Annotated in this window: 44 protein-coding genes and 1 pseudogene (1 of these 45 running past the window's edge); 18 read left to right on the top strand and 27 right to left on the bottom strand. The window is 60.1% G+C overall.

Annotated features, from left to right (window positions below; genetic code table 11):
- From rho to ACR52_RS21785, 3 genes are all read right to left on the bottom strand, one after another.
- Positions 1–349, bottom strand: the 5' end (the start) of a protein-coding gene (gene rho, locus ACR52_RS21775; protein WP_048729328.1) for a transcription termination factor Rho. Its footprint begins 911 nt before the window's first position; 349 of the gene's 1,260 nt are visible here — the first part of the coding sequence; the start codon lies at positions 347–349; the stop codon falls past the left edge of the window.
- 234 nt (positions 350–583) lie between these two features.
- Positions 584–913, bottom strand: a complete 330-nt coding sequence (trxA, locus tag ACR52_RS21780) for a thioredoxin TrxA (RefSeq protein ID WP_015886460.1) — start codon at positions 911–913, stop codon at positions 584–586.
- Between the two features lie 121 nt (positions 914–1,034).
- Positions 1,035–1,730 (bottom strand): FadR/GntR family transcriptional regulator, encoded by a 696-nt coding sequence (locus ACR52_RS21785; RefSeq protein WP_048729331.1) that lies wholly within the window; start codon positions 1,728–1,730, stop codon positions 1,035–1,037.
- A gap of 255 nt (positions 1,731–1,985) precedes the next feature.
- Here ACR52_RS21785 and ACR52_RS21790 point away from each other — a divergent pair, with 255 nt between their 5' ends.
- From ACR52_RS21790 to ACR52_RS21805, 4 genes are read left to right on the top strand one after another with little or no spacing between them, the layout of a single operon-like run.
- Entirely contained in the window at positions 1,986–2,771 is a 786-nt protein-coding gene (locus ACR52_RS21790) for a transporter substrate-binding domain-containing protein (protein ID WP_048729333.1), read from the top strand.
- Positions 2,772–2,788: 17 nt separating this feature from the next.
- Positions 2,789–3,457 (top strand): amino acid ABC transporter permease, encoded by a 669-nt coding sequence (locus ACR52_RS21795; protein WP_048729335.1) that lies wholly within the window; start codon positions 2,789–2,791, stop codon positions 3,455–3,457.
- Positions 3,454–4,104 (top strand): amino acid ABC transporter permease, encoded by a 651-nt coding sequence (locus ACR52_RS21800; protein WP_048729339.1) that lies wholly within the window; start codon positions 3,454–3,456, stop codon positions 4,102–4,104. The genes ACR52_RS21795 and ACR52_RS21800 overlap by 4 nt, the downstream gene beginning before the upstream one ends.
- A complete protein-coding gene (locus ACR52_RS21805; protein ID WP_048729341.1) occupies positions 4,091–4,828 on the top strand; it encodes an amino acid ABC transporter ATP-binding protein in 738 nt (245 codons plus the stop codon). The genes ACR52_RS21800 and ACR52_RS21805 overlap by 14 nt, the downstream gene beginning before the upstream one ends.
- Positions 4,829–4,832: 4 nt before the next feature.
- Here ACR52_RS21805 and ACR52_RS21810 read toward each other — a convergent pair whose 3' ends face one another.
- The 5 genes from ACR52_RS21810 to ACR52_RS21830 all read right to left on the bottom strand — a co-directional run bounded on the left by ACR52_RS21810 (position 4,833) and on the right by ACR52_RS21830 (position 10,143).
- Complete coding sequence (locus tag ACR52_RS21810) at positions 4,833–5,369, bottom strand: DUF1120 domain-containing protein (protein ID WP_236692175.1); 537 nt, start codon at positions 5,367–5,369, stop codon at positions 4,833–4,835.
- 10 nt (positions 5,370–5,379) lie between these two features.
- On the bottom strand, positions 5,380–7,893 hold the full coding sequence (locus tag ACR52_RS21815; RefSeq protein WP_236692176.1) for a fimbria/pilus outer membrane usher protein: 2,514 nt from the start codon (positions 7,891–7,893) through the stop codon (positions 5,380–5,382).
- Positions 7,894–7,899: 6 nt separating this feature from the next.
- Positions 7,900–8,616 carry a fimbria/pilus chaperone family protein gene (locus tag ACR52_RS21820; protein ID WP_082143203.1) on the bottom strand — a complete coding sequence of 239 codons (717 nt, stop codon included), beginning with the start codon at positions 8,614–8,616 and terminating at the stop codon, positions 7,900–7,902.
- A gap of 87 nt (positions 8,617–8,703) precedes the next feature.
- Positions 8,704–9,381: a DUF1120 domain-containing protein gene (locus ACR52_RS21825; protein ID WP_048729344.1), complete on the bottom strand. Its 678-nt coding sequence runs from the start codon at positions 9,379–9,381 to the stop codon at positions 8,704–8,706.
- Between the two features lie 102 nt (positions 9,382–9,483).
- Entirely contained in the window at positions 9,484–10,143 is a 660-nt protein-coding gene (locus tag ACR52_RS21830; protein WP_048729345.1) for a DUF1120 domain-containing protein, read from the bottom strand.
- Between the two features lie 499 nt (positions 10,144–10,642).
- Here ACR52_RS21830 and ppx point away from each other — a divergent pair, with 499 nt between their 5' ends.
- Entirely contained in the window at positions 10,643–12,145 is a 1,503-nt protein-coding gene (ppx, locus tag ACR52_RS21835; protein WP_048729347.1) for an exopolyphosphatase, read from the top strand.
- Positions 12,146–12,284: 139 nt separating this feature from the next.
- Here ppx and ppk1 read toward each other — a convergent pair whose 3' ends face one another.
- Both ppk1 and hemB read right to left on the bottom strand, forming a co-directional pair.
- On the bottom strand, positions 12,285–14,507 hold the full coding sequence (gene ppk1, locus ACR52_RS21840) for a polyphosphate kinase 1 (protein WP_048729348.1): 2,223 nt from the start codon (positions 14,505–14,507) through the stop codon (positions 12,285–12,287).
- Positions 14,508–14,525: 18 nt separating this feature from the next.
- Positions 14,526–15,539: a porphobilinogen synthase gene (hemB, locus tag ACR52_RS21845; RefSeq protein ID WP_048729350.1), complete on the bottom strand. Its 1,014-nt coding sequence runs from the start codon at positions 15,537–15,539 to the stop codon at positions 14,526–14,528.
- 207 nt (positions 15,540–15,746) lie between these two features.
- Between hemB and ACR52_RS21850 the strand changes: the two genes are divergently transcribed.
- The gene (locus tag ACR52_RS21850; RefSeq protein WP_048729353.1) at positions 15,747–16,382 is read left to right on the top strand and encodes a DedA family protein; all 636 of its coding nucleotides are present in this window, start codon (positions 15,747–15,749) and stop codon (positions 16,380–16,382) included.
- Here the strand turns inward: ACR52_RS21850 and ACR52_RS21855 are convergent.
- Positions 16,363–17,598 carry a sterol desaturase family protein gene (locus tag ACR52_RS21855; protein WP_048729355.1) on the bottom strand — a complete coding sequence of 412 codons (1,236 nt, stop codon included), beginning with the start codon at positions 17,596–17,598 and terminating at the stop codon, positions 16,363–16,365. The genes ACR52_RS21850 and ACR52_RS21855 overlap by 20 nt on opposite strands.
- 115 nt (positions 17,599–17,713) lie before the next feature.
- Between ACR52_RS21855 and elbB the strand changes: the two genes are divergently transcribed.
- A complete protein-coding gene (gene elbB / locus ACR52_RS21860) occupies positions 17,714–18,379 on the top strand; it encodes an isoprenoid biosynthesis glyoxalase ElbB (RefSeq protein WP_048729357.1) in 666 nt (221 codons plus the stop codon).
- A 100-nt stretch (positions 18,380–18,479) separates the two neighbouring features.
- Here the strand turns inward: elbB and ACR52_RS21865 are convergent, their stop codons facing one another.
- Both ACR52_RS21865 and ACR52_RS21870 read right to left on the bottom strand, forming a co-directional pair.
- Positions 18,480–18,935 (bottom strand): YaiI/YqxD family protein, encoded by a 456-nt coding sequence (locus tag ACR52_RS21865; protein WP_048729359.1) that lies wholly within the window; start codon positions 18,933–18,935, stop codon positions 18,480–18,482.
- Between the two features lie 2 nt (positions 18,936–18,937).
- Positions 18,938–20,833: an FTR1 family protein gene (locus ACR52_RS21870; RefSeq protein WP_048729361.1), complete on the bottom strand. Its 1,896-nt coding sequence runs from the start codon at positions 20,831–20,833 to the stop codon at positions 18,938–18,940.
- 269 nt (positions 20,834–21,102) lie between these two features.
- On the opposite strand from ACR52_RS21870, the gene ACR52_RS21875 reads away from it, so the two are divergent.
- From ACR52_RS21875 to ACR52_RS21890, 4 genes are read left to right on the top strand one after another with little or no spacing between them, the layout of a single operon-like run.
- Positions 21,103–22,497 carry a COG3014 family protein gene (locus ACR52_RS21875; RefSeq protein WP_048729363.1) on the top strand — a complete coding sequence of 465 codons (1,395 nt, stop codon included), beginning with the start codon at positions 21,103–21,105 and terminating at the stop codon, positions 22,495–22,497.
- A gap of 10 nt (positions 22,498–22,507) precedes the next feature.
- Positions 22,508–22,879 (top strand): YcfL family protein, encoded by a 372-nt coding sequence (locus ACR52_RS21880; RefSeq protein ID WP_048729364.1) that lies wholly within the window; start codon positions 22,508–22,510, stop codon positions 22,877–22,879.
- 35 nt (positions 22,880–22,914) lie between these two features.
- Entirely contained in the window at positions 22,915–23,502 is a 588-nt protein-coding gene (gene lpoB, locus ACR52_RS21885) for a penicillin-binding protein activator LpoB (protein ID WP_048729366.1), read from the top strand.
- A 3-nt stretch (positions 23,503–23,505) separates the two neighbouring features.
- Positions 23,506–24,246, top strand: coding sequence for a hypothetical protein (locus ACR52_RS21890; RefSeq protein ID WP_048729369.1), 741 nt, complete (start codon positions 23,506–23,508; stop codon positions 24,244–24,246).
- A 77-nt stretch (positions 24,247–24,323) separates the two neighbouring features.
- Here the strand turns inward: ACR52_RS21890 and ACR52_RS21895 are convergent, their stop codons facing one another.
- From ACR52_RS21895 to ACR52_RS21905, 3 genes are all read right to left on the bottom strand, one after another.
- Entirely contained in the window at positions 24,324–24,956 is a 633-nt protein-coding gene (locus tag ACR52_RS21895; protein ID WP_048729370.1) for a LysE family transporter, read from the bottom strand.
- Positions 24,957–25,044: 88 nt separating this feature from the next.
- The gene (locus ACR52_RS21900) at positions 25,045–25,617 is read right to left on the bottom strand and encodes a mechanosensitive ion channel family protein (RefSeq protein WP_048729372.1); all 573 of its coding nucleotides are present in this window, start codon (positions 25,615–25,617) and stop codon (positions 25,045–25,047) included.
- Positions 25,617–27,527, bottom strand: a complete 1,911-nt coding sequence (locus ACR52_RS21905) for an ATP-binding cassette domain-containing protein (protein WP_048729374.1) — start codon at positions 27,525–27,527, stop codon at positions 25,617–25,619. Before ACR52_RS21905 ends, ACR52_RS21900 begins: the two co-directional genes overlap by 1 nt.
- Before the next feature lie 50 nt (positions 27,528–27,577).
- Here ACR52_RS21905 and ACR52_RS21910 point away from each other — a divergent pair, with 50 nt between their 5' ends.
- Positions 27,578–28,042, top strand: a complete 465-nt coding sequence (locus ACR52_RS21910) for a TIGR02444 family protein (RefSeq protein ID WP_048729376.1) — start codon at positions 27,578–27,580, stop codon at positions 28,040–28,042.
- On the opposite strand, the gene ACR52_RS29675 is transcribed toward ACR52_RS21910, so the two are convergent.
- Positions 28,039–29,004, bottom strand: coding sequence for an AlgP family protein (locus ACR52_RS29675; RefSeq protein ID WP_082143204.1), 966 nt, complete (start codon positions 29,002–29,004; stop codon positions 28,039–28,041). The two genes, ACR52_RS21910 and ACR52_RS29675, sit on opposite strands and share 4 nt — an antisense overlap.
- A gap of 192 nt (positions 29,005–29,196) precedes the next feature.
- On the opposite strand from ACR52_RS29675, the gene ACR52_RS21925 reads away from it, so the two are divergent.
- Entirely contained in the window at positions 29,197–29,874 is a 678-nt protein-coding gene (locus ACR52_RS21925; protein WP_048729377.1) for an FKBP-type peptidyl-prolyl cis-trans isomerase, read from the top strand.
- Between the two features lie 52 nt (positions 29,875–29,926).
- On the opposite strand, the gene ACR52_RS21930 is transcribed toward ACR52_RS21925, so the two are convergent.
- The 7 genes from ACR52_RS21930 to ACR52_RS21960 all read right to left on the bottom strand — a co-directional run bounded on the left by ACR52_RS21930 (position 29,927) and on the right by ACR52_RS21960 (position 36,328).
- Positions 29,927–30,385, bottom strand: a complete 459-nt coding sequence (locus ACR52_RS21930) for an Rsd/AlgQ family anti-sigma factor (RefSeq protein ID WP_048729379.1) — start codon at positions 30,383–30,385, stop codon at positions 29,927–29,929.
- Positions 30,386–30,595: 210 nt separating this feature from the next.
- Complete coding sequence (locus ACR52_RS21935) at positions 30,596–31,117, bottom strand: disulfide bond formation protein B (protein WP_048729382.1); 522 nt, start codon at positions 31,115–31,117, stop codon at positions 30,596–30,598.
- Positions 31,118–31,353: 236 nt separating this feature from the next.
- Positions 31,354–32,595, bottom strand: coding sequence for a heme biosynthesis protein HemY (locus ACR52_RS21940; RefSeq protein ID WP_048729383.1), 1,242 nt, complete (start codon positions 32,593–32,595; stop codon positions 31,354–31,356).
- A gap of 5 nt (positions 32,596–32,600) precedes the next feature.
- On the bottom strand, positions 32,601–33,716 hold the full coding sequence (locus ACR52_RS21945; protein ID WP_048729386.1) for a uroporphyrinogen-III C-methyltransferase: 1,116 nt from the start codon (positions 33,714–33,716) through the stop codon (positions 32,601–32,603).
- A 41-nt stretch (positions 33,717–33,757) separates the two neighbouring features.
- Positions 33,758–34,507, bottom strand: a complete 750-nt coding sequence (locus tag ACR52_RS21950; RefSeq protein WP_048729387.1) for a uroporphyrinogen-III synthase — start codon at positions 34,505–34,507, stop codon at positions 33,758–33,760.
- Positions 34,504–35,445 (bottom strand): hydroxymethylbilane synthase, encoded by a 942-nt coding sequence (gene hemC, locus ACR52_RS21955; RefSeq protein WP_048729389.1) that lies wholly within the window; start codon positions 35,443–35,445, stop codon positions 34,504–34,506. The genes ACR52_RS21950 and hemC overlap by 4 nt, the downstream gene beginning before the upstream one ends.
- Positions 35,446–35,581: 136 nt before the next feature.
- On the bottom strand, positions 35,582–36,328 hold the full coding sequence (locus ACR52_RS21960; protein ID WP_048729390.1) for a LytR/AlgR family response regulator transcription factor: 747 nt from the start codon (positions 36,326–36,328) through the stop codon (positions 35,582–35,584).
- A gap of 499 nt (positions 36,329–36,827) precedes the next feature.
- Here ACR52_RS21960 and argH point away from each other — a divergent pair, with 499 nt between their 5' ends.
- Positions 36,828–38,222: an argininosuccinate lyase gene (argH, locus tag ACR52_RS21965; RefSeq protein ID WP_048729392.1), complete on the top strand. Its 1,395-nt coding sequence runs from the start codon at positions 36,828–36,830 to the stop codon at positions 38,220–38,222.
- Positions 38,223–38,448: 226 nt separating this feature from the next.
- On the opposite strand, the gene ACR52_RS21970 is transcribed toward argH, so the two are convergent.
- Positions 38,449–39,108, bottom strand: a complete 660-nt coding sequence (locus ACR52_RS21970; protein ID WP_048729394.1) for a glutathione S-transferase family protein — start codon at positions 39,106–39,108, stop codon at positions 38,449–38,451.
- A gap of 125 nt (positions 39,109–39,233) precedes the next feature.
- Between ACR52_RS21970 and ACR52_RS21975 the strand changes: the two genes are divergently transcribed.
- The 4 genes and pseudogenes from ACR52_RS21975 (at position 39,234) to ACR52_RS21985 (ending at position 42,981) form a co-directional block, all read left to right on the top strand.
- On the top strand, positions 39,234–39,518 hold the full coding sequence (locus ACR52_RS21975; protein ID WP_048729395.1) for a hypothetical protein: 285 nt from the start codon (positions 39,234–39,236) through the stop codon (positions 39,516–39,518).
- Between the two features lie 38 nt (positions 39,519–39,556).
- Positions 39,557–39,643 (top strand): annotated as a pseudogene (locus tag ACR52_RS31385) (outer membrane lipoprotein carrier protein LolA); the annotation flags it as partial.
- A gap of 74 nt (positions 39,644–39,717) precedes the next feature.
- A complete protein-coding gene (locus tag ACR52_RS21980; protein ID WP_048729397.1) occupies positions 39,718–39,972 on the top strand; it encodes a TIGR02647 family protein in 255 nt (84 codons plus the stop codon).
- Between the two features lie 168 nt (positions 39,973–40,140).
- A complete protein-coding gene (locus ACR52_RS21985; RefSeq protein ID WP_048729399.1) occupies positions 40,141–42,981 on the top strand; it encodes a class I adenylate cyclase in 2,841 nt (946 codons plus the stop codon).
- Between the two features lie 11 nt (positions 42,982–42,992).
- Here ACR52_RS21985 and rnk read toward each other — a convergent pair whose 3' ends face one another.
- A complete protein-coding gene (rnk, locus tag ACR52_RS21990; protein ID WP_010168013.1) occupies positions 42,993–43,403 on the bottom strand; it encodes a nucleoside diphosphate kinase regulator in 411 nt (136 codons plus the stop codon).
- A gap of 131 nt (positions 43,404–43,534) precedes the next feature.
- Positions 43,535–43,753, bottom strand: a complete 219-nt coding sequence (locus ACR52_RS21995) for a DUF1289 domain-containing protein (protein ID WP_048729409.1) — start codon at positions 43,751–43,753, stop codon at positions 43,535–43,537.
- Positions 43,754–43,757: the final 4 nt, after the last annotated feature.

Here is a 43,757-nt window from a genome sequence, read left to right on the forward strand (position 1 = left end):
CGACCTTGAGCAGGGCGAAATAACGCTCGCCTTCCTTCGGAGGACGGATCTTGCCAACGATGGTGTCACCGGTGCGCAAGTTGAAGCGACGGATCTGGCTCGGCGAGACGTAGATATCGTCTGGGCCGGCGAGATAGGAGGCGTCTGCAGAGCGGAGGAAGCCGAAGCCGTCCTGGAGAATCTCCAGCACGCCATCACCGGAGATTTCCTCGCCGCTTTTCGCGTGCTTTTTGAGCAGGGAGAAAATCACGTCCTGCTTGCGCGAACGGGCCATATTTTCTATGCCCATTTCTTCGGCCAGTTGGAGCAGGTCGGTAATCGGCTTTTGCTTGAGTTCAGTCAGATTCATATAGGAATGACGTAATCATTTATGGAGGGGGGAAATTAAGCTTTTGGCTTAATGAGGCCGCGCCGCAGAGAAGGCGACAGGATCGCGTACTAATCGAAAAGGAGTGCGTCGGCGACGGCTTGCAGGGGGCAGTGGAGAAACCAGTGCGGGGCCGAATGTACCACCTGAATTTCGGAGCGTCTAGCCCTGTTTCACGAAAAAGCCCCGCAATTTGCGGGGCTTTTTTGACGACGCTTAGATGTTCGCGTCGAGGAAAGCTTGCAGCTGGGACTTGGACAGCGCGCCGACCTTGGTGGCTTCGACGTTGCCGTTCTTGAACAGCATCAGCGTAGGAATACCACGCACGCCGTGCTTGGCCGGGGTTTCCTGATTGTCGTCGATGTTCAGTTTGGCAATGGTCAGTTTGCCTTCGTAGGTGGTTGCAATGTCGTCCAGGACCGGAGCGATCATTTTGCAAGGGCCACACCATTCAGCCCAGTAGTCAACCAGCACCGGGCCAGCAGCCTTGAGTACTTCGGCCTCAAAGGTCGCGTCGGTGACGTGCTTGATAAGATCGTTGCTCATGGATGTCTCCGGATTGTAAGCAAAAAAAACGTTGCCCATCATAGCCGCCCTTCCCCCGTTCAGGAAGCCGCCTCTGATTGAGTCTTGCTATGGTGGTGCATGAGTTTGGGTATAGCCCAACTCACGGCGCTACGGGAGTTACAAAAGCAATGCCCGTTCGCAACGCTGCGTTACGCACGTGCTCCTGCATGGTTTTCTGCGCCGCTGCACTGGCACGCCGGGCCAGGGCGCGCAGGATCCTGCGATGTTCCTGCCAGGTTTCCATGGCCCGCTCCGGCCGGATGAACGGTAGCTTCTGGCTCTCCAGAAACACCTCGGCACTGGCGCTCAGGATGCTCACCATGGCCTGGTTACCGCTGGCCAGGAGAATGCGCTGGTGGAATTCGAAATCCAGCCGGGCAGCCGCTTCGAAGTCGCCGGCCTTGAGGACCTTGCGCATGGCCTCGACGTTATCGTCCAGGCTGTCGAGTTCATCGATCGTCAGCGTCACCGCCGCCAACCCCGCCGCGAACCCCTCAAGGGCATAGCGCAACTGGAAGATATCCAGTGGCGTCGCCTGGGCCGCGAAGGGCCAGGCGAACCCCGGCGACTCTTCGGCCGCCTGCACAAACACGCCTTTGCCCGGCTGCACACTGACTACGCCCAAGGCACTCAGCGACGACAACGCTTCGCGCAATGAGGCCCGACTCACGCCCAACTGCACCGCCAGGTCGCGCTGGGAGGGCAATGCATCACCCGGCCCGAAGCCTTGCTCCTTGATCAGTTTGCGGATGGCTTGCAGGGCCGCTTCCGGTACGGCTTGGGCGATGGAATTCATAAAAAACTCAAGGTTCCAGTCAACAGAGCGGCTAGTTGTAAAGCTATTCGCAGCCTTCGGCAAGCCACGCCCCAAAAGGGCTCGCGGGGTTTTAACCGCGTTCGAAAAGGGTGCGAAATTTCCGACAACTGTTCAGACCAGTAAGACCACCGCAACTCAACAAATCCCAGCGCTCCAGGCCATTCGAGCAGTGATGGCATGGGCTGTGCACTGAGCAAAATCAGAAAACCCCTTCGCCCTTCTCGGAGAGTTGCCATGACCAAACGCTACAGCGCCCTGCTCACTGCCCTGTTTGCCAGCCTGATGCTGAGCCAGGCACCCGCCCAGGCCAACGGTCTGGACGATATCGTCGCGCGTGGAACCCTCAAGGTCGCTGTGCCTCAGGACTTCCCGCCCTTCGGCTCGGTCGGCCCCGACATGAAGCCTCGCGGCCTGGACATCGACACTGCCAAGCTGCTGGCCGACCAGCTCAAGGTCAAGCTGGAGCTGACCCCGGTCAACAGCACCAACCGTATTCCGTTCCTCACCACCGGCAAGGTCGACCTGGTGATTTCCAGTCTGGGCAAAAACGCTGAGCGCGAAAAGGTCATCGACTTCTCGAGGGCCTATGCACCGTTCTACCTGGCCGTATTCGGCCCGCCTGACGCCGCCATCAGCACCACTGACGACCTCAAGGGCAAGACCATCAGCGTGACCCGTGGCGCCATCGAAGACATTGAGCTGACCGCCGTAGCGCCCAAAGAAGCGACTATCAAGCGCTTCGAAGACAACAACTCGACCATCGCCGCCTACCTGGCCGGCCAGGTTGACCTGATTGCCAGCGGCAACGTGGTGATGGTGGCGATCAGCGAACGCAACCCGAAACGCGTACCTGCGCTGAAAGTGAAGCTCAAGGACTCGCCGGTGTATGTGGGCGTGAACAAGAACGAGCCGGCGTTACTGGAGAAGGTCAACCAGATCCTGGTCGCGGCCAAGGCTGACGGCAGCCTGGAAAAGAACGCGATGCAGTGGCTTAAAGAGCCGCTGCCTGCAGACCTCTGATTCAACGGAGCTGACCCATGGCCTATCAATTCGACTTTGTGCCGGTGCTGGCCAATACCGACCTGCTGTTACGCGGCGCCCTGTTCACCCTTGAGCTGACCGCCATCGGTGCCATTTTGGGGGTCGCCCTGGGCACCGTCGGCGCAGTGGTGCGGGCGTGGAAAATTCAGCCGTTCGCCTGGTTCTTCGGTGTGTATGTCGAGTTGATCCGCAACACACCGTTCCTGGTGCAGTTGTTCTTCATCTTCTTCGGCTTGCCGTCCCTGGGGCTGAAAATTACCGAATGGCAAGCCGCGGTGCTGGCGATGGTGATCAACCTGGGGGCCTACTCCACCGAGATCATCCGCGCCGGCATCCAGGCCATCCCGCGCGGGCAACTGGAAGCCTCGGCTGCGCTGGCGATGACGCGCCTCGAAACGTTTCGCCATGTGGTGCTGCTGCCGGCGCTGGGCAAGGTGTGGCCGGCACTGAGCAGCCAGATCATCATCGTGATGCTCGGCTCGGCGGTGTGTTCGCAGATCGCCACCGAAGAGCTGAGCTTTGCCGCCAACTTTATCCAGTCGCGTAATTTCCGCGCGTTTGAAACCTATGCCCTAACCACCCTCGTGTACCTGTGCATGGCGCTGATGATTCGCCAGTTGCTCAACTGGATCGGCCGTCGATTCGTCATGAGGAGCAGCCGATGAGTGATTTTTCCTTCTGGGACATCGTACGCAACTTGCTCATCGGCCTGCAGTGGACCCTGTTGCTGTCGCTGGTGGCATTTGTGGGCGGCGGCCTGATCGGTTTGCTGGTGATGACGATGCGCATCAGCCGAAAAGCGTTCCCGCGTAATATCGCCCGTACCTATATCGAACTGTTCCAGGGCACGCCGCTACTGATGCAGCTCTTCCTGGTGTTTTTCGGTGTTGCCCTGCTCGGGGTGGATATCTCGCCCTGGCTGGCGGCGGCGATTGCCTTGACCCTGTTTACCAGCGCTTACCTCGCCGAAATCTGGCGCGGTTGCGTCGAGTCCATCGCCCATGGGCAGTGGGAAGCGTCAGCCAGCCTGGCCCTGAACCCGCTTGAGCAACTGCGCTACGTGATCCTGCCCCAGGCCCTGCGGATTGCCGTGGCGCCCACCGTGGGTTTCTCGGTGCAGGTCGTCAAAGGCACCGCCGTGACCTCGATCATCGGCTTTACCGAACTGACCAAGACCGGCGGCATGCTCGCCAACGCCACATTCGAGCCCTTCATGGTCTACGGCCTGGTGGCCCTCGGTTACTTCCTGCTCTGTTACCCCTTGTCGCTCAGTGCGCGCTACCTGGAAAGGAGACTGCATGCCTCTGCTTAGAATTTCCGCCCTGCATAAGTATTACGGCGATCACCACGTACTCAAGGGCATCGACCTGACCGTAGAAGAAGGCCAGGTGGTGGCAATCATCGGCCGCAGCGGCTCGGGCAAATCCACCCTGCTGCGTACCCTCAATGGTCTGGAGTCGATCAACGATGGCGTCATCGAGGTCGATGGCGAATACCTCGACGCCGCCCGCGCCGACCTGCGCAGCCTGCGGCAGAAAGTCGGCATGGTATTCCAGCAGTTCAACCTGTTCCCGCACCTGACGGTGGGCGAGAACGTCATGCTCGCGCCGCAAGTCGTGCAAAAAGTGCCCAAGGCCAAGGCCGCACAGTTGGCGCGGCAGATGCTGGAGCGCGTCGGACTGGGCGAGAAGTTCGACGCCTTCCCCGATCGCCTGTCAGGTGGCCAGCAACAGCGCGTCGCGATTGCCCGGGCACTGGCGATGTCGCCCAAGGTGCTCTTGTGCGATGAAATCACCTCAGCCCTGGACCCTGAACTGGTTAACGAAGTGCTCAGCGTGGTCCGCCAGCTTGCCAAAGACGGCATGACGCTGATCATGGTGACTCACGAAATGCGCTTTGCCCGCGAAGTGGGGGACAAATTGGTGTTCATGCACCAAGGAAAAGTGCATGAAGTGGGTGATCCAAAAATCCTGTTCGCCAACCCACAAACAACGGAACTGGCGAACTTTATCCGCACCACCGAAGCCCCCGCCTGACGGGTCAGCCAGCAGGCACCAGCTCGAATCGCCCGTTGCCTTCCAGCGTGGTTTTATCGCGAACAGCGGTAGCCGCGCTCGACAGCCAGGTGTCGACCTGCACCTGCGCAGAAAACGTGCGCCCCTTGGCCGGGAGACCGCCGGCCAACACCACCAGGGATTGGCCTGGTTGCAGTTGGCCTCCTCGGTCGGCGTGGTTATGCAGTTGCGCCAACTCGACGGGTTTGCCATCCAACTGGGGATGTTCAAGCGTCAGCCTGAAGGAGCCCTGACGGCCAAACCTGAAGCCTTGCCCATCCATCGCCACGCCCTGAAAACGCAGTGCAATCACGCTGGCCTCGGGGCATACGACATTCAGGCGCACCGTGCGCTTGCCCAGGAAAACACCCTGGCCTACAGGCTGCTCGCCTGTACGCAACGAACCGTAGTCGACAAGGGGTTGGCTCAACGACAAGCGGCAGCTTGCGGCACTCGCTGGCGCCGGCAGCAGGCCCGCCAGCAGCCCAAAGGCTCCAAAGCCCACGGCCACAGACCAAGGCACGAAAGCCACCTTAGCGGCAGGTCGCGGACACGGTTTCGTAGAAGTGACCATTATAAGTTTGCTCCGGAAGGTCGAATTGCAGTGCACAGTTCGTCGCGTTGGACGAGGACACTCTCAAGGTTTGTGGCGCCTCAACGTTGCTCAGGAAAATCATCCCATCCCCCACAACGGTGGTCAGCAGCTCGTTGCCCGCGCCCAGCACAGCGCCGCCTTGGGGCAAGGGCTTACCATCCGCACCCGTGGCGCGCAGCAATACGCGGCGCACCTTGATCACTTCGAAGTCGACCTTGTTGAACGACCCACGCCCAGCCTCCAGCACCTGGGTGCCGTTTTTGATATCCACCTGCCTAGGCAGGCTTTTGCCTTCCAGTTCGAGCAGGCTGGTTTGATAGGCCGGCAAGCTGGCAATCACCGCCTGCCCCCACGGGTCAGTCCAGACCGGACCCTGAGGGGTAGCAATGCGGGCACCCGCAATGTCACCGACCGAGACAACACCAAAGGTATCCTCTACCCGATACGGCGACAGCGTGACCCCTTGTGAATGGGCGACAACCGCCCCTTGCAGTTGGCCGGTGTAGCTGGTGCTGGACGAGTCCCGATTGAGCCCCAACCCCACTTGGGCGTAGCGAGTAGTCGAGTTGACCGTACCGCCGACGGTGTGCTCGCGACGCTCACCCAGGTCTTGTTCGCTGCGCACCTGGTAGTTAAACGCTTCATCGATGCGTTCGTCATAGGTAGTGCCGATACTGGTGCGCTCACCCTGGCGTCGAGCGTAGGAACTGAGGGTACGGTCGCTGCCCAGCGGCACGCTGACTTGCAGTCGAATACCCAGGCCTTCGTCGTTCTTATCGCCATCGATAGTGCGGCTGGACTGGCCAACCTGGGAATCGACCGTGACACCCATGCTGGCGTACTTGAAGTTCTTGTTCCACGAGCCATAGACGTGCTGGGTAGTCTGACTGTTGAAATGGGCGCCCCGGGTGTAGCCAATCGAGAATCCGCCCAGTTGTGGGTCCAGCCAACTGAATCCTGCGGTGTACTGGTTCTTGAAACGCGCGTTTTCCACCTCTTTGATATCAGGGTTCACTGTATCGAGTACGTCACGATAGCCCGGCGTCTGCGTAGTCGCACTCAAAGCCATCTGCACATTTGCAGCTATGCTGGCGCTAACGGAAATGCTGTTACGGGCACCCTGGATTTTTTGTGAATGATCGCGGGACAGATTGTTTCGCACACCAATGGAAAATCGCTGGGAAAAACTGCTGTCCAGCGCCAGGCCTACCGAGTTATAGCTATCGGTGCTCTGTACACCCGCGCTCAGCGCGCTGCCCTCGCCCACCGCCCAAGTACCACTGCCCATCGCCAGCATTGGCTCCTTGGCGCCTGCGCCTTCCACATCCCGGACCTTGCCCAGAGACGCCGTATAACCTGACTTGACGGGCACCGCCGCGCGGAAAGTCGCGGCCGGCACTACAAAACTGCGCTGCCCGCCACGGGTCTCGATAACCGTGACCTGAAGGTCACTGGTGCCATTGAGCAACGGTAGATTGGTCAGGGAAAAAGGCCCTTCCGGGACCATCGTGGTGTAGATCAGCGCGCCGGATTGCCTCACCTCCACCCGTGACTGGCTCAGGGCCTGCCCCTCGACAACCACGCCGCTGTTAACACCGCTGCTTTCAATACCATCGGGAAATAATTGCGCACCCGTCAGTTGAACACCGCCAAACACCGGGTTATTCCCAGAAATCTGGCCGACTTGAAAGGTCGACGCCAACCGCACAAAATCCCGTTGCGCGTAGGCGTATAAGTGCTCAGCCGTTGTGCTACGGTCATTGGAAATATAAAGCTGGCGACTGCGGGCAATCCAATCACCAAAGTTGAAACCCACCTCCGTAGAGGCCGACAGGTAGCGATTGGTATCTTCCCTCGAATGACTGTTGACGGCCTGGATATCGTAATTGAGCAACGCCGCGGTCCCGCCGCGCGCGTAGCTGCCAGAACCTTGCTGGATATCCCGCAGAGCGTCCGTAGGCACCACCAGTGACACCTCCTCATTGCCGGGACGCAATGTGGTGATCGTCTTGGGGTAATCGGCGCGGAAGTCATAACAGGCGTGTTCCGGCGCGACGCTTTTGTCGACTACCGTGGAAGGCACTCGCAAGCCACCACGCTCCAGCAAGCCGCGGGTAAAACACAGTTGGCCCTCACGATCGAAGCGCGCATCGGTCAAGCCAATGCGCTCGCCGTTGACTGTGAGGTCTACCACCCGGTTGCCTTCACCGAAACGCGGCGCGTCGCGAAAATACTGGGCTACGGAAGGGCTGATACCGCGTGCCTGCAACGTCGCCAGATCAAACCCGGCAATGGTGGTGGTTGTGGGTGCGGCATCGGCCTCTGCAATCACACCGGACATCATTGCCACACACACCGACAGGCTCAGCCCGCTGCGCCTGAATAGCTCATCAGGCTTTTGTACATACCCCGCATGGGCAACCGCGACTCTAACTGCGTTGATTTTTTTCATGTGGGGTCACGGCGCGTTTACGATGATCAGCGCATCGTAATTTTCCACCGTAAATCCATAGACGGTAGCGGGGGAAATCGAGACCGAGGTGGCACCGGCGACTGCAGTCTCGATAGGCACACTTAGGGTCTCTCCCGGCAGCACGTAGGTGCGGGGCAGATAGACTTTCTGTTTCTGAGGGCTCAATAGCACTTCGTCAGCCAAACGGACGACGTAAGCGCTGTCGTTGCGCACCTTCAAGGCATTGCCTTGAAGGTGCCACGTCAGTAATTCCCAGGGGGCGTTGTGCTGGGGAAGCCCTTTGGGATGAAGAATCAATGGCAGGTTTTGCCTAAGGCTAATGCCGATAGTCGCACCTGAATCAGGCCGGGCCTGTGGGATACCCTCGAATGTCACACGCTTGAGGCGTTGGGTTTTAAGGGGTTCACCGGCAATCAAAAGAAACCTGACCATCTGCCGTTCACCTGCATCGACGCGGGTTACCGGCGGAGTGATTACGACTAATGGTTCAAGGTCCTCTGGAATATCTTCGATGGCCGAATGAAGCAACGCCGGAGTGGGATCCGTATTTTTGACGTTGATACTCGCTTCGCCATCTGCCTCATTAAGCACAATGACGGTAGTTTCAGGTTCCATGCCATCGGCGATCGCCAGACCGCACGCCAGAAAACTCATGCAGATCGACAGCGAGAGGACAGTCTTGATTCGTGAAAGAGCAACCATCTATTCTTTCCTTTGTTACAGGTCAGGAAAAATAGCCGACGCAAGTTTCAACTTATCTATCAACTTGCACCGGCTTGATATCGTTGCTTAGAGGTAACGCAACTCGAGTGTCGCGTGACCGTCCAGATTGATCCCACTGCCCACGGTAAATGCAGATGTTTTGTTGATAACAGCCTGGACCAACAGACTGCCGGAGACCGCCGTGAGTTTTATCGGCGCAGTGCTGGACGACGATGCCCAACTGGTCAGGTGTGGCGGTTGTGCCAGGGCACCATCTCCAACAGTCCATGTAGCGCCATTGTTATTCGACCCATTGACCCGGACCGCCCTACCATCCGCAACCGCATGACTCATGAGCATGATATAGCCGCCAACTTTCTCGTTTTTCGGAGAGACCCCCAGCCCGTAGTTGAATGCATCAATATAAGTTGAATTGAAAGCAACCTGCATCATGCCCGGCACTTTGCTGGAAGTTCTATTGTCTTGTGTCTTGATGCTAACCAACGTTGGCGCATCACACTTTATGGAAAACGGGGTGCTCTTGCGCTCCAGCTTGGTATATTGAGTAGCGCTCAAGGCGTTCGGCTGAATTCGACCATAATCTATAATCGAATTGGTAATATTGAAGCTGCAGCTGGAAGGCACGATAGTGCCTTTGACACGAATATCAGCCGCCTGGACATTAAAACCTGCAAATGCCACAAGCGCTCCCGCAACTGCAACCGCACAAAATTTATTACGCATTAGAGACTCACCCTTACTCATGGTTACTGTCCGGTCTTTTCAGACCATTGGGAAAAACAACTCGTGTAGACAGCTTCAGCCCTTGCTGAAAGGGCTGGAGCGATAGGCGCAAAGCCCACGAAGTTATAGGTACCGAAGCTCAAGTGTCGCCTGGCCGTCCAGATTCACCTGGCTGTTCAAATCAAGCTCGGAAGTTTTGTTGATAACAGCATGAACTTCCAGATTCCCCGACAGGGTGTTCAGCGAAACGGGAGTGAAGTTTCCAGTGTGCCAACTGGTCAAGTCAGTAGCTGCATTCCCCACAGCCTCAGTGCTAGTAGGCACCCACACCCCACCATTATTATTTGAACCCATGACGCTAACCGCTTTGCCATCGGCTACCGAGTTACGAAGGTGCACAACATAGCCGCCTATTTTTTGCGATTTTGCCGTATTCCCCAGACCATACTGGTAGCGATCGACATAGTTCGGTCCAAACTGCGAAACCATCAAATTCGGTATTTTGCTACTTGCACGATTATCAATAGCCTTGATACTAACCTTGGTCTTGACGTGACTACCGCACTTGATTGCATAAGGCGTGCTTTTCGCCCCCAATTTTGTATAATTTGTCGCACTTAACGTATTGGGATCAATTCTGCCGTAGTCAATGACTGAATTAGTAATTGTGAAGCTACAGCTGGCAGGTGCAATAGTGCCTTTGACGCGAAGGTCTGCGGCTTGCACATTCAAGCCAGCAACAGCCAAAAACACACCTGCCAATGCAAAAATACTTTTCTTCATAAGACAACTCACTATCAGTAAGGATAAGAAATGGCTTATTACTAAAAACCAGAAACACTTTTTAAAACGCACGACAACACGTTAAAAATCTTTCATTCGTGAGTCTGACCTATAAATAAATAACACCACGGCACAAGCGCCGACCCGAAGTATCGACGCTCCCCATCAACAATAAAGCCAGAAAAAATATCAATCGACGTAAGAACGCTCAGCAGTATCACTTCAAATCGGTAGAGACTTACGTGAGAACACAACCAAAAATGGCGAGGACAAATACAAAAAATCGTAGGAATTATCAGAAGACCCAGCAAACATACGGGCCTCTGAATATCAACTACAGCAACTATCAACTTGGTCCCGCAACGCTTGTGGATATCTCCTACAGTCCGCACTCACGCATTCCACAGCAGCCTCGGGAAAATTCTCTCTCGCAGCTGCGCGTTGGCTCCAGCGGTCGATCGTGGCACGATGGTCAGGTTATCGACCGAGACCCCAAACCATGCCGCAATCCCAGCCGAAGAATCTGTCCCTGATCGCCGCCATCGACCTGGGCTCGAACAGCTTTCACATGGTCGTAGCCAAAGCCCAGAACGGCGAAATACGCATCCTTGAGCGGCTCGGCGAAAAAGTGCAGCTGGCTGCCGGGATCAACGACGAGCGCCAGCTCAATGAAGAGTCCATGCAACGCGGGCTCGACTGCCTCAAGCGCTTTGCCCAACTGATCAATGGCATGCCCTTGGGCGCCGTGCGAATCGTCGGCACCAACGCCCTGCGCGAAGCGCGTAACCGTGGTGAATTCATCCGCCGCGCCGAGGAAATCCTCGGGCACCCGGTAGAAGTCATCTCCGGCCGTGAAGAAGCGCGCCTGATCTACCTCGGCGTGTCCCACACCCTGGCAGATACGCCCGGTAAACGCCTGGTGGCGGACATCGGCGGCGGCAGTACCGAGTTCATCATCGGCCAGCGCTTTGAACCGCTGCTGCGTGAGAGCCTGCAGATGGGCTGCGTCAGCTATACGCAGCGGTATTTCAAGGACGGCAAGATCACCCCGGCGCGCTACGCGCAGGCCTACACGGCGGCGCGGTTGGAGATCATGAGCATCGAGCACGCCCTGCACCGCCTGACCTGGGATGAGGCCATCGGTTCGTCTGGCACCATCCGCGCCATTGGGCTGGCGCTAAAGGCCGGCGGCCATGGCACCGGCGAAGTCAACGCCGAAGGCTTGGCGTGGCTCAAGCGCAAGCTGTTCAAGCTGGGCGATGCCGAGAAAATCGACTTCGACGGGATCAAGCCCGACCGTCGCACGATATTTCCAGCGGGCCTGGCGATTCTCGAAGCGATCTTCGATGCCCTTGAACTGCAGCGCATGGACCACTGTGACGGCGCCTTGCGCGAGGGCGTGCTCTACGACCTGCTGGGCCGCCATCACCACGAAGACGTGCGTGAGCGCACTCTCAGCTCGCTGATGGAGCGTTATCACGTCGACCTGGAACAAGCCGCCCGCGTGGAACGCAAGGCCCTGCATGCCTTCGACCAGGTGGCCGAGGACTGGGACCTGGAAGACGGCGTATGGCGCGAGCTGTTGGGCTGGGCCGCCAAGGTGCATGAAGTGGGGCTGGACATCGCCCACTACCATTACCACAAGCACGGCGCCTACCTGATCGAGCACTCCGACCTCGCCGGTTTCTCCCGTGAAGACCAGCAGATGCTCGCGCTGCTGGTGCGCGGCCATCGTCGTAACATCCCCAAGGACAAGTTTGCCGAGTTCGGCGACGAAGGCATCAAGCTGATTCGCCTGTGCGTGCTGCTGCGCTTTGCGATCCTGTTCCACCACATCCGCGGTACCCAGGAAATGCCCCAGGTGACCCTGCGCGCCCACGGCGATAGCCTGGACGTGGTGTTCCCGAAAGGCTGGCTGGATGAAAACCAGCTGACCCAGGCAGACTTCGGCCAGGAAGCGGAGTGGCTCACACGAGTAGGCTTCAACCTCAACCTGCGCTGACTCGATCTAATTAACGCCGAAAAACAAATGTGGGAGGGGGCTTGCTCCCGATAGCGGTGGTTCAGTCTAAGTATTTAGTGACTGACGCACCGCTATCGGGAGCAAGCCCCCTCCCACATTGGGTCAGCGTAAGCCTGGATTAGTTCACCGCGAGAATCGGGCTACCCAGCTTCTCCAGCAATGTCGCCTGCGCACTGCGCGCATTCTGGTTGCCGGTCGGTGAGTTACGCACGTAGCGGCCGTCCGACTGCAGGCTCCAGCTGTGGGTGTTATCGGTAAGGTAGCTTTCCAACTCTTTCTTGACCCGCATGATCAGCTTCTTGCCTTCCACCGGGAAGCAGGTCTCTACACGCTTGTCGAGGTTGCGTTCCATCCAGTCGGCGCTGGAGAGAAACATCTGCTCTTCGCCACCATTGAGGAAGTAGAACACCCGCGTGTGCTCCAGGAAGCGACCGATGATCGAGCGCACGTGGATGTTGTGCGACACGCCGACGATGCCCGGACGCAGGCAGCACATGCCGCGCACCACCAGGTCGATGCGCACGCCGGACTGGCTGGCCTTGTACAGCGCGCGGATGATCTTCGGATCGGTCAGCGAGTTGAACTTGGCGATGATGTGCGCCGGCTTGCCGTCGAGGGCGAACTGGGTCTCGCGGGCAATCATGTCGAGCATGCCCTTCTTGAGCGTGAACGGGGCGTGCAGCAGCTTCTTCATGCGCAAGGTCTTGCCCATGCCGATCAACTGGCTGAACAACTTGCCGACGTCTTCACACAAGGCATCGTCGGACGTCAGCAGGCTGTAGTCGGTGTAGAGCTTGGCGTTGCCGGCGTGATAGTTGCCGGTACCCAAGTGGGCGTAACGCGTTATCTCACCGGCTTCGCGGCGCAGGATCAGCATCATCTTGGCGTGGGTCTTGAAGCCGACCACGCCGTAGATCACCACCGCACCGGCCGCTTGCAGGCGGCTGGCCAGCTGCAGGTTGGACTCTTCGTCGAACCGCGCACGCAGTTCGATCACCACCGTGACTTCCTTGCCGTTACGCGCGGCGTCGACCAGCGCATCGACGATTTCCGAGTTGGCGCCGCTGCGGTACAGGGTCTGGCGTACGGCCAATACATGCGGGTCTTTGGCGGCCTGGCGCAGCAGGTCGACCACTGGGGTGAAAGACTCGAACGGGTGCAGCAGCAGGATGTCCTGCTTGCTCACTACGCTGAAAATGTTCTCGCTGTTTTGCAGCAGTTTCGGGATCTGCGGCGTAAACGGCGTGTATTGCAGCTCCGGGTGACTGTCCAGGCCGGTGATGCTGAACAGCCGCGTCAGGTTGACCGGGCCGTTGACCTGGTACAGCTCGCTCTCGCCCAGGTTGAACTGCTTGAGCAGGTAGTCCGACAGGTGTTTCGGGCAGGTATCGGCCACTTCAAGGCGCACCGCATCGCCGTAGCGCCGCGAGAACAGCTCGCCGCGCAAGGCACGGGCCAAGTCTTCGACATCTTCGGAATCGAGCGCCAGGTCGGCGTTACGGGTCAGGCGGAACTGGTAGCAGCCCTTGACCTTCATGCCCTGGAACAGGTCATCGGCGTGCGCGTGAATCATCGACGACAGGAATACATAGTTGTCGCCAGCGCCCCCCACCTCTTCCGGTACCTTGATGATCCGTGGCAACAGACGCGGCGCCGGGATGATCGCCAGGCCGGAATCGCGACCGAAGGCGTCGATGCCTTCGAGCTCGACGATGAAGTTGAGGCTCTTGTTCACCAGCAACGGGAACGGGTGAGTAGGGTCGAGGCCGATTGGCGTGATGATCGGCGCGATCTCGTCGCGGAAGTAGCGACGCACCCAGGTCTTGATCTTGGTGGTCCAGTGACGGCGACGGATGAAGCGGACCTGATGTTTTTCCAGTTCCGGCAGCAGGATGTCGTTGAGGATTGCATATTGGCGGTCGACGTGGCCATGCACCAGCTCACTGATGCGCGCCAGGGCCTGGTGCGGCTGCAGGCCGTCGGCGCCGGCTTGTTCACGGGCGAAGGTGATCTGCTTCTTGAGGCCGGCGACGCGGATCTCGAAGAACTCGTCCAGGTTGCTGGAGAAAATCAGCAGGAATTTCAGCCGCTCCAGCAACGGGTAGGACTCATCCAATGCCTGTTCCAGCACGCGGATGTTGAATTGCAGTTGTGACAGCTCGCGGTGGATGTACAGGCTGCTGTCATCCAGGTTGGTCACCGCTACCACCGGGGCCGGCGCGGGCGCTTCGGCCACCACGACAGGCGGGGCCGGCGCCAGCTCAGGCGGGGTCTCGGCGACTTGTTCAACCACCGGGTGAGCGTCTTTTACGGCAACTTCTGAGAGTCCTTCGGTATTCATCGCGTGTTCCTGTAAGGGCTATTGTTGCTCTCTAAGCAATTGGGCGGCACGGGCGGCGAAATAGGTCAGGATGCCATCAGCCCCGGCACGTTTAAAGGCAGTCAGGGACTCGAGGATCACCCCTTCACTCAACCATCCATTCTGTATTGCGGCCATGTGCATGGCGTACTCGCCGCTGACCTGATACACAAAGGTCGGCACCTTGAATTCCTCTTTGACCCGGTAAAGGATGTCCAGGTACGGCATCCCGGGTTTGACCATCACCATGTCGGCGCCTTCGGCCAGGTCGGCCGCCACTTCGTGCAGGGCTTCATGGCTGTTGGCTGGGTCCATCTGGTACGAGGCCTTGTTGGCCTTGCCCAGGTTCAGGGCAGAGCCCACCGCATCGCGGAACGGGCCGTAGTAGGCACTGGCGTACTTGGCCGAATAGGCCATGATCCGCACATTGACGTGGCCAGCCAGTTCCAGGGCTTCACGAATCGCCTGGATGCGGCCGTCCATCATGTCCGACGGTGCAACCACCTGGGCACCAGCCGCCGCGTGGGACAAGGCCTGCTTGACCAGCGCATCGACGGTGACGTCGTTCTGAACATAGCCTTCTTCATCAAGAATGCCATCCTGCCCGTGGGTGGTGAACGGGTCCAACGCCACGTCGGTGATCACACCCAGTTCCGGAAAACGCTCGCGCAGGGCACGGGTGGCGCGCTGGGCAATACCCTCCGGGTTCCAGGCTTCGGCAGCGTCGAGGGACTTGAGTTCAGCCGGCGTCACCGGAAACAACGCCAGCGCCGGAATCCCCAGCTCGACCCAACCCGCGGCTTCTTCAAGCAGCAAATCAATGGTCAAGCGCTCCACCCCAGGCATCGACGCCACCGCTTCCCGACGATTTTCACCGTCCAGCACAAATACCGGCAGGATCAGATCATTCGTCGTCAGTACGCTTTCACGAACCAGGCGGCGAGAAAAATCATCACGACGGTTACGGCGCAGACGAGTGGCGGGGAACAGGCGATTGGCAGGGGTAAAGCTCACGACAGACTCCTGAGCCCGCGTTTACGGGCGAGCGTTGCAGTTATAAGCGGCCATTATGACGAATGAATGACAGTTGTGCTTATCGATGCGACCTGTAGTCGCATTCGTCGTTTCTGTAGGAATTGTTCACTTCGTGACACATCTCGATACTTTCATGAATGTTCACGAAGGCGTAGGCTGCGCGTTCATTTCGCCAGCACCCAGACCATGCTTCAACAATTTCTGCATGACTTCGGCTACTTTGCCCTCTTCCTCGGCACCTTCTTCGAAGGCGAGACCATTCTGGTGCTCGCAGGCTTCCTGGCATTCCGCGGATACATGGATATCAACCTGGTGGTGGTGGTTGCCTTCTTTGGCAGCTACGCCGGCGACCAGCTTTGGTACTACATGGGACGCAAGCACGGCCGCAAGCTGTTGGCGCGCAAGCCGCGCTGGCAACTGATGGGCGACAAGGCCCTGGAGCATATCCGCAAGCACCCGGACATCTGGGTGCTGAGCTTCCGTTTCGTCTACGGATTGCGCACCGTGATGCCGGTGGCGATCGGCCTGTCGGGCTACCCACCGCTGCGCTATCTGATCCTCAACGGCATCGGTGCCGCCATCTGGGCTGCCGCCTTGGGGGCTGCGGCCTACCATTTCGGCGCAGTGCTGGAAGGGATGCTGGGCAGCGTCAAGAAATATGAGCTGTGGGTGCTGGGCGCCTTGCTGCTGCTGGGCTTTGGCCTGTGGTTGCGCCGCCGCTTCAAGAATGCGCGTATCGCCCGCCAGGCCTGTGCCGATGCAAAGGCTCAGCACGCCGCCGAGCCCGCCCCGGTCGAAGCGCCTAAGACACCAATCGAGTAAGCCGGCCTCTGCAGCAGTAGAGGCCAATCGCGCTGAGCAGGCTGTAACTCGCCAGGCCCAGCCAGCCCAGCGTGCTGGCCGGCCATAGCCCGACCAGCGGCGCCAGCCATACCAACGGCACATTCAGCGCCAGCCGCACCAACTCAGCTTTCAGCGCCCATGGGCGGTTCTCCAGCGCGACGCCCAACGTAAACAACCCCAACGCCATCGCACTCCAGCCCAGGATCAGCGCCGCCGTGGGCAGGCCCTCGCCGAAATTCATCAGGTAACTGCCAAACCCCACATACGCCGCAAATTGCAGGCCCACGTATACCTGTTGGCGCGCGTCCAGCGGCACTTCAAATTTGCGGAACTGGCTCAAGTCCGGCTTGGCCAGCGGGTACTTGGCCTTCACGTCCGCCGGGCGCCAGCCGGTGCGCATGAACCAGATACGCAGCTTGTCCCACTTACTTTCAGTGCGCCGCGCATCACTCCAGAGCTGCGCATAAAACTGCAGGTTGGCCCACAGCGGATTCCAGCTGGCCAAGGGCGTGGTCACGCCGAAAATCACCGGTTCGTTGTCGTCCTCTTCCTGGAAACTGCCGAACAGCCGGTCCCAAATAATGAACACCCCGCCGTAGTTGCGATCCATGTAGAGAGCGTTCTGTGCATGGTGAGCCCGATGATTGGATGGCGTGACGAAGAACCACTCGAACCAGCCAAGCTTGGGCACATGGCGGGTGTGCACCCAGAATTGATACAGCAGGTTGAGCGACGCCACGCTGATAAACACCACCAGCGGCACACCGAGTACGGCCAGGGGCAGGTAGAAGATCCAGCTCAGCAGAAAGCCCGTGCTGGTCTGGCGCAGGGCAGTGCTCAGGTTGTAGTCCTCGCTCTGGTGATGCACCGAGTGCGCGGCCCACAGGATATTGCGTTCATGGCCGCAGCGATGCAGCCAGTAGTAGCAGAAGTCGTAGACGACAAAGGCGAACACCCAGGTCCAGACGCTTTGGGCCGACAGCTCGATCAGCGCGAGGTGCTTGAGGGCGAACGCGTAGGTCAGCAGCCCCACACCCTTGGTCAACAGCCCGGTGGTGGTGGACAGCACACCCGTGCTGAGACTGTTAATGGCATCCGCTACCCGATAGTTGCGCTCGCCGCGCCAGCGGTCGGCCAGCAGCTCAACGACGATCAGGGCGATGAAAAACGGTACCGCGTAAGGCACGAAGTCCATGGGCTAGTCCGGTCTATTTTTGTTACATCAAGATTAGGTGCAGCGGCGCGAGATCCCATTGGCAACAGGTTACAAATTAGTAGACATTTAACGCCATGAATCAGGAGAAATGCCCATGAGCAAAAAGATTGCAGTGATCCTTTCCGGCTGTGGCGTGTATGACGGCGCAGAAATCCATGAAAGCGTGATCACCCTGCTGCGCCTGGACCAGCGCGGCGCTCAGGTCCAATGCTTTGCCCCCGATATTGCGCAGTTGCATGTGATCAACCACCTCACCGGCGAAGAAATGCCCGAGTCGCGCAATGTCCTGGTGGAGTCGGCGCGCATCGCACGAGGCGAGGTGAAGGACATTCGCGAGGCCAACGCCGAAGACTTCGATGCTTTGATCGTGCCGGGCGGGTTTGGCGCGGCGAAGAACCTGTCGAACTTCGCGGTAGAAGGCGCCGGTTGCAGCATCAACCCGCAGGTGTTGGCGCTGGCCGAAGCCTTTGCCGAAGCGGGCAAGCCGGTGGGGCTGATCTGCATCTCACCGGCCCTGGCTGCCAAGATCTATGGCCCAGGCGTCACCTGCACCATCGGTAATGATGCCGATACCGCAGCAGCGCTGGACAAAATGGGCGCCACCCACCAGGAATGCACGGTGGAAGATATCGTCGAGGACAAGGCGCGCAAACTGGTGAGCACGCCGGCCTACATGCTCGGCAAGAACATCAGCGAAGTGGCGTCAGGCATCAACAAGCTGGTGGATCGGGTGCTGGAACTGACCCACGAGGACGACTAACCGAGTGGCGAACGGGGTTGTCGTGGTGAGCGGGCTTACTGTGGAGAGCAGGCTTGTTGTGGCAAGCCAGCTCGCCACAGTAAGCCCACTCACCGCAAGGTCAGTCCTGGCGCATCAACCGGGTCAGGATACGGTCCAGGGCATTGGCAAACGCCTGCTTGTCTTTTTCCCCATGGGGCGGCGGACCACCGCCCATCTGGCCTTGCTCACGCAGATCGGTGAACAGGTTGCGCACCGCCAACCGCTCACTCATGTTCTGCGGGCTGAACTCCTTGCCGCGGGGGTCGAGGGCCGTGACGCCCTTCTTCACCAAGCGGTCGGCCAGCGGCACATCGCTGCAGATCACCAGCTCGCCAGGCACAGCGTGCTCGACCAGGTAATCATCCGCCGCATCCGGGCCGCTGGGCACCACGATCAGCTTCACGCAGGAAAAACTCGGTTTGATCTGGCTCTGCCCGGCCACCAGCACAACCTCGAACTGACGTTTGAGGGCGAACTTCACCACCTGGTCCTTGGCCGCCCGAGGGCAGGCGTCGGCATCGATCCAGACGCGCATGGTTATGCAGCCACCCGGCGCTTCTCGGCCAGGCGACTGCGCCCGTACAGCACCACAATCGCCAGGATCGCCAAGGTCTGTGCACTCAACGAGTAGGCATCGGCGTGGATGCCCAGCCAGTCAAAGTCAAAGAACGCCACCGGCCGCGTGCCGAAGATGCCCGCTTCCTGCAACGCCTTCACGCCATGCCCGGCAAACACCACCGACAGCGCACACAGCAACGCCGCGTTGATGCCAAAGAACAGCGCCAGCGGCAACTTCGCCGAACCGCGCAGGATCACCCACGCCAGGCCCACCAACAGCACCAGCGCCGTCGCGCCACCAGCCAGCACCGCGTTGTGCCCGGCCGGGCCCGCTTGCAGCCACAGGGTTTCGTAGAACAGGATCACTTCGAACAGCTCGCGGTACACCGAGAAGAACGCCAGTATCGCAAAGCCGAAACGCCCGCCACCGCCTACCAGGCTGCTCTTGATGTAGTCCTGCCAGGCTGCCGCGTGGCGCCGGTCGTGCATCCATACGCCAAGCCACAGCACCATCACGCTGGCGAACAGCGCTGTGCAGCCTTCAAGCAATTCGCGCTGGGCGCCGCTGACATCAATCACATACGCCGCCAACGCCCAGGTCGCCAAGCCGGCCAACAGCGCCAAGCCCCAACCGACGTTAACGCTGCGCACCGCCGACTGTTGGCCGGTGTTACGCAGGAAGGCGAGGATCGCCGCCAGCACCAGGATCGCTTCCAGGCCTTCACGCAGCAGAATCAACAGGCCTGAAACATAGCTCAACGACCAGCTCAGGCCATCGCTGCCCAGCAAGCCGGCAGATTCGGTGAGCTTGCCCTTGGCCACATCCAGACGCTGCTGAACCTGATCAATCGGCAAGCCGTCCTGCAACGACTGCCGGTAGGCCATCAGGGTCTTCTCGGTGTCCTTGCGCACGTTTGCATCGACGTTATCCAGGGAGCTTTCCACCAGCTCGAAGCCTTCCAGGTACGCAGCGACGGACAAGTCATAGGCCTGCTCGTGGTCACCGTTGCGGAACGCGGCAAGGCTCTTGTCCAGCGTGGCGGCGGTGTAGTCGAGCAACTGCGCCGGGCCGCGCTTGACCTGCGGCGGTTGCGCGCGCTGGGCACGGAAGGTAGCGGCAGCGGCTGGGCCGTTTGCGGCCAGCACTTCATTGGGGGTTTGGCGGGCCAGGTCGGCGAGGTTGAACGGCTGTTCGCTCTTCGCTGCGGCCGGGTCGGCGGTGAAGCCTGCGATGTAGGTCGCGAGGTCCCAGCGCTGGCGGTCGTCCAACTGGTCGGCGAAGGACGGCATATCGGTGCCTTCGACGCCCAGGCCAAGCGTGTTGTAGATCGCATAAAGGCTCAGGCGATCCAGGCGCGCGGCACCCTGCAGGTTGGCAGGTGGCGGCGTCATACCCACGCCCGCCGGGCCATCACCGGCGCCAGCAGTACCGTGACAGACCGAGCAGTGCTGGGCATAAAGCGGTGCGCCGCGCGTTGGGTCTGGCGTAATCGCCGGGGCCTGGCTGACTTCATAGGCCACGGCCAGTTGGGCACCCAATTGACGGGCTTGGCGGGCGACTGTCGCGCCCTCCTGACGGGAGGTTACCGCCGCTAACAATTGGTCGACGCCCTTAACCAATGCCGCGCGTTCCGGCCGTTGCGGCAGTTCTGCCACCAGTCCCTGCAACACGCTGAGAAACTCTAGCTGTTCGCGGTATTCGGATTCATCGATAACCTTGCCCGCCTCCACCGTCGGAGGATAGTCCGCGCCAATGTAGTCCAACAAATGCAGGGCTTGTGGTGCACCCTCGGCAGTTGCGGCCAACAGGTTGAAGCTGCACGACATCAACGCCGGCAACACCAGCCAGGCGAGAAAACGGAAGGGGGCAGTCATGAATGGATCTCAAATGGAAATACGAAGTAACACATTGTTAAGCCTTAAGGGGTTTGACTCAAGGTGTTAGTGATTTGGTGTTTGGAAGGGCGGGGCATTTTGAATGCGCAATAGTGGCGCTTTTGTCGACTACATCACTGCAAAAAGCCATTGTTTAGCCAGTAATGGCGCCTATAATGCCGCGCCCTGTTAGTGCGAAAGGGAATTTCATTCCTCGCTTTTATGAGGAATCACTACATCAGCTGGATACTTTCAGGGAAGAGGTCTGCATGGCATTTCGCGCCTTAACGCCGCTCACACTCGCGGCCGTCACGCTGTTGTCGGGTTGTTCGATGTTTCGCAGCTACGACACCGAGCTGCAAGCCACTAATCAGCAATTGACCACTGGCAACGTCGACGGGGCTTTGACCCTGCTGGAAAAGAACAACACCGGCGAAGACAAGGACCTGCTCTATTTCTTTGAAAAGGGTGAGTTGCTGCGGGCCAAGGGCGACCTGACCGGCAGCCAGACCGCCTGGCGCAGCGCCGACCTGCAAGTCTACAAGTGGGAAGAATCAGTCAAGTTCGACAGCGAAAAATACCTCTCCCAGTTCGGCAGTTTCCTGGCCAACGACAAGGTGCGTCGCTACGAAGGCTATGACTACGAAAAAGTCATGCTGACCACGCAGATGGCCCTGAACCTGCTGGCCCTGAATGACTTTGACGGCGCCCGCACCGAAATCAAGAAGACCCACGAACGCGAAGCTGTGATCGCCGACCTGCGGGACAAGGAATACCTCAAGCGCGAAAACGAAGCCGAGCGCCAGGGCGTAACCACCCAGATCAAAGACCTGCGCGGCTACCCGGTGGAAGCCCTCGACGCACCGGAAGTGGTCGGCCTTAAGAACAGCTACCAGAGTGCGTTCAGCCATTACCTGGCCGGTTTTGTCTACGAAGCCCTGGGCGAAAAAGACCTGGCCGCCCCCGGCTATCGCAAGGCCGCCGAGTTGCGCCCCAACACGCCTTTGCTGGAGAAGGCCTTGCTGGAGTTGGACAAGTCCAAAGTCGGCGCCGATGAAACCGACGTGCTGATCGTGGTCCAGAGCGGCCTGGCCCCGGCCCGCGATTCGATCCGCCTGCCACTGCCAATCCCGATCAACGGCAATTTGGTGATCACCCCGCTGTCGTTTCCGGTGATCAAGGCTGATACCTCCACCGCGACCTTCGCCCAGATCGGTGTCGACGGCCAGCAACAGAACCTCACCGTGCTCAACAGCACCACCGCCATGTCCCGCCGCGCCCTGCGTGACGACATGCCGGGGATCATCCTGCGTACCACCGTGCGGGCAGTTACCCGTGGCGTGGCGCAAAACAACCTGAACAAGACCAACCCCATGGCGGGCCTGGTACTGGGCATCGCTTCCGCCGTGACCGAAGGCGCCGACACCCGCACCTGGCGCACCCTGCCGGACATGACCCAGGTTACGCGCCTGCGCCTCAAGCACGGCGAGCACCAGGTCAGCCTGCCCAATGCCCTGGGCGGCACGCTGGTAACGGTCAAGGCCGATCAGCGCTACCAGGTGATCACACTGCGCGTGGTCGGTAACCAAGTGTTCGCTGGCGGCCTCGCCGCCCATGTGGTGCCAAGCACCGCGCCCCAGGCCATCGCCCTCAAACAACCTTAAGGAGCACGCTATGCGTCATTTCATCCTCGGCGCCTTGGCGCTAGTCCTGCTCGCCGGCTGCACCACCCCGCCGCCACCGGAACCCGGCAGCGCCGCCAGCAAGATCGTAGTGATGGGCAAGTTCAAGGGCATCGCCGTGGGGGCCATTCGCGTCGCCCGCGAGAACGGCTTCCTCACTGCCAAGGTGCAGTTGAGCAACATCACCAGTAGCAACCAGATGATGTATTACCGCTTCGCATGGCTGGGCGCCGACGGTTTCCCCGTGGGCGATGAAGAAACCTGGAAGGTACTGAACCTGTACGCCAACCAGGCAACCTTCCTGCCCGCCATCGCCAACTTGCCCCAGGCGGCGGACTTCCGTCTTGAAGTGAAGACGCCTTGAAGCCCACCTCTATCAGTTTTCAGAGAGATTTCCCCATGTTTGCACGCTTCTCGATTCTCGCCGTGGTTGCCGTCCTGGTCAGCGGTTGCGCCAACACCTCCCCAGTACTGGGCGGTAAAAACATCAGCTACGGCGATACCAAGGCCGTGGAACTGGTGACCAACGAGTTCGGCTCCACCGACCTGCAGATGATCGCCGAAAGCATGACCCGCTCGCTGGCCCAGTCCGGCATCCTGCAGGGCCGCCCGGTGGTGCAGGTGTATGACGTGAAGAACAAGACCAGCGAGTACATCGATACCCGCGAGATCACTACGTCGATCAAGACCCAGCTGATGAAGACCGGTACTGCGCGCTTCGCCAGCGACAACACCGAAATGCAGAGCCAGGTCGACCAGCTCAAGCTGCAGAACCAGAGCGGCCTGTACAAGAAGTCCACCGTGAGCAAGACCGGCAACATGGTTGCCGCCAAATACCGCCTGGAAGGCTCGATCAGCTCTATCGTCAAACGCAGCGCGGACTACAAGGACGTGTTCTACAAGTTCAGCCTGCAACTGATCGACGTCGAGAGCGGCCTGGCCGAATGGATGGACGAAAAAGAAATCCGCAAGACCACGGAGCGCTGAACAATGCGTGCATGGATTGGCATGATCGGCCTGCTGTGCGCCTTTGGCGCCTCGGCAGCGCCGAAAATCGCGGTGACCGACCTGGCCTACGAGGCGCGGGTCGAGGAATACATCCACCAGGTCTCGGCCAGCAACAACTTCCAGGCCAGCGCCTACCACGCCAGTGGCGCGTCGAACTACAGCGAGTACGAAAGCCGTACCAGCTACATCGAACAGACCGAGCTGCGTAAATTCAGCGGCGACATCAAGGGCGAGATCCTCAAGTCGCGACAATTCCAGCTGGTGCAGGGCACGCCATACACCGCCGATGCCAAGGGTGACGTGTACGACGTGATCAAGCGGATCAAGGCCGGCAACTTCAAGGGCGCGGACTACGTACTGTTCGGCACGCTGTCGGACATCGACTTCACCCAGGACATCAACGCCCTCGACCACACCAACAGCTACTCGGCGGTGCTGGGCCTGACGCTGGTGGCGGATTTCAGCCTGATCAACACCCGCACCTTCGAAATCACCTCGGCGTTTACCGCCATGGGTGAAGGCCAGGACACCAAGTTGGTGAACAGCCGCGACGTGCGCGTCAGCCTGAACCGGCCGCGTGTGGTGAAGGAAGTGTCGAAAGCACTGGGTGAGGATGTGGCACGGCAGTTGGCGGAGCAGCTGGGCGGTGGCTATCAAGAGCCCGGCCAACCAGTGTTGCGCAACAACCTGCCAAGGGATGAAGCGCCGAAGATCTTGCGCTGAACCGTAATCCTCCAGCTAACAAAAAACAATGTGGGAGGGGGCTTGCCCCCTCCCACATTTTGATTCGGTTTCGTTAATCAGGCCGTTGCGCGATGCAAACTGGCGAGAAAACCCGCAGCCCCAACAAACAACCCGGCAAACGTGCGGTTCATGCGTTTTTGCTGCTTGGGCGTGCGCAACAGGCGCAGGACTTTCGACGCGAGCCCGGTGTAACCCGCCATCACGATCATGTCGACGCAGATCATCGTCGCGCCAAGGATCACGTACTGGATCAACAACGGTGCCTGCGGGTTCACAAACTGCGGCAGCACCGCCAGCATGAACACCAGCGCCTTGGGGTTACTGGCGTTGACCAGGAACCCACGGAACATCATCGCCAGCGGCTTGCCGATCGGGCGCACGGCAGCGTCATCGGTCATGTCCATGGGCAACGCACGCCATTGCTTGACGGCCAGGTACACCAGGTAAGCCACGCCAAACCACTTGATCGCATAGAACGCAGTGGACGACGCCGCAAGAATGGCACCCAGCCCGCCGGCCACCACGGCAATCTGCATCGCCAGGCCCAATTGCAGGCCAATGGCGTTCCAGTAGCCGCGAAGGAAACCGTATTGCAGGCCGCTGGACATCGACGCGATGGCGCCTGCGCCAGGGGAAAGAGAGATGATCCAACTGGCCACGAAAAAGGCCAGCCATGTGTCGAGTGCCATTACACACCTCAGGGGGGAGTTTGCGATTGTGCCTTAAGCTAACTCCGCCGACCGAAGGCTGGCTATAGATTTTTACAAGATGTGAACGCTAGCGGTCGCCCGGGAACACATGGGTGCCTGGCCAACGCCGCACCGATCGCTGGAAGAACAAGCTGTTGGGCACCTGCACCATTGCGCTGCTGGTACCTGCCTCCTCCACTTCGATCAACGTGGTGTAGAGCAAGTTGATCGCCACGACCCGGCCCTTCACGCCGGGTTTGTCGACGGTGTCCACCAGCTCGACGATGTCTCCGAGGCGAAACGGCCCGACGGTAAAGATCAAGATGGCGCACAGCAGGTTGGACAATACCGACCACATGGCAAAAAACGCCACGGCGGCGACCGCCACGAACCCCGACAGCGCCGTCCACAGCACGGTGGCGGATACGCCCAGGCGGCCCAGTACGAAAATCAGCGCACTGCCCATGATCAGCCAGCGCAAGCCGCCGCGCAGGGGCATCAGCAATTGTGGCGGGAACGGATAGCGCTCACCCAGACGGGTAAGGCCTTTGGCGACAAACCGCTGGGCCAGGTAACCGGCCAACAGGATCAGCAGGATTTGCACGCCGATCCACACGGGTTCGATCCACTGCGCCGGTAGCGGCAGCTGCAACGCTTCCATCAGGACAGCGCCTCCAGCTCCGCTTGCAGGGTTTCGAGCAGTTCGAGGGCTTCCATCCAGGTTTCCTCCAGTTGCCCTTCGCGCACCTTGAGCTTGGCCTGTTCGGCCAGCAAGTCGCGCAGCTCATCCTTGCGCGCCGCTTCGTACACGGCGCTGTCGCCCAGGCTGGTTTCAATCTTGGCCAGGCGCTCGTGGATCTTGCCCAACTCGGCTTCCAGCTTGTCGGCTTCGCGCTTGTGCGGCGCCAACTGCTGGCGCAGTGCGGCGGCGGCCTGGCGCTGGGCTTTTTTGTCAGTCTTGTCCGGGTTGACCGGGGTGTTGCTGACCGGCGCGTTGCGCAGACGATAATCCGTCAGCCAGCGCGCGTAGTCATCGAGGTCGCCGTCGAATTCTTCGACTTTGCCATCAGCCACCAGCAGGAAGTTGTCGGTGGTGCTCTTGAGCAAGTGGCGATCGTGAGACACCACCAGTACCGCACCGCTGAATTCCTGCAGGGCCATGGTCAGCGCCAGACGCATTTCCAGGTCCAGGTGGTTGGTGGGTTCGTCGAGCAGCAGCAGGTTCGGGCGGTCCCAGGCAATCAACGCCAGGGCCAGGCGAGCCTTTTCGCCACCGGAGAAATTCAGCACCGGCTCATCGATACGCGCGCCACGAAAGTCGAAACCACCGAGGAAGTCGCGCAGGGTCTGCTCGCGCTCGGTCGGCGCCAGGCGTTGCAGGTGCAGCAGCGGGCTGGCCTTGGAGTCGAGGGAGTCCAGTTGATGCTGGGCGAAGTAGCCCACCACCAGGTTCTCGCCACGGGTCAGGCGTCCGGCGAGGGGTTGCAGCTCACCCGACAGGTTCTTGATCAGCGTCGATTTGCCCGCACCGTTAGGGCCGAGCAAACCGATGCGCGCGCCCGGCGTAAGCTGCAGCTTGACCTTCTCCAGAATGGTTTTTTCACCATAACCCAGGCGAGCATCGGACAGGTCGAGCAGCGGGCTGGAGATCTTCGCCGATTCGCGGAACACGAAGTCGAACGGCGAATCGACATGGGCCGCCGACAGCTCTTCCATGCGCTCAAGGGCCTTGATCCGGCTCTGGGCCTGGCGGGCCTTGGTGGCCTGGGCCTTGAACCGGGCGATGTAGCTTTCCATGTGCGCGCGTTGCGCCTGCTGCTTTTCGAACGCCTGTTGCTGTTGGGCGAGGCGTTCGGCGCGGGCGCGTTCGAACGCGCTGTAGCCGCCACGGTACAGGGTGATTTTCTTCTGTTCGACGTGGGCGATGTTGTCGACCACGGCGTCGAGGAAATCCCGGTCGTGGGAAATCAGCAGCAAGGTACCCTGATAGTTCTTGAGGAAGTCTTCCAGCCACAGGATCGCATCGAGGTCCAAGTGGTTGGTCGGTTCGTCGAGCAGCAGCAGGTCCGAGGGGCACATCAGCGCCTGGGCCAGGTTCAGGCGCATGCGCCAGCCGCCGGAGAAGTCGGCGACCGGGCGATCCATCTGTTCGTTGGTAAAGCCAAGGCCGGCGAGCATCTTGCGGGCGCGGGCGTCGGCGGTGTAGCCGTCGGCACTGTCCAGTTCCGCATGCAGGCGAGCCTGGGCGGCACCGTCCTGGGCTGTTTCGGCGTCGGCCAGGCCCTTTTGCACCTGACGCAGGCGCAGGTCGCCATCGAGCACGTAGTCGATCGCAATGCGGTCCAGGGTGTCGATCTCCTGGCGCATATGGGCGATGCGCCAGTCGGCCGGCAGCAAGCAGTCCCCGGAATCCGGGGTCAGCTCACCCAGCAACAGGGCGAACAACGTGGATTTGCCGGCGCCGTTGGCACCGATCAGGCCGGCTTTGTGACCGGCGTGCAGGGTCAGCTCGGCGTCTTCAAGAAGACGTTGCGGGCCACGCTGTAATGTTAGGCTTTGAAGTCGGATCATAATGGCGGCGGAGTCTACCAGCTTCGTTGCCCGCTGGCTTGGGTGTGAATATGTGCGCTGACCTGTGGAGCTTTGCCCTCTCGACTTACGCCCGCCCGGGCGTGGAAGCCGCTTGCCTGCACGTGCAGGAGCAAGGCGCGGATGTGTGTCTGTTGTTGTGTGGGGCGTGGCTGGAGCAAAGGGGGGTGGCGCTTGTGCCGGAGCGTGTTCAGGCACTGCAACAGCTTGCCCGTCCGTGGCAGGCGCAGGTCGTCGAGCCGTTGCGACAGGTGCGTGTGCAATGGCAAGCCATGGCGCAGCAGGATGAGCCTTTGGCGAGGTTACGGGAGCGGGTCAAGGCCCTGGAGCTGGATGCCGAACGTGAGCTGCTGAAGCGGTTGGAAGCGCTGGCTCAAACATGGCCGACGGGAGAGATGATGGGTCAACAGAAATGGCTTGAAGGCCTGGCGACCGAAGCCGCCAACCTTGACCACGACGCGCTGCAGCAACTGCGCGTCGCGGTCACCGACGCTTAGGAAGCGCTGGTTGGGGTGGTGCTTGGCGCTACCGGTGCAGGGGTGCTGCTGGCCGATGCAGTTGGAGCGGTGGATGCTGCCGGGGTTGCTGGCTTGGCGACGGCTGGCTTAGCTGCCGGCTTTGCAGCAGCAGGTTTCGCAGCAACAGTTTTAGCAACTGGCTTCGCGGCTGGTTTTGCAGCAACAGCTTTAGCAACTGGCTTCGCGGCTGGTTTTGCAGCAACAGCTTTAGCAACTGGCTTCGCGGCCGGTTTTGCAGCAACAGCTTTAGCAACTGACTTCGCGGCCGGTTTTGCAGCAACAGTTTTAGCAACTGGCTTCGCGGCTGGTTTTGCAGCAGCAGTTTTAGCAGCTGGCTTCGCGGCTGGTTTTGCAGCAGCGGTTTTAGCAGCTGGCTTCGCGGCTGGTTTTGCAGCAGCAGTTTTAGCAGCTGGCTTCGCGGCCGGTTTTGCAGCAGCCGCTTTTACAGCTGGCTTGGCGGCTGGTTTTGCAGCAGCGGCTTTGGCAGCTGGCTTGGCGGCAGCTTTAGCCGGCGCCTTCGCTGCGACGGCTTTGGCCGGAGTACGCGCGCCCAACACTTTGGCTACGGCTTCCTTCACACGACCAACGCCCTGAGCCAGTTTCAGGCTCTCTTGAGCATCGCGTTTGAGTTGGGAAATGTAGGTGCGGGTTTCGGCCTGGCGATCCTTGAGGGCGTCCAGCAGGTCCTCAAGCTCTTTGACAGCGTCTTTGGCTTTGGCTTGTGCCTTGGCCTTGCCGGCAGTGGCGGCGTCTTGCAATTTGGTGCGGGATTTGTGCAGTTTCTCTTGCGCCTTACCGCGTTGTTTCTCCAGTTTGGCGAGCAGTTTTTCTGCATCGGCCAAGGCTTGGGAACAAGCGCTTTCCAGATGTTCGAGCAAGCTGCTCGAGAGTTGTTGGAGTAAGTGCAACGGGGTATTAACAGGCTTCTGTTTGGCCGACATGGTTTACCTCCTGGCTGACGTGGGTGCGGCTCATACTAGCCCTGTGCTCTTACCGCCGCTAGGGCATGTTGACAGTATCGTTTGCCTTGCGTTGCACCGTACAAAAATTCTTATCGATATAACAAAAATCCACGGCACTTTTTACCGACTCACACTGGCATAATCCGTCGCACTTTCGGCGGGAGAACATCCATGTTGCGTCACCTTTTTCTTGTGCTTGGCCTTGCGATTTCCATGGCCCATGCGGGCGAGCAATCACCGGCCAAAACGCCTGCGCAGGATCAACACGACCTCGCGTACAGCCTGGGTGCCAGCCTGGGTGAACGGCTACGCCAGGAAGTCCCTGACCTGCAAATTCAGGCGCTGATTGACGGCCTCAAACAAGCCTATCAAGGCAAGCCCCTGGCACTGGATACCACACGCATCGAACAGCTGCTCGCCCAGCACGAAGCGCAGAGCGACAAAGACGCGCAGATTCCACAAAGTGAAAAAGCCCTCGCTGCCGAACAGCAATTTCTAACCAAGGAAAAAGCGGCAAGCGGCGTGCGCAAATTGGCCGATGGAATTCTGCTCACGGAACTGACGCCCGGCAGCGGCAACAAGCCGCTGGCCAGTGATGAGGTTCAGGTGAAATACGTGGGACGATTGCCCGATGGCACGGTGTTCGATCAGAGCACACAGCCCCAATGGTTTCATCTGGACAGCGTGATCAATGGCTGGCGCACTGCGCTGCAACAGATGCCGGTGGGCGCAAGATGGCGCTTGGTAATTCCTTCGGCACAGGCGTATGGCGCCGACGGTGCCGGCGAGTTGATCCCACCTAATACGCCGCTGGAATTCGAGATCGAATTGCTCGGTACTCGCCACTGACCCAATAAAAAACGGTGCGCCATGCGCACCGTTTTTCATATTACCGCCAAGATCAGACCGAGGTAGCCGTCTCTTGTTTGTGGGCGGTGTGCAGCACTTCGATCAGGCAGTCTTCCAATTCGAAACGCTCATGGAGCAAACCACCCAGCTCTTTGAATTTTTCAGCAACACACTTGCCGGCATCACACAGGTCGTTGAAAGCCAGCAGCTTTTCGGTGATCACATCAATGCGTGGGTAAATCGTCTCGGCCAGGTCCAGACCTCGCTGATCGTCAAAGGCTTCCGCCTCCTTGGTCAGTTGCTCGTAGACGCCGAAATGACCGGCAGACAAGTAATCCACCAACACTCCGCAAAACTCTTGCAACGGCTTGCGATTCTCAGCCAATGCCTCGGGCTTGGCGCCGAGAGCATCAAAGGCCCGAACCAGTTCGTGGCGTGCCTTCAACCAGCCATCGATCAGCTTGTGCACCCCACCCCAGCGTTCCTGAGCATTCTGACAACTTTCCAGCATGATGATCTCTCTTCCCTATAGGGGGCGCTGCCGCTCTGTGCCCGCGCAACACTTCAAGGATAAAGCGGCAGCCGGACAAGGCCGCATCTGACAAACGGTTTCAGTAATGCGTGCGGGCCAGATTATGCCCGCAGGACTATGGCTTCAAGGTACGCAGTAGAGAAAGTTCATACAAGTGTTTAATCCCGCCCTACAACCCGACGCCTGTTTTCAGTGCCTCGCCGGGCGCAGAGGTTGACCGAACAACAGCCGTGAAAACTGCATGACGCCCAGTATCAACATCGCCACGAAGAACAGCAGGCTCCACTCCGGGACGCTCAAGTCAAACAGCGTCCAATTGATCTCCACACAGTCGACGGAGCCTTTGAAGACCGAACGCACCGCCTGCCAAAACGACAGGTTTTCAATCATGTAGTGCAGGCTTGGCCAACATTCCGGGAGCTGATCGGACGCGGTGTTCTGCAACAACACCTGCCGAACGGCGGTGACGGCGCCGAGCAAGGCACAACTCATGCTCGCCAACCCATACAGATAGGTGCCGCAGCGCCCGGGATTATGAATCGCGGCCATCAGGTTGATAAGCGCAAAGGTTGTCAGCAGTAGCCGTTGTACCTGGCACAGGAAACAAGGCCTCAGCAGCGCGCCATATTCCAGGTAGAAAGACGCGCCCAACGTCAGCGCACCAGCCATGAACGCCAGCAGAAACAGGGAGCGTGAGGGGGCCAAAGACATTGTTGATCCGTACCGCAAGAGATAGGCCGTTACGGTAGTGGAAAGGCCGTATCCCTTTCAATACACGCTAGAGCAGACAATTCCGTGAAGACGTAGGGACATCCCGCCAGAACGTGAAGGGCATCACCTAGGAAAACGTAGGATTGTATTACGAACCCTGTTAAGCCGAGTATTTGCAGGGTTTGAAGGGTCTGCCACCAGAAAAATCCGAGCCAACCCTTCGACCCTTTCCTACTTCATACGCGCGCGGGTACGGGCAACGGTGAGGCGAGCAGACGGTTGTCGAGCAGACCCAGCCCTTCTTGGAACAGCTGATTGCTGCGCTCGGTATCGCCCAATTGGGCTAACAGGCGCGCCAGCTCGGCACAGGCCTCGGGGTTGCGCTGCACCTGCAGGCTGCTTTCCAGATAGTCTCGCGCCTTGCCCCACAGGCTGTTTTGCAGGCAAAGACGGCCCAGGGTCAACAGCAGGCTGGCATCACCGGGGTGATCCTTGAGCCAGCCTTCGGCAAACTTCAACTGGCGGGCCGGGTCGCTGCCGCGCAGCAAGCCGTAAAGGCGGATCAGATGGCTGTCGTAATTGCGCTTGATAGCGCCGCGCAGAGCTTCCTCGGCCTTCGCATACGCGCCCAATTGGCGCAACTGCTCTGCATAAGCCAGCACCAATTGCGGCTCTTGGCGCTGCGCGGAGGTCAATTGTTGCCACGCCCGCTCAAGGGACTGCAAACCGGCCTCGCCTTGTTCTTCGCGCTGCGCGGCCAGGCTCAGGTTTTCACCCCAGGCACGGCGTTCCAACTCAGCCAGCTCGCTGGCCGGCAATACCTTGTCCTTACGCAGCTCAGGCAACAGGCGAATCACCGACGACCAATCGCCACGCTGCTGATGCAAGCGCTGCAACTGGCGCAACACCTGGGCATTATGCGGATGACGCTCATGCATCGCCTGCAGGGTAATCAGCGCACCGTCGGTATCGCCACGGTCCATCTGCAACTGCGCATGGCTCAAGGCAACCGCCAGTTCGGCCTGGGGCTGCCGCTCCAGGGCGCGCTCCAGCAAACCGTCCGACTCCTCGTAACGCCCTTGTTCATTGGCCGCACGGGCGGCACCGAGGTAGTACAGCAATGGCTGGCGTTCCGCTTCGGCAGCACGGTGCAGGTGGCGCTCGGCGCTGGCCCAGCGGCCCTCGGCGAGGTCCATCTGGCCCTGCTCGATCGCAATCTGTACACGACGGCTGCGGTTGCGCCGCGACCACGGGTTGACCACACCACCAGAGGCCGTCACCAGGCTCAGCAACACGCGAAGCAGGTAGACCACCAAACCGATCGCAAACACCGCTACCAACGTGGCCCACAGGCTCGATTCGTAATGCAGCAGATGAGGATAAGTAATCAGCACGTAGCCGGTGTGTTTCGAAATGCCCACAGCCAGTGCCAGAGCGATCGCAATCGCCAGCACCAGGATCACATAGAAACGTTTCATCGGCTCTACTCCTGGGTCGCCGGCGTGCCAGCCGAAGCCTTGGCTTCGTCAGCAGACAGATGGCGACGTTCGAGGTACGCCTGCACAGCGGACAGGCTCGCAGCCAGGTCCGGTGTCGCCACCGAAACGGCCTTGGGCTCAAGCTCGGCGATACGCGCCAACATCGCCTTGCTCTGCGGGTTGTCCTGGTTGAAGTTGTCCTGCAACACGCTGCGTGCTTCACCCAGCGAGCGGCTGTACACCGCCGACTCGCCATTGAGTGCTGCCCACTGCGCTTGCTCCAGGGCCAGGCTCAGGGCCAGGCGCACCTGGTTCAGGCCTTGGCCGGCCAGCAGCGGACGAATGTTGTCGTCGGGATTGAAGTCGATGCGGAAGTAGCGAGATATCTGCTCCCACCACTGGCTGAACCGGTTATCCGTATCGCTGCTCGGCCGACCTTGGGAAGCCGGCTCCGTGAGCTGATACTCCGGTGCGATAGCCGCCAGCTGCACGACCTGATCGCGCAGCGCCGCCAGTTGCAGGTACAGTCCTGTGCGGTCCGGCTGCTCGACGCTGCGCAGCGCGGCTAGGCTCTTGGCCAATTGCTCGCGGGCGGCGTAAGAACCCGGGTCGCTTTGCTCGCGCAGGATTTCATCGGCGCCCTGCACCAGCGACTGGGCGCTGTTGATATCTTGCAGGGCCGACAAACGCAAACTCGCCAGACGAATAAGATGTTCGGCTTCGGCCAGGCGCCAGTCCTTGCGGCTGGCACCCAGCACGGTTTCCAGGCGCTGGTTCAGGCGTTGCTGATCGCCCTGCAACTGGGCGACCAGACGCCGGCGCTCTTCCAGCTCATCCGCACCCGGCAGTTGGGCCAGCCGTGCGGCCAACTGCTGCTGGGTTTGCTTGAGGGTCTGGGATTGGTCATCGAGGGTCCGCACCTGGCCCAGCTGTTGCTGGCTGCTGGCTTGCAGGGCACGAACCTGCCAGATCCCCCAACCGCCGACGGCAACACCTGCGGCGCCTAACAGCAGGGCGACGATTGCCAGACCATTGCCACGGCGTGGCGCGGTGACCGGTGTCTCGACCGGCGCATCTGGCGCGGGCAGAGCTTCATCTTTAGGCAAGGCTGTTTCGCTCACGTATCCGTCCTTTGCGTATCAGGAAGTGGGGGCGGGATGTTTTATAAGACAAAGCCGCCTAACGCCACTAACAAAGCCGCAGCACTCGCGCCGCGACAATCCACAACTTTTTTTGCGCCCGCAGCCCGCGCCATCTCAAGGACTCGCGGGCTGGGCACGAACAACGGCAGCTGTGCCACCTGTGGCCAATCAGGGCCGGCCAGGGCTTGCAGGTGCAAAAAACCCTGCCCACTGCTGACCACCAGGCCGTTCAAGCGTTCCAACTGGATGCGTTGTATCAGCGCCCCAGTGTCGTAGGCCGGAAGGAAACGGCGATACAACTCCAGATAGTCGACACTAGCACCTTGCTCGCGCAAACGCTCCGCCAGCAGCTCCCGGCCGCCCTCACCGCGCAGGATCAACACCCGTGCACCAGGGCGTGCAATCGCCTCGCGCAAGGCCGGCAAGGCGAGCAAGGCCTCGCTGTCGTCACCGGTTGAGGGATAGTGAACGTCAAGGCCGTGATCGGCCAGCACCTGGGCGGTGGCGGCGCCTACGCTGAACCATGGCAGGTGCGGCCAGCTCAGATCGAGCAGTTGCAGGCCGAGGCGCGCGGCCGGTTTGCTCACCACAATCACCGCGCAATAACGGCCGAGGTCGCGGAAAACAGCCTGCTGCTCCGGCGTGACGGGTAACGGCTCAATCTCCAGCAGGGGCAGGCTACTGCTGAAAATACCGGCGTCGGACAACGCCGCCGCCAGGACCATTGACTCCTCGGCAGGCCGCGTCAGCAGCACACGCCATTGAGTCACTGCGGGCCGGCCTCGCCGTAGACTTTATCCAGAATGGCGCCAGCACCTTTTTCCAGCAGTTGTTCGGCGACCTGGATTCCCAGGGCCGTGGCGTCACGCTGCGGCCCACGCACTTCGGCGGTGAGCAACGTGCCACCTTCCGGATCTCCCACCAGGCCGCGCAGCCACAGGTTTTCACCTTCAAGCACCGCGTAGCAGGCGATCGGCACCTGGCAGCCACCATTGAGGTGTTTGTTCAGGGCGCGCTCGGCCGTGACACGCACTTCGGTGTCGTGATGATCGAGGGGTTTAAGCAGTGCGTGGATTTCGCTGTCGACGGTGCGGCATTCGATACCCACTGCGCCCTGCCCGCCGGCGGGCAAGCTATCCTCGACGCTGATGGCCGAGGTGATACGGTCTTCGAAGCCCAGCCGGATCAGCCCGGCTGCCGCGAGGATAATCGCGTCATATTCGCCAGCATCCAGCTTGGCCAGACGGGTGTTGACGTTGCCGCGCAGAAAGCGGATCTGCAAGTCCGGGCGACGGGTCAACAGCTGTGCCTGACGACGCAGGCTGGAGGTGCCGACGATGCTGCCCAATGGCAGTTCATCCAGGGACGTGTAGGTATTGGAAACGAAGGCATCGCGCGGGTCTTCGCGCTCGCAGATACAAAAAAGGCCCAGGCCTTCGGGGAAGTCCATGGGCACATCTTTCATCGAATGCACGGCGATGTCAGCTTCGTTTTCCAGCAGCGCGGTTTCCAGTTCCTTGACGAACAGGCCCTTCCCGCCGATCTTCGACAGCGGCGAGTCGAGCAGCTTGTCGCCGCGACTGACCATGGGTACCAGGGTCACTTTGAGGCCCGGGTGGGCCTGCTCAAGGCGGGCTTTGACGTATTCGGCCTGCCACAAGGCCAGGGCGCTTTTACGGGTGGCGATGCGGATTTCGCGAGAGGACATGGATCAATCCGTACTGAATAGATACGGCAGATAATAACAGCTCAGGCAAACACGCCTTGATTTGAATCAGCAAGTGCGGGGCCTCCCTGGCCACATCGCACCGGGATAAGGAGCACAGAGCTCACGACAGCCGGGGCTAAAGCTGCTGCATCATCTTGCGCACACCGGCGACATGGCGGCGGCTGACGATCAAGGCATCACCATTGAGCCCTTTCAGGAACAGCTGAAAGTGCCCCAGGGGTGTGCGTTGCAAGCGCTCTATTCGCTCGCGGGCCACCAACGCATTGCGGTGGATGCGCACAAAGCGGTCGCCAAACTCATCCTCAAGGGCCTTGAGCGGCTCATCGAGCAACACCTCACCAGCCTCGTGACGCAGGGTCACGTACTTGTGATCGGCAATAAAGTAGACCACCTGGCTCAGCGGGATCAGTTCGATACCCTTGCGGGTACGCGCGCTGATGTGGCTGCGCGGCCCGTTGCCACTTTGGGCGGCAGGCTGGGTCAGCGCAGCAAGCTGGACACGGTTGGGGCGCTCGGCCTTCTTCAACGCCTTGAGCAACGCTTCGCCCGTCACCGGCTTGGCCAGAAAACTGACGCCGCTGGCTTCCAGCGTTTCCGCAGAAAACTCTTCCTGGGCTGCGCACAACACCACCGCCGGTGGCGATTCGCGCTCGCTCAGGCGGGCAGCGACTTGCAGGCCATCAAGGCCCGGCATGCGGATATCGAGCAGCACCACATCCGGCTTGAGGCTGTCGATCAGCGCCAGCGCCTCTTCGCCCGTGGTGGCGCTCGGTTCAAGGACTGTATAACCCTCGAGTTCACTGACCAGACGGCTCAGTCGCTCGCGGGCTTGGGGTTCGTCATCAACGATCAGGACATTCATATTGCGCTGGATTCCTGCGTGAGTCTCGCACAAGGATAGCGTAGACAGGTGCGGTGACTTGCGTCACAGCGATCCACGCTAAGACTAGCGCGAGCGGCAAAAAGTGCCCCGAGAGCGGCACCCATATTTACCCGGACCTGTTCATTAGCGCCCAAAACCTGCCGCACTTGGGCATCGTCGTAGGGTTTGCTGATACACAATCCGAATACCCCCCTTTAAATGGTTAGTCTGGGCTATGACCGCTTCACCCGACTTTGGTGCATTCACACACTATCAGTCCAACTGTAGACGCTCACTGAGACGACATTGCTCATTCGTCAAATATCGTTTCAATAATGCCTGCCCCAGTCTCTTCCCGGACGCGGTCGGCAGCAAGGCACTTAGCCATCCTTTGCACAAATAAAAATGCCGGCCACCCGCAGCACCGCCTCCACGGGCAACCCTGTTATTATCAGCGGCACACCTCCACGCCTCTTTTAAGCAGATCACGAGCGAATCCATGAGCACCGACAAGACCAACCAGTCCTGGGGCGGCCGCTTCAGTGAACCCGTCGACGCCTTCGTCGCCCGCTTCACCGCCTCCGTCACTTTCGACCAGCGCCTGTATCGCCACGACATCATGGGCTCCATCGCCCACGCCACGATGCTGGCCAAAGTCGGCGTACTGACCGACGCCGAGCGCGACAGCATCATCGACGGCCTGAACACCATCCGTGGTGAGATCGAAGCCGGTACGTTCGACTGGCGCGTCGACCTGGAAGACGTGCACATGAATATCGAGGCCCGCCTCACCGACCGCATCGGTGTGACCGGCAAGAAGCTGCACACCGGTCGTAGTCGTAACGATCAGGTAGCCACCGATATTCGACTGTGGCTGCGTGATGAAATCGATCTGATCCTGTCCGAAATTACCCGCCTGCAAAAAGGTTTGCTGGAGCAGGCCGAGCGTGAATCGGACACCATCATGCCCGGCTTCACCCACCTGCAGACCGCGCAGCCCGTGACCTTCGGCCATCACCTGCTGGCTTGGTTCGAGATGCTCAGCCGCGACTACGAGCGCCTGGTGGATTGCCGCAAGCGCGCCAACCGCATGCCGTTGGGCAGCGCCGCACTGGCCGGCACCACCTACCCGATCGACCGCGAGTACACCGCACAACTGCTGGGTTTCGACGCCGTGGGCGGCAACTCCCTGGACGGCGTGTCGGACCGTGACTTCGCCATCGAATTCTGCGCCGCCGCCAGCATTGCGATGATGCACCTGTCGCGTTTCTCCGAAGAGCTGGTGCTGTGGACCAGCGCGCAATTCCAGTTCATCGACCTGCCGGACCGCTTCTGCACCGGCAGTTCGATCATGCCGCAAAAGAAAAACCCCGACGTACCCGAGCTCGTGCGTGGCAAAAGCGGTCGTGTATTTGGCGCGCTGATGGGCCTGCTGACCCTGATGAAAGGCCAACCGTTGGCCTACAACAAGGACAACCAGGAAGACAAGGAACCGCTGTTCGACGCCGCCGACACCCTGCGCGACTCGCTGCGTGCCTTTGCCGACATGATCCCGGCGATCAAGCCCAAGCACGCCATCATGCGTGAAGCGGCCCTGCGTGGGTTCTCTACGGCGACCGACCTAGCGGACTACCTGGTGCGCCGTGGCCTGCCGTTCCGTGACTGCCACGAAATCGTCGGCCACGCCGTGAAATACGGTGTGGACTCCGGTAAGGACCTGGCGGAAATGAGCCTGGAAGAACTGCGCCGGTTCAGCGACCAGATCGAGCAGGACGTGTTTGCCGTGCTGACCCTGGAAGGCTCGGTGAATGCCCGTAACCACGTGGGCGGCACAGCGCCGGCGCAGGTAAAGGCAGCCGTGGTGCGCGGCCAGCAACTGCTCACAAGCCGCTAAATCCCTGTGGCGAGCGCGCTTGCCCCGCGTTGGGTTGCGAAACGATCCCAAGATTTGATCGTTCCCACGCTCTGCGTGGGAATGCCTCTTGCGACGCTCCGCGTCCCTGCATCCAGCGCAAGGCTCCAGCCCCGCGCCCTGGTGACGCGGAGCGTCACGCCCTGCATTCCCACGCAGAGCATGGGAACGATCAACACAAGAAGCGCACCCGCCTCAAGATCGGCGCTTATTTCTTCGCTGCAATCATCGCCATAAACGCCGGCATCGCCGCTTCCCTGTCCGCCGCCACCTTCTGGGCGTTGGGCATTGCATGCAATTGGTCCAGCAACGCCTTGGCCGCCGGCAACTCAGCCAGCAGGTCCAGGCCAAACAGCTTCTCGCCGACGGCACAGGCGAGGTTCACGCTGTACATGAAATACAGATCCGCAAGCGTGAAACTCTCCCCCGCCACATATGGCGCGAACTTGCCGTGACGCCACAATGAACTGATCCCCAACAGCAACTCTGCCTTGGCTTTGTCCTTGATCGCCTCGGGCACCGGCATGCCGAAAAACGCCTCGGCGAAACAGGCGCGGGCCGGCAACTCGATGTAAAGCTCAATCTCCCTGCATAACGCCAGCACTTGCGCACGTTGAAACGGCTCGGCCGGGAGCAGCGCACGGCCTTCCTGGGTTTGCTCGATGTACTCGAGGATCACGCTGGTTTCGTTGATAAAGCCCTGCTTGACGCCAAGCACGGGCACCTTGCCTCGCGGGCTGACAGCCAGGGCTTCGGGGGTTTGCCCGGCATAAAAGGGCACTTCCTCGAAAGGCAGCCCTTTCTCCAGCAGCGCCAGCTTGACCATGTTGTAGTAGTTGCTGACCGAAAATCCGTAAAGTTTGAGCATCGCAAAGCCTCCAGGCCATGTGCGGGGTTGGCTGCAAGAGTTATAGATCCCCGCGCCCGCCCTGACCAGCAGCATCACCTGCCTGAATGGAGGTAGACTTGCGCCCTTTCCTTGAGGAGCCTGCCATGAGCGAGCCGACCGATATCGACAACGACGAAGAAGAGTTCACCGAAAGCACCCTGATCCAGGCCATCGAGAATCAGATCGAAAGCGACAACCCGCCTGCCGCCAAAGCCACCTTCAACAAGCTGACGCTGGTGGGATATGAGCGCGAAGATATTTTGAATCTCATGGCCCACGTGCTGGCCGTGGAAATCGACAAGATGCTCGAAGAAGACCGCGCATTCGATACCGAATGGTATGAAACCGCGCTGCGGGCACTGCCTGAACTGCCGCCCGAAAACCAATAGTTCTCTCTTTTCTGTAGGAGCGAGGGGACGCCTAGTCCTTACTCGCGAAAAACGTCAACGATACTGCGGGATGCCTGGATATACGCGGCGCTCTCAGGTTTTTCGCGAGCAAGCTCGCTCCTACTGGACAGCCCGGCAAAGTGCGTTCACCTTATGGCCTGCTAGCCTCTAATAAATTCTTAGAACGTCTGGAGTCCTTATGTCGTATACCCCTGAATTGGTTGCCGAACTGGAAATCCTTGCACTCTTCAACCTGGGCAGCTCCCAGGAAGGCCTGAAAGTCCACCAGACCGCCGCCCCCACTGCCATCGCTGCTGCCCGGCGCCTGTATGACAAAGACCTGATCGACCAGCCAGATGGCGGTTATCTGACCAGCCTTGGCCGGGATGCTGCCGAGCACGCACAAAGCCTGCTGACTATCCTGACTACCGCCACGACCAAAGAAACCGCCTGACACCTGATACCGCCCATGGAGTCCGCCCCCTGCGGATTCCGGGGGCGTTGCTGTGCACACGATAAAATTCTGACGCCAACAACCATTTCCCTCTAAACCTCCTACGCTACTGGCTGTAAACTCCTACACGGCCGCCCACGTCGGGCCCTGCGAGCCACCGAGTTCGACATGACCCGCACCCATGAGATCCGCCCCGACCTGGACGAAGGCATCGACCGCAAGGTGCTGGCCCAGCTGCGCGCGCGCTTCATGGCACTCAATGATGGCCGCATGGCCCGGGCCGTCGAGGGTCTGACGCCGCGCCAGCAAAGCGTATTGAGCCTGTTGCCGCTGTTTTTCCACGTTAATCACCCGCTGTTGCCTGGCTATGTATCCGGCAGCACACCGGCCGGGCTGTCGAACTTCGAACCCGACGCCCAGGCCCTGACCGAAGCCCAGCGCCTGACCCGCTCGTTCTCCTACAAGGCACGCCATGGCAACCCGCCACGGCCGATCCACGGTCTGTTCCTGATGGGCAGCCTCGGCACGCTGGCCCAGGCAGACCAGAGCGATATGGACGTATGGGTGTGTCACGCACCCGACTTGGACGAAACCGAACTGGCGGAACTGCGCAAGAAATGCCAACTCCTGGAAGCCTGGGCTCTGAGCATGGGCGCCGAGGCGCATTTCTTCCTGATCGAGCCGACGCGCTTTGTACAGGGTGAACGCGACACGCAATTGAGCTCCGACGACTGCGGCACCACCCAGCATTACCTGCTGCTGGATGAGTTCTACCGCACCGCCATCTGGCTGGCCGGGCGCACGCCGATCTGGTGGCTGGTGCCCGTGTATGAAGAAAGCCGCTACGCCGAATTCACCCACACGCTGATTTCCAAGCGGTTTATCCGCGCCGATGAAACCCTCGACCTGGGTCACCTTGCGCGTATTCCGCCCGGCGAATTCATTGGCGCAGGGCTGTGGCAACTGTTCAAGGGCATCGAATCGCCCTACAAGTCAGTGCTCAAGCTGCTGCTGACCGAGGTCTACGCCAGCGAACACCCGCAGGTGCAGTGCCTGAGCCTGCGCTTCAAGCGCGCGGTGTTCGCCAACCAGGTGGATCTGGATGAGCTGGACCCGTACATCGTGGTGTACCGCCGCATCGAGGAATACCTCAAGGCGCGCAACGAGCCGGAACGCCTGGAACTGGTAAGGCGGGCGCTGTACCTGAAGGTCAACCGCAAGCTCAGCGCCGGCCAGCGCACCGGCAGTTGGCAGTGGCTATTGCTGGAGCGCCTGGCCCAGGAATGGGGCTGGGACCAGCGTCAACTGGCCCTGCTCGACAGCCGCAGCCAGTGGAAAGTGCGTCAGGTTGCCTCCGAACGCCGCGCGCTAGTCAACGAACTGAACTACAGCTATCGCTTCCTGACCCAGTTCGCCCGTACCGAGCAGACCGTCAGCCTGATCAACAAGCGCGACCTCAATGTGCTCGGCCGCCGCTTGTATGCGGCGTTTGAACGCAAGGCCGGCAAAGTCGAGTTCATCAACCCCGGCATCGCCCCGGACCTGGCCGAAGACACCCTCACCCTGGTGCAATCGCCCAACCGCAAAGAGCCGGGCCAGTACCATTGGGGCCTGTACAACGGCAACCTCACCGCTCTTGAATGGGAACATTTCGCGCCGATCAAACGTAGCCGCGACCTGCTGGAAATGCTCACGTGGTGTCATCGCAACGGCGTGATCGACAGCAGCACCCGCCTCGCCCTGCATCCGGGCGTCAGCGACATGACCGAATTCGAGCTGTTCAACCTGCTGGGCAGCCTGCAACAGACCATCGCCCTGCCCTTGGCCAGCGTCGACGAAGAACGCCTGCTGCGCGCGGCAGTGCCCGAGGACGTGTTGTTGCTGATCAACGTCGGCATCGACCCGCTCAAGCATCACCGCGACCTGAATATCCTGATGACCACCGAGCGTACGGACTCCCTGAGTTACGCCGGTGTGCGCGACAACCTGGTGCTTACCCTGGATCAGGTTACGCTCAACAGCTGGAACGAGGTGATGGTCAGCCGCTATGACGGCCCTCACGCCTTGCTCGATTGCCTGCGCGACTACCTCAATCAGTTGCCGCCGGATCACCTGCCCCACCTGCGGGTGCGCTGCTTCTGTCACAACCGTGCGCAGTTCATTGCCCAGCGCGTGGAAGAAATCTTCGACACCGCACAGAACCTGCTGCTGGGCCAAAGCAATCACCGCTACTTGCTGCAGGTGCAGCAGCACTATCACGTGATGGAGTTGATGCCGGGCCAGGCCACCCATGTGTCACTGCCGACCCAGGACGCGCTGATCGCCTACCTCAGCGAAGAGCTCGCCAGCTACAGCCCGCTGCACCTGGACGCCATGGCCCTGGAAGACCACGACCTGGCGCTGTTGCTGCCCATGGGCCTGGCCGATTGTGTGCAGGTGTTTTACCGGGTGAATGAGGGTTTCGCCGAGCTGTACGTGCTGGATGAATTCAACGCACTCTGGCAGCAGCGCTTGCCCTTTCATGACGAGCAGAGCCTGTTGGCGCCGTTGCAGCGCTTTCTGCAGTCGATCATCTATCGCCGCGACGCGCTGTCTCCGCTGGACCCGCAAGAGCCGCTGGGCGCGGTGCAAACCTTGTACTACCAACTGTTACCGTCCGGCAGCAACCGCGCACGCCGCATTGAACCTCGACCTGCGCCTTTGAATCCGGCGAATAAACCGTTTTATGACGTGCAGGCGATTATCGGCAAGGCGGCGCCAGGCCAGGTGGGCATTACCCTGTACTGCAATCAGCGGGAGTTTTGCGAACTGGAGTTTGGCGACCAACTGTTTGCGGTGGTCGCCCAAGAGATCGTCGGGCAACGCCGGGAAACCGAGCGCTACCGCTGCTACATCACCGACCTGGACCTGTCCGGGCTGCTCGGTGATGTGCAAAGCCCGAGCAATTTATACCTGCGCTACAAGGCCGAACTGGAACTGTCGCTCAATGAGGCGCTGAGCCAGATTTAGAGGGGCTCTGTTTAAAGCGAGAAAGCGCCGCCGTCTTTCGGCTGGCCTTCAACGCTGAGCAGTTCGAGCTTCAGCGTCTTGCCGCCGGGTGCCGGCCAGTCGATGTGCTGGCCCACTTGCAGGCCCAGCAAGGCGCTGCCCACCGGCGCCAGAATCGAGATCTTGCCTTCATCGGCATTCGCGTCTTTCGGGTAGACCAGGGTCAGGTGGTAGTCCTTGCCACTGCCTTGCTCACGGCAATGCACGCTGGAGTTCATGGTCACGACCGTTGCAGGTACTTCATCGTGGCCAACCACTTCTTCGGCGCGGTCGAGTTCGTGTTGCAGAGCTTCGACGCCCGGCGAGGCCTCGCCTACGCGGTCGATCAGTTGCTCAAGACGCTGCACGTCGAGACGGGTAAGAATGATGGAAGGTGCGGTCATGATTCAGGCAGACTCCTTTTTTCTGCACAAAAAAGCAAAACCCCGCCAGAAAAAGGCGGGGTTCTCACGGACCTCGATGAGTTGAGGTGTACCCGGACACTACCACAGCACAGTAAATAAACAAGATGGGGTCAAGGGACAGCCTTGCGCTGCTCGGCCTGGGCCACAATCACTCGTCGCCGCTGATCATCGGCTGAGCGCCATTCACGGATATCTTCCACATGGCGGAAGCAGCCGAGGCAGACTTTTTGCTCGTCCAGGCGACACAAACTGATACAAGGTGACGGCACCGCCGGGCTGACATTACTGAACAGCGGCTTGGGCGGGCGTACAGGTGCGGGCTGGGTCACGATC

The sequence above is a fragment of the Pseudomonas fildesensis genome (genome assembly GCF_001050345.1).
In the GTDB taxonomy this organism is placed as follows: Bacteria; Pseudomonadota; Gammaproteobacteria; order Pseudomonadales; family Pseudomonadaceae; genus Aquipseudomonas; species Aquipseudomonas fildesensis.

What these genes read in the sequence shown, in the direction of transcription:
- trxA (WP_015886460.1), bottom strand. Translation starts at nt 913, where the DNA reads ATGAGCAACGATCTTATCAAGCACGTCACCGACGCGACCTTTGAGGCC.
- ACR52_RS21785 (WP_048729331.1), bottom strand. Translation starts at nt 1,730, where the DNA reads ATGAATTCCATCGCCCAAGCCGTACCGGAAGCGGCCCTGCAAGCCATC.
- ACR52_RS21790 (WP_048729333.1), top strand. Translation starts at nt 1,986, where the DNA reads ATGACCAAACGCTACAGCGCCCTGCTCACTGCCCTGTTTGCCAGCCTG.
- ACR52_RS21795 (WP_048729335.1), top strand. Translation starts at nt 2,789, where the DNA reads ATGGCCTATCAATTCGACTTTGTGCCGGTGCTGGCCAATACCGACCTG.
- ACR52_RS21800 (WP_048729339.1), top strand. Translation starts at nt 3,454, where the DNA reads ATGAGTGATTTTTCCTTCTGGGACATCGTACGCAACTTGCTCATCGGC.
- ACR52_RS21805 (WP_048729341.1), top strand. Translation starts at nt 4,091, where the DNA reads ATGCCTCTGCTTAGAATTTCCGCCCTGCATAAGTATTACGGCGATCAC.
- ACR52_RS21815 (WP_236692176.1), bottom strand. Translation starts at nt 7,893, where the DNA reads ATGAAAAAAATCAACGCAGTTAGAGTCGCGGTTGCCCATGCGGGGTAT.
- ACR52_RS21820 (WP_082143203.1), bottom strand. Translation starts at nt 8,616, where the DNA reads ATGGTTGCTCTTTCACGAATCAAGACTGTCCTCTCGCTGTCGATCTGC.
- ACR52_RS21825 (WP_048729344.1), bottom strand. Translation starts at nt 9,381, where the DNA reads ATGAGTAAGGGTGAGTCTCTAATGCGTAATAAATTTTGTGCGGTTGCA.
- ACR52_RS21830 (WP_048729345.1), bottom strand. Translation starts at nt 10,143, where the DNA reads ATGAAGAAAAGTATTTTTGCATTGGCAGGTGTGTTTTTGGCTGTTGCT.
- ppx (WP_048729347.1), top strand. Translation starts at nt 10,643, where the DNA reads ATGCCGCAATCCCAGCCGAAGAATCTGTCCCTGATCGCCGCCATCGAC.
- ppk1 (WP_048729348.1), bottom strand. Translation starts at nt 14,507, where the DNA reads ATGAATACCGAAGGACTCTCAGAAGTTGCCGTAAAAGACGCTCACCCG.
- ACR52_RS21850 (WP_048729353.1), top strand. Translation starts at nt 15,747, where the DNA reads ATGCTTCAACAATTTCTGCATGACTTCGGCTACTTTGCCCTCTTCCTC.
- ACR52_RS21855 (WP_048729355.1), bottom strand. Translation starts at nt 17,598, where the DNA reads ATGGACTTCGTGCCTTACGCGGTACCGTTTTTCATCGCCCTGATCGTC.
- elbB (WP_048729357.1), top strand. Translation starts at nt 17,714, where the DNA reads ATGAGCAAAAAGATTGCAGTGATCCTTTCCGGCTGTGGCGTGTATGAC.
- ACR52_RS21865 (WP_048729359.1), bottom strand. Translation starts at nt 18,935, where the DNA reads ATGCGCGTCTGGATCGATGCCGACGCCTGCCCTCGGGCGGCCAAGGAC.
- ACR52_RS21870 (WP_048729361.1), bottom strand. Translation starts at nt 20,833, where the DNA reads ATGACTGCCCCCTTCCGTTTTCTCGCCTGGCTGGTGTTGCCGGCGTTG.
- ACR52_RS21875 (WP_048729363.1), top strand. Translation starts at nt 21,103, where the DNA reads ATGGCATTTCGCGCCTTAACGCCGCTCACACTCGCGGCCGTCACGCTG.
- ACR52_RS21880 (WP_048729364.1), top strand. Translation starts at nt 22,508, where the DNA reads ATGCGTCATTTCATCCTCGGCGCCTTGGCGCTAGTCCTGCTCGCCGGC.
- lpoB (WP_048729366.1), top strand. Translation starts at nt 22,915, where the DNA reads ATGTTTGCACGCTTCTCGATTCTCGCCGTGGTTGCCGTCCTGGTCAGC.
- ACR52_RS21890 (WP_048729369.1), top strand. Translation starts at nt 23,506, where the DNA reads ATGCGTGCATGGATTGGCATGATCGGCCTGCTGTGCGCCTTTGGCGCC.
- ACR52_RS21895 (WP_048729370.1), bottom strand. Translation starts at nt 24,956, where the DNA reads ATGGCACTCGACACATGGCTGGCCTTTTTCGTGGCCAGTTGGATCATC.
- ACR52_RS21900 (WP_048729372.1), bottom strand. Translation starts at nt 25,617, where the DNA reads ATGGAAGCGTTGCAGCTGCCGCTACCGGCGCAGTGGATCGAACCCGTG.
- ACR52_RS21905 (WP_048729374.1), bottom strand. Translation starts at nt 27,527, where the DNA reads ATGATCCGACTTCAAAGCCTAACATTACAGCGTGGCCCGCAACGTCTT.
- ACR52_RS21910 (WP_048729376.1), top strand. Translation starts at nt 27,578, where the DNA reads ATGTGCGCTGACCTGTGGAGCTTTGCCCTCTCGACTTACGCCCGCCCG.
- ACR52_RS29675 (WP_082143204.1), bottom strand. Translation starts at nt 29,004, where the DNA reads ATGTCGGCCAAACAGAAGCCTGTTAATACCCCGTTGCACTTACTCCAA.
- ACR52_RS21925 (WP_048729377.1), top strand. Translation starts at nt 29,197, where the DNA reads ATGTTGCGTCACCTTTTTCTTGTGCTTGGCCTTGCGATTTCCATGGCC.
- ACR52_RS21930 (WP_048729379.1), bottom strand. Translation starts at nt 30,385, where the DNA reads ATGCTGGAAAGTTGTCAGAATGCTCAGGAACGCTGGGGTGGGGTGCAC.
- ACR52_RS21935 (WP_048729382.1), bottom strand. Translation starts at nt 31,117, where the DNA reads ATGTCTTTGGCCCCCTCACGCTCCCTGTTTCTGCTGGCGTTCATGGCT.
- ACR52_RS21940 (WP_048729383.1), bottom strand. Translation starts at nt 32,595, where the DNA reads ATGAAACGTTTCTATGTGATCCTGGTGCTGGCGATTGCGATCGCTCTG.
- hemC (WP_048729389.1), bottom strand. Translation starts at nt 35,445, where the DNA reads ATGTCCTCTCGCGAAATCCGCATCGCCACCCGTAAAAGCGCCCTGGCC.
- ACR52_RS21960 (WP_048729390.1), bottom strand. Translation starts at nt 36,328, where the DNA reads ATGAATGTCCTGATCGTTGATGACGAACCCCAAGCCCGCGAGCGACTG.
- argH (WP_048729392.1), top strand. Translation starts at nt 36,828, where the DNA reads ATGAGCACCGACAAGACCAACCAGTCCTGGGGCGGCCGCTTCAGTGAA.
- ACR52_RS21970 (WP_048729394.1), bottom strand. Translation starts at nt 39,108, where the DNA reads ATGCTCAAACTTTACGGATTTTCGGTCAGCAACTACTACAACATGGTC.
- ACR52_RS21975 (WP_048729395.1), top strand. Translation starts at nt 39,234, where the DNA reads ATGAGCGAGCCGACCGATATCGACAACGACGAAGAAGAGTTCACCGAA.
- ACR52_RS21980 (WP_048729397.1), top strand. Translation starts at nt 39,718, where the DNA reads ATGTCGTATACCCCTGAATTGGTTGCCGAACTGGAAATCCTTGCACTC.
- ACR52_RS21985 (WP_048729399.1), top strand. Translation starts at nt 40,141, where the DNA reads ATGACCCGCACCCATGAGATCCGCCCCGACCTGGACGAAGGCATCGAC.
- rnk (WP_010168013.1), bottom strand. Translation starts at nt 43,403, where the DNA reads ATGACCGCACCTTCCATCATTCTTACCCGTCTCGACGTGCAGCGTCTT.